The following is a 55,875-nucleotide window of genomic DNA, read 5'->3' on the forward strand; positions in this document are numbered from 1 at the left end:
AGCCGGCCGAAGCGGCGAACGACCCCGCGTGCGCCGAGGTCTCCGTCCGCCTGCAGAACGTCCCGTCGATCGGCGAGCAGGAACGCCGGTGGACCGACGCACAGGCCACCGCGGCCTGGGGCGTTCCCGGGCAGCCGTCGGCCGTGCTCCTCGTCTGCGGCCTGCCGAAGGCGCAGCCCACGAGCGAGCTGCAGTGCGTCACCGCGGAGGGCATCGACTGGCTCGTCGACGTCTCCGAGCGGCCTTGGCTGCGCCTGACCACGTACGGGCGAGAGCCCGCCGTCCAGCTCTACGTCAACACGAAGCCGGACGAGCCGAACAAGGGCCTCAGCGCCAACGACGTCGTGGGCAACAAGAGTCTCGCGGCGGCCATCGGGACCATCCCCGCGGAGAACCGCTGCACGGAGCCGGACGCGCTCCAGGACGACGCCCAGGGCTGAACCCGGGCGACGGGAGCGCCCCCCTCTCCCGCCGACGGTCCGATCAGCGACGCAGGCCCGCGTCGATCAGCTCCGAGATCAGCTCCCGGTACGACAGCCCGCTGGCGATCCAGCACTTGGGGAACATCGAGATCGGGGTGAATCCCGGCATCGTGTTCAGCTCGTTGACGACGATCCCGTTCTCCGTCGTGAGGAACATGTCGACACGGGCGAGGCCGCGCCCGTCGACCGCCTCGAACGCACGCACCCCCGCGGCCTGGATCGCGGCGACCTGGTCGCCGTCCAGCTCGGCAGGGCACACCACGTCGACCCCGTCGCCGCCGAGGTACTTCCCCTCGAAGTCGTAGAAGCCTCGGGAGGTCAGCACGATCTCCCCGGGGACCGAGGCCCGCGGGCCCTCGGCGCCTTCCAGGATCGCGACCTCGATCTCCCGCCCGACGACACCGGTCTCGATGAGGACCTTGTCGTCCTCCGCGAACGCGATCGCCAGGGCGTCGTCGAGATCGGCGGCGTTCTCGACCTTGGAGACGCCGACGCTCGAACCCGCGCGGGCGGGCTTCACGAACACGGGGAGTCCGAGCTCCGCCGCCGAGGCACGGACGTCCTCGGGCGCGGCGTCCCACTCCCGGCGGCGCACGGTGACCCACGGCGCCACGGCGATGCCCGCGGCCTGCAGCGCAACCTTCATGAAGTGCTTGTCCATGCACAGCGCCGAATCGAGCACGCCGCCGCCGGCGTACGGGACCTCGAGCGTGTCGAAGAAGCCCTGCAGGGTCCCGTCCTCGCCGTGCGGGCCGTGCAGCAGAGGCAGCACCACGTCGATCTCGCCGAGGTCGTGCGCCTCGCCGCCGGGACGGACCACCCGCAGCGTGCGGATCCCGCCGGGCTCCGGCCACTGCACGCGGGTGCCGTTGTCGACGACCTCCGGCAGGTGTGCGGCGTCCAGAGGGAACTTGTCCGGGTCGTCGTCCTCCAGGACGAACGCGCCCTCCCGAGTGATCCCGACCGGGATCACGTCGAAGCGATCACGATCGATCGCTCGAAGCACCCCTCCCGCCGTTGCGGAACTGATCGAATGCTCGCTGGAGCGCCCGCCGAAGAGCACCACCACCGCCTGCTTGTCCATTCTGGGTCCTCTCCCCCTGAGGGGTGTCGTCGTCGGTGGTCAGATGCGGGGCGATGTCGCGCGGGTCCATGGTGCCGTCCAGCACCATCTTGACCTGCTCGACGATCGGCATCTCCACGCCGGCGGCGCGGGCCAGCTGCAGCACGGGCGCGACGGAGGCGAGTCCTTCGGCCGTCTGCTGCATCTGCTTGACCACGTCCTGGTAGCCGTATCCCTGGCCGAGCAGGCGCCCGGCGGTGTTGTTGCGGCTGAGCGGCGACTGGCAGGTGGCGATGAGGTCGCCGAGCCCCGCCAGGCCCTGCAGCGTCTCGGGCTGAGCGCCGTTCGCGACGGCGAAGTCGGTCATCTCCACGAGCCCGCGGGTGATGATCGACGCCTTCGTGTTCTCGCCGTACCCCACGCCGTCCACGATCCCGATCGCGACGGCGATGAGGTTCTTGAGGACGCCGCCGAACTCCGTGCCGACGACGTCGGTGTTCACGAAGCTGCGGAAGTACCGGTTGCGCGCTGCCCGCGCGACGATGTCCGCCGTCTCCTGGCTGTTCGAGGCGATCACGGCGGCCGTGGGCTGCTCACGGGCGATCTCCAGCGCGAGGTTCGGCCCGCTCGCCACGGCGATGCGGTCGGGATCGCAGCGCAGCTCCTGCTCGATCACCTGGCTCATCCGCAGGCCGCTGCGCCGCTCGACGCCCTTCATCAGGCTCACCACCGGCGCGTCGGAGCCCGCGAGCAGCGGACGCAGCGCCTTGAGGTTCTCCCGCAGCGACTGGCTCGGCACCGACAGGTACACCTGCTCCGCGCCGTCGAGCGCCGCCGAGAGTTCGTGGGTTGCCGTCATCGATCGCGGCAGGTTGATGCCGGACAGGTACTGCGAGTTGCGCTTGGCCTCGGCGATCTCGTGCGCGAGCTCCGGCCGACGGGCCCACATGGTGACCTGCGCCCCGCCGTCGGCGAGGATCTTGCCGAAGGTGGTCCCCCAGCTCCCCGCGCCGATGACGGTCACACGCGGCCCGGCCACGGGCGCGGGCGTCTGCTTACGAGTCAAGGCGACCTGTCTCCCTCTGACCGTGCTCGGACGGGTTCCAGCGCTGCGCAGGAGCCTTCTCGCCGCGGACCTCTTCGAGGAGCGCCGTGATGGCCGTCATCAGACGGTCGGTGGCCTCGGTGAGCGTGCCGCGCTCCCCCGCGCGCTCGCGCAGGTCGGACAGGTCCACCGGATCTCCGACGACCACCTGCACGCGCTTGCGCGGCGGCCACAGGCTCAGCCCCTTGGCGTAGCGGCCCATGATCTCCTGGGTCCCCCACTGCACCATCGGGATCAGCGGGATGTCGCCCGCGAGCGCCAGGCGCACCGCACCGGACTTGCCGCGCATCGGCCAGAGGTCCGGATCGCGGGTAAGCGTGCCCTCGGGGTAGACGATCACGCCGCGCCCGTGCTCCACGAGCTCGGCGGACTGCTTCAGGGTCAGCTTGGCGGCGGACGCGGACGAGCTCCGCGCCACCGGGATCATGCCCGTCTTCCGCAGGGCCCAGCCGAGGACCGGGACGCGGAACAGGCTCTCCTTCGCCATGAACCGCGGCGCGCGACCGAGCCGCCACACCGCGACGGCGACGATCAGCGGATCGAACTCCGAGTAGTGGTTCGGAGCGAGGACGAACGCGCCGTCCTTGGGCAGCTTGTCGCGCCCGCGGAACTCCAGCTTCGCCGCGAACGACACGAAGGGGACGACGAACACCGCCAGCAGCCAGAACAGGCTGGGGCGGGTCTTCTCCCGAGAGGCTCTGCCCATGTCCTTCGAGGCCCTCCGCTCAGCCGACGACGTCGAAGTCGGCCCCCAGGGCGTCCAGCTTGCTGATGAACTTCTCGTAGCCGCGGCTGAGGATGTCCACCCCCGACACGGAGGACTCGCCCGATGCCGTCAGCGCGGCGATCACGTGGCTGTACCCGCCGCGGAGGTCCGGGACGACGATGTCGGCGCCGTGCAGCGGCGTCGGCCCGGTGATGACCGCCGCCTGCTCCAGGGCACGGCGCGCCACCCGGCGCGGCCCGTCCTGCAGCCCGTGGGGGTGCACGACGATGTCGGCGCCCATCTTGACCAGCGCGTCGGTGAAGCCCATGCGGTTCTCGTACACCGTCTCGTGCACGATGGAGCGGCCGTGCGCCTGGGTCAGCGCGACGACGAGCGGCTGCTGCCAGTCCGTCATGAACCCGGGGTGCACGTCGGTCTCCACGACGACGGGGCGCAGCTCGCCCTCGCGGCGGAAGAGGATGCCGTCCTCCTGGACGTCGAACCAGCCGCCGGCCTTGCGGAACACGTTGAGGAACGTGAGCATCTCCTGCTGACGGGCGCCGCCGACGAAGATCTCGCCGTCGGTCGCGAGGGCCGCGGACGCCCAGGACGCGGCCTCGTTGCGGTCGAAGATGGAGCGGTGGTCGTAGCCGCGGAGCGTGGGCACGCCCTCGATGAGGATGACGCGGTTGGGCTCGTAGGAGATGATCGCGCCCATCTTCTGCAGCACGGCGATCAGGTCCATGATCTCCGGCTCGATGGCGGCGTTGCGCAGCTCGGTCGTGCCCTCGGCGCGCACCGCCGTCAGCAGCACCTGCTCCGTGGCGCCGACGCTCGGGTACGGCAGGTGGATGTTCGCGCCGCGCAGACCGTGCGGCGCGGACAGGCGGATGCCGCTCGGCAGCTTCTCCACGACCGCGCCGAACTTGCGCAGCGCGTCGAGGTGGAAGTCGATCGGCCGGTCGCCGATGCGGCAGCCGCCGAGGTCGGGGATGAACGCCTGGCCGAGACGGTGCAGCAGCGGGCCGCAGAACAGGATCGGGATGCGCGACGCCCCGGCGTGGGCGTCGATCTCCTCCATATGCGCCGACTCGACCCCGCTCGGGTCGAACGTCAGCGAGCCCGGCTCGTCCCCGACCGCCACGCGGACGCCGTGCACCTCCAGCAGCGAGCGGACGACCGCCACGTCGCTGAGGTCCGGCACATCGCGCAGCGTGCTGGGGGTCTCGCCGAGGAGCGTCGCGACCATGGCCTTGGTGGCCAGGTTCTTCGCGCCCTTGACGTCCACGCGACCGCGCAGGGGTCGCCCGCCGCGGATCGCCAGCACGTCACCGGTGAGCGAGGGTACCGAACCGACGGAGGTGGTGTCGTGCAGCGGTGTCGTCATTCCCTGGGCCTCTTCTTCTTCACGCGGAGCGCGGCCGGAGCCGCCGGGGCGGAGGTGCCCCCGGCCCACGCTCCCCGCTCAGCGAACGGGCAGGGTCCGTGGCCGCCACGACTCGCGGCGGGCCTCGAACTGCGCGATCTTGTCTTCGTTGCGCAGGGTGAGCCCGATGTCATCGAGCCCTTCGAGGAGCCGCCATCTAGTGTAATCGTCGATGCCGATGGAGGCCTGGAAGTCGCCGATCACGGCGGTGCGCTCGACGAGGTCGACCGTGATCTCGCGACCGGGCTCCTCGTCGATCAGCGCCCAGATCCGCTCGATGTCGGCCTCGTCGACGGTCGCGGCCAGAAGGCCCTGCTTGCCCGAGTTGCCCCGGAAGATGTCGGCGAACCGGGGGCTCAGGACGACCTTGAAGCCGTAGTCGCGCAGCGCCCAGACCGCGTGCTCACGACTGGAGCCGGTGCCGAAGTCGGGCCCCGCGACGAGGACGGACGCCTTCGCGAACGGCTCCTGGTTGAGGACGAACTCCGGATCCTGCCGCCAGGCGTGGAACAGGGCGTCGTCGAAGCCGGTCTTGGTGACGCGCTTGAGGAACACGGCCGGGATGATCTGGTCGGTATCGACGTTGGAGCGCTTCAGCGGAGCGGCGACGCCGGTGTGCGTGGTGAACTTCTCCATGATTCAGGCCTCCTGCTCGACCAGGTCGCTCGGGCTGGACAGGGTGCCGCGCACCGCGGTGGCGGCGGCGACGAGCGGCGACACGAGGTGCGTGCGCCCGCCCTTGCCCTGCCTGCCCTCGAAGTTGCGGTTGGAGGTGGAGGCGCAGCGCTCGCCCGGGGCGAGCTGATCGGGGTTCATGCCCAGGCACATCGAGCAGCCGGCGAACCGCCATTCGCCGCCGAACTCCTCGACGATCTTGTCGATCCCTTCGGCCTCGGCCTCCAGGCGGACGCGGGCCGAGCCCGGGACGACCATCACCCGGACGCCCTCGGCCTTCTGCTTGCCCTTGATGATGGACGCGAAGGCCCGCAGGTCCTCGATCCGGCTGTTCGTGCAGGAACCCATGAAGACCGCGTCGACCTTCACGTCCTTCAGCGGCGTCCCGGGCGCCAGGTCCATGTACTCCAGGGCCCGCTCGGCGGCGGCGCGCTCGTTCGGGTCCTCGATCGCGGACGGATCCGGGACGGACGAGGACAGGGAGCTGCCCTGGCCCGGGTTGGTCCCCCAGGTCACGAACGGCTCCAGCGCGTCCGCGTCGATGAAGACCTCCGCGTCGAACTCGGCGCCCTCGTCCGTCGGGAGCGTCCGCCAATAGGCGACGGCGTCGTCCCAGTCCTGCCCCTGCGGGGCATGCGGCTTGCCCTTCACGTACGCGAAGGTCGTCTCGTCCGGAGCCACCATGCCGGCGCGGGCACCCGCCTCGATCGACATGTTGCAGATCGTCATGCGGCCTTCCATGGACAGCGCGCGGATGGCGCTGCCCCGGTACTCCAGGACGTAGCCCTGCCCGCCGCCGGTGCCGATCTTGGCGATCACGGCGAGGATGATGTCCTTCGCCGTGACCCCGGGGCGCAGCGTCCCCTCGACGTTGATCGCCATCGTCTTGAACGGCTTCAGCGGCAGGGTCTGGGTCGCCATGACGTGCTCGACCTCGCTGGTGCCGATCCCGAACGCCATGGCGCCGAACGCGCCGTGCGTCGAAGTGTGCGAGTCGCCGCAGACGACGGTGATGCCGGGCATCGTCAGGCCGAGCTGCGGCCCGACGACGTGCACGATGCCCTGCTCGGCATCGCCCAGCGAGTGCAGGCGCACGCCGAACTCCTCGGCGTTGCGGCGCAGGGTCTCGATCTGCGTGCGGCTGGTGAGGTCGGCGATGGGCTTGTCGATCGCCAAGGTCGGGGTGTTGTGATCCTCGGTCGCGATCGTGAGGTCGAGGCGCCGGAGCGGCCGCCCCTCCGTGCGCAGCCCGTCGAAGGCCTGCGGGCTCGTGACCTCGTGCACCAGGTGCAGGTCGATGTAGATGAGGTCCGGCTCGCCGTTCTCGCCCTTGACCACGAGGTGGTCGTCCCAGACCTTCTCAGCCAGGGTACGGGGGCGCGTCGGCGCGGTCGTCGCGTCGTTGGTCATGTGTCGCTGTCTCCTGTTGTCGGCGTATGGCCAGAGCGGACTCCGCGACGAGGATGGCCTAGCTGATCGAGGTCTCGTCGCGGCTGCTAAGGAGAAGCGCCGGCGCCTGCATGCCGGTCAGTTTACACCGGCACGCAGGCGCCTCGGACCGCGGGCGTCACTCCGTGACGGCGAGGTCCCGCCTGCCACCTCCACCCGCCGCCCCGCTGCCGTCAGGGAACGACATTCGATACCTCGCCGGGAAGAACCAAGAACTCCCCGACGACGGTCGTCCCGTCCTCGGCGTAGACAGGGACCGGGAAAGACCGTCCTCCCCGTTCCTGCTGCCACGCCAGCGCCTGCTCCGGCGAGGTGAAGGACAGAGCGGCCGTCGTGCCGTCCGCGACCTCCAACTCCGTCCTGCGGACGTATCCGAGCCTGCCGTTGGTCGCGTACGCCCGGATCAGATCCGGCTCCTGTTCCCGGTTCGAGGCGTCCGCCGCTGACCCGAAGGTCTCACCGTGCGCGTTCACCGCGTAGGACGGCGCCGGGCGGGTCTCCGAAATGTCGCGGGATTCCGATGTCGCTCCGTTGGCGGCGAGCACCGTTCCGCCGGCGGCGCCGGCGAGTGCGGCCACGGCACAACCAGCGCCGATCAGAATCCGCCGACTCACCGTCATCATTGTCCTCTTGCTCACCGATCTGGTGTGCAAAACGTACTCCTGAGGCGAGGAGAAGTACAGAGAGACGGCGAGGCGCCCGCGTGGGCACGGGGTGCCGGCACGCAGGCGCCTCGGACCGCGGGCGTCACTCCGTGACGGCGAGGTCCCGCTTCTCCTGCTTCTTGTCACGCGAGGACGCGATGAGGCTCGCCACGGTCGCCACGGCCATGGAGGCGAAGATCACGCCGAGGGAGACCCAGTTGTTGATGTCCGGCGCCCACTCGATCGGGTGGCCGCCGTTGATGAACGGCAGCTCGTTGTGGTTCATGGCGTGCAGGATCAGCTTGACGCCGATGAAGCCCAGGATGAACGCGACGCCGTAGTGCAGGTAGCGCAGCTTCTCCAGCAGGTCGCCGAGCAGGAAGTAGAGCTGGCGAAGGCCCATCAGCGCGAACAGGTTCGCCGTGAAGACGAGGAACGGGTTCTGCGTGACGCCGTAGATCGCGGGGATCGAGTCGACCGCGAACATCAGATCGGTCACGCCGATCGAGACGAACACGATCAGCATCGGGGTGAACATCTTCTTGCCGTCCACGACCGTGCGGAGCTTGGCCCCGTCGTAGTTGTCGCTGATGTCGATCCCGCGGCGGAGCATCCGGATGATGAAGTTCTCCGTCTGCTCGTCGTCCTCGTGCTTCTCCGGCATCGCCTGGCGGATGGCCGTGAAGATGAGGAACGCCCCGAAGAGATAGAAGATCGGGCTCAGGTGCTCGACCGCCGCGCCGACGATGAGGATGAAGATCGCCCGCAGCACCAGGGCGATGATGATCCCCACCATCAGCACCTCCTGCTGGTACCGCCGAGGCACCGAGAACTGCGTCATGATCAGCACGAAGACGAACAGGTTGTCGATGGAGAGGCTGTACTCCATCGCCCACCCGGTGAGGAAGTCGACCGAGTCCTTGGTGTCCCCCATCAGGAACAGGAGCCCGGCGAAGATCAGCGCGAGGGTGACGTAGAAGGTGACCCAGAGGGCCGATTCCTTCGTGGAGGGGATGTGGGGCCGCTTCAGGATGAGCAGCAGGTCTCCGACGAGGATCAGCGTCAGCACGATCAGCGACGTGACCTCGAACCAGACAGGGATGTCCACGGGCGCGATGCACCTTTCGAAAGGGTCGGTCAAGAGCCGAAAGTCTCTCCCCCGCACCGAAGTGCGTCGCGCGCCCGGAGCAGCGATGACGATGCTCGTGATGACGACCGCGCGGAAGCGGGATACTCCCTCTCGCCTGAACATCGTACCGGACCGAGCGTCGTGCACCGGCCGTCGCTCGTGGTGAAATGGTCGGCGTGAATCCGAACGCGCGCCCTCAGAACGTCGAGCACGGCACCGACCCCCTGGAGACGCAGGCGCGGAATCCGTGGGCCCGGTCCATCGCCTCCCTGATCTTCGTGAGCCGCTGGCTGCAGGCTCCGCTGTACATCGGGCTCATCATCGCGCAACTCGTCTACGTCATCGTGTTCATGGTCGAGCTCTGGCATCTCATCGTCGAGGACGTGTTCGGCGACATCACCCACATCAACGAGGCGACGATCATGCTCTCGGTCCTCGGCCTCATCGACGTGGTCATGATCGCGAACCTGCTCATCATGGTCATCATCGGCGGCTACGAGACCTTCGTCTCGCGGATCCACGTGGACGGCCACCCGGACCAGCCCGAGTGGCTCTCCCACGTCAACGCGAACGTGCTGAAGGTCAAGCTCGCGATGGCGATCATCGGCATCTCGTCGATCCACCTGCTGAAGACGTTCATCGCGGTCGGGAACATGGACGCCGACGGCACGCGGACCGAGATCGGCGACTACACACCGACCGGCGTCCTGTGGCAGGTCGTCATCCACATGGTGTTCATCGTCTCCGCGCTCGCGCTCGCCTGGATCGACCGGATGTCGTCCCACACCGCTGCCAAGCCCGCCGCCCCCACCGGGCACTGAGCCGGACACGATCCGGCACCGATCCGCACCGGTCCCGATCCGGATCTGAGACGATTCCCGCACACGCGACACTTCCCGGTGAGAGACACCGAACGGAGCGGGAATGACAGAGGCGACGGACGACCAGGCACTGGTCGCGCGAGCGGCCGAAGGTAGCGAGCACGCGTTCCGCGCGCTGTATCGCGCCTACGTGCGGCCGGTGTACTGGATCGCCCACGGCATCCTCGGATCCCCGGCGGATGCCGAGGACGTGGTCCAGGAGACGTTCGTCGTCGCGTGGCGCAAGCTCCCGGGACTCGTTCTCGCGGGCGACTCCGTGCTGCCCTGGCTCGCCACGATCTGCCGGTTCCAGGCGGCCAACCGTCTGCGCCGGCGGATCCGAGACGAGTCCCGGACGCAGGAGGGCCTGGACGAGACCCTGCCCGCGACCGTGGACGTGGAGCAGCAGGTCATCAGCGCCGAGCTGGCGGATCGGATCACCCGCGAGCTCGCGGGGATGAGCGAGCTCGACCGCGAGATCTTCCGCCTCTGCGCCGCCGAGGGCTATGCCTACCAGGCCGCCGCCGACGAGCTCGGGGTCGGCCACGCCGTCGTCCGCAACCGTCTCTCCCGCGTGCGCACCCGCCTGCGCGGAGCCGTGACCGGAACGGAACCCGCATGAACGCCCAGACCCCCGACATCACCCTTCCCGACCTCCCGGACGACAGCGTCGCGCGCATCGAGGAGGCGGTGTTCGAGCGGATCGCCGACGAGCGGACCGCGGACCGGAAGAAGGCCGAACGCTCCCGCTCCCGCCGTCGCCGGGGCTGGTTCACCGCCGGGGGGATCGCTGCGGCCTTCGTGGTCGGCGTGATGGTCACCCCGGCCGTCGTGAACGGTCTCGGCGGCGCGTCGGGCTCGTTCGCGACCTCGGTGGCCGAGGACTCTGGCGGCGCGCCCGCGCCGGAGAGCGCCGGCGGCGGGGTCACCTATGACACCGAAGCACAGAGCGACGCCGGCTCGGCCGTCAAGGGCGCGGATCCCGGTGCGCCCGCCGAGCGCGAGATCATCCAGACGGGATCCGCCACGGTCCGGGTGGACGACATCCGCGCGGCCGCCGAGACCCTCACGACCCTCGCCGAGAAGCACGGCGGGTTCATCGAGAGCCAGGACATCGGCGCGGGCGGCGACCCGGCCGCCGACGGCGACCGGGCGGCGACGAGCGAACCGGCCCTTCCCCGCGGCGACGACTACGGCTGGCTCACCGTGCGCGTGCCCGCCGCGGACCTCTCCGTCCTGATGGACGAGCTGGGGTCCCTCGGCGAGGTGACCGCCACGTCCGTCGGCCAGAGCGACATGACCGCCGTCGCCGTGGACCTGCGGGCCCGGATCGAGTCCTCGAAGGCGTCCGTGCAGCGGCTCACCGAGCTCATGGCGCAGGCGGGCTCCGTCGCCGACCTGCTGGCCGCCGAGACGGCTCTCACCGACCGCCAGGCGCAGCTGGAGGGATACGAGCAGCAGCTCAAGGATCTCGAGACGCAGGTCGACATGTCCACGCTGTCCGTCTCGCTCACCCGGACGGCGGACCCCGTGAAGGCGGACCCGGCCGGATTCGGGGACGGACTCGCCGCGGGCTGGACCGGACTCATCGCCACCCTCAACGGCCTCGTGGTCGCCCTCGGGTTCCTGCTGCCGTGGCTGGTGATCGCCGGAGCCGCCGCCCTCGTCGTCTGGGGAGTGATCCGCCTCCGCCGGCGCCGTCGCCCGGCCCGCGCGGAGACGGTCGACCGCGCCTGATCCGAAGCGACGCCCGCCGGTCCCCGATCGGCGGGCGTCGTCGTGCGGTCAGCTCACGGCGCGGCGGACCAGGTCCGTGACCCGCTCCTCGACCTCCGGCGTCCACGAGCGCACCGCGAACCCGACCGGCCACATGTCGCCGTCGTCGAGCGCCGCGCGATCCTCGAACCCGATCGTCGCGTAGCGGGTGTTGAACTTCTTCGCGGGCGAGAGGAATACGACGATCTTGCCCTCGCCGTTGGCGAACCCGGGCATCCCGTAATAGGTCTTCGGCACGAGATCGGGCGCCACGGCGGAGACCACCCGGTACAGACCCTCGCCGAGCACCCTGTCCTCGGGCTCCAGGGCGTCGATGGCCTCCTTCACCGCCTTCTCGCCCGCGGCACGGTTCTTCCCCGCCTTCTCCTGCTCGCGCAGCTCCTTCGCGCGCTGCTTGACCGCCTCGCGCTCCTCCTTGCTCAGCCCCGCAGAAGCCTCGTCCTTGGCCATGTCTCCTCCGTCATCATCGTGTCCGTGGCCCGGGCGCTCCCGCCCGGTACGGATCCGAGGCTACGCGGATCCGTACCGGCGTCACTTCTCGGTTCCTGATCGATCTCCCCGGATCCTGAACGCGTGCGTGAGAACGCGCCTGTTCCCTGATTTTCCGGGGTATACAAGAACTCTTGTTGAATTCGGATCCCCGCCCTACCGTGGTCGGCGTGGAACAGATCTCCGTCATCACCGCCGTGCACCACCCGCTCCGGCGACGCATCGTCGACCACCTCGTGCTCCACGACACAGCGCAGGTCACCGTGCTCGCACGGCGCCTCGACGCACAGGTCGGCAGCATCAGCCACCACCTGAGGATGCTGGAGCGCGCCGGGGTCGTGGAGCGCGCAGAGGCGCCCGACGGCGACCGGCGTGCCAGCTGGTGGCGCCTGGCCCGACGCGGCTTCACCTGGTCCGCCGACGATTTCGCCGACTCCCCCGCCGACGCGCTCCTGGCCCGAGAGGCCGAACGGCAGAACATCCGCGCGCAGATCGAGCGACTGCAGCGCGCTCGGCGACGACCGTCGGCCGAGACCCCCGGCTACGACGCCTTCAGCACGGACACCCTCGCATGGGCGACCCCGGGCGAACTGGCGGACCTCGGAGACCGCATCAACGCCGTGGTCCGCGACTGGGCACACGACATCGACCGAGGAGACGGCAGGGAGCGCATCCCGGTCTTCTTCTTCGCACACGGATTCCCCACGGAGGGCTGAGATGACAACCGCACCCCAGCCGCGCCTTCTGCGCGAGCCGCCGCCCTTCCGAAGGGACCGCATGGTCCAGTCGTGGCTGGTCGTCAAAGCGCTCTCCGACGCCGGTGACGCCGTGTGGACCATCGCGGTGGCCTGGACGGCCGTGCAGATCGCCTCACCGGCCATCGCCGGGCTCGTCGTCGCCGCCGGAACGGTGCCGCGCGCCGTGATCCTCATCCTGGGCGGGGCCGTCGCGGACCGGACGGACGCCCGGCGGATGATGCTGCTGTTCAACGGGATCCGCGTGGCCGTGCTGGTCGGAGCCGCGCTCTGGGCGTTGTCCTCCGCGCCGACGGTCGGGCTGCTCCTCCTCGCGACGGTGGCGTTCGGGATCTGCGACGCCTTCTACGAGCCCGCGGCGGGGACCATGCCGCGCCGGCTCGTCCGGACCGCCGACCTGCCCGCCTATTCGGCGCTCAGCCAGACACTGGGCCGTCTGGGAACGATGGCCGGCGCCGCCGTCGGGGGCCTCCTCGTCGCCCTGTTCGGGATCGGCGGAAGCGCAGCGATCGACGCGGTGACGTTCACCGTCGTGATCGCCTTCCTCACCCTCTGGCTGCGTGCGCGCTTCGCGCTGCCGCGGTCCTCGGACGGAGAGTCGGTGCTGCGCGGGGTCGCCCGCGGCTTCGGCCATCTCCGGCGCGAGCCCGCCACGCGCACGCTCGTCCTGTCGTTGTCCGGGCTCAACCTCGCCGTCGGCCCCGCCCTCGCCATCGGCCTCGCCCTCCAGGCGCATGCCCACGGCTGGGGCGCCGGAGCCGTGGGGCTCTTCGAGGCGCTCGTCGGCGGCGGTGCGCTGGCCGGTGCGCTCGCCGTGGTGCGATTCCGTCCCCGCCGCGAGGCGGTCGCCGCGTTCCGCGCCCTCATCGCGCAGGGGGCGGCGATCGCGGTCCTTGGGATCGGCTCCCCGGTCGCGATCGGCGCGGCGTGTCTCGTGATCGGACTCACCGCGGGGTACGCGTCCGTCCTGCTGGGCGCGACGTTCGCGGCGACCGTGGCGCCGGACTATCTCGGTCGCATGTCGTCGGTGACCCGACTCGGCGACGACGTCCTCATGCCCGTCGCGATGGCCGGCTTCGGCGCTCTCGCGTCCGCCCTCCCCCTCTGGATGCCGTTCGCCCTCTACGGTGCGTCACTCGCGCTGATCATGGTCCTCCCGCTGCGCACCCCCGCGCTGCGGGCCATCGCGCTGCGGGAGGGGAGCCGCGCCGAGGCCGCGGGGACCGCTGTTGAGCACCGACCAAGCGCTCGATAGAGTGCGCGGATGAGGATCACCGACGTCGAGGACCGGCTCTCGCTGCGCGATCTCGTCGAGAGCTACGCGCGCTGCGCGGACGACCGGGCGGGCGCGGAGCTCGCCGCCCTGTTCCTCCCGGACGGCGTCCTGCACGCTCCGGATGGGACCCACGCGGGACGGGCCGAGATCGCCACCGCCATTGCGCGCTTGGACCGCTTCGTCGAGACCTTCCACTTCCTCGGGAACCACCGCTCCGTCCTCCTCGGCGACGAGGCGACCGGGGAGACCTCCTGCACCGCGCACCATCTCCTGTCGAACGAGGACGGGCATGTCGACCTCACGCTGCTCCTCCGCTACCACGATCGCTTCCGCCGGACAGCGCAGGGATGGCGATTCGCCGAGCGCGAGATCCGCGTCGCGTGGAGCGAGCGGCACCCCGTACGCCGCTAGCGGCGCGTGCCGAGAGCGTCTTCACCCCTAGGGGTGAAGACAGGCAGCCCGCTCCCCCGTACCGTGGGGATCATGTCACCAGAGGGTCCCTCGCGCCGCTCGGACGAACCGTCGGCCGATCCGGATGCGACCGCGCTCCGCGTCGCCCTGGTGAACGACTACGAGGTGGTCGCGCACGGTCTCGCCGGGATGATGCGCGCCTATCAGGACGTGATCCAGGTCGTCGAGCTGGATCTGAACACACCCGTGGCGGACGACGTCGACATCGCCCTGTACGACACGTTCGCATCCACGCAGGGTGACCGCGAGGACGTCCACGAGCTGTCCGCGAACCCGCGAGTCGGCCGCGTGGTGGTGTACTCGTGGGTCCTCGACGAGTCCGTGATCCGCGCCGCCATCACCAACGGCGCGGGAGGCTACGTCTCCAAGGGCGTCACCGCGGCACAGCTCGTCACCGCGTTGCGGGAGATCCATGCGGGGCGATCGCAGGTCTGGGTCGACGGACGGAGCGCACCCGCTCCCACGGGCGGGGACTGGCCCGGCCGGGAGGAGGGCCTCACCGCTCGCGAGTCCGAGATCCTCGCGCTCATCACGCAGGGCTTCTCCAACACCGACATCGCCGAGCGCACCCGCCTCTCGATCAACTCCGTGAAGACCTTCATCCGGTCCGCGTACCGTCGCATCGGTGCGCGCTCGCGTACCGAGGCAGTGCTGTGGGGCGTCGAACACGGCTTCCGACCGGACCGTCGCCGCGTGCGCGAGCCCGAGCTCCCGGCTCCCGCGGATGAGTCCCGCGGACAGGTGTAGGACGGCGTGGGACGCATTCACTATGGCGGGACCTCCTCCCCGATCCACGTCGAGGACCGGACTCTCGCCCACCTCACTCTCGTGATGACGACGAAGCTGCGCCGTGGTGAGAGCTTCACCGTCTCCTGGCCGCACTGCGACGACGAGCCGACCGGACGCAGTTCGATCTGGATCCACCCCGCCATCGCACTGCGGTTCGACTTCGACGGGTCCGAACCGCCGACGCTGAATCGGCAGTACCTCATGGAGCTCGCGAGGTCGGCGAGCTCGACGGAGGGCATCCGCCTCACCGCCGAGGACATGGGGCGCCGAGGATGATCCGCCGGTTCCGTCCCGAGCTTCCCCGCCCCGCACCGGTCAGCTCGGGGCGGGGAACGACGAAGGCCCCCGGCAATGCCGGGGGCCTTCGCTCTTCGGTGACCCCAGCGGGATTCGAACCCGCGTTACCGCCGTGAGAGGGCGGCGTACTAGGCCGCTATACGATGGGGCCGTTTCCGCGAGGCTTTCCGTCTCGCGACAACCGTTCAAGTATGACATGACGCTGTGCGCTCGCAAAATCGACGGCGGGCGATCGCGGATCCCGGGAGTGTCGAACGGTCGTTTGCCTCCGGCGCCGGAGGGGAGTTGACTCGTCCCATGCGCGTCACCAAGCACGAACACGCCACCGTCCGGATCGACGACCACGGCGAGACCCTGATCCTCGACCCCGGGATGTTCACCCTCCCCCTGGCCGATCTCGATCACCTCGTCGCGGTCGTCATCACCCACGAGCACCCGGACCACGTCGATCCGGCGCAGCTCGAGCGGATCCTCCGCGACGCCCCGGGAACGCCGGTCTACGCCCCCGCCGCCGTCGCTCGGTCGATCGACCCGATTCCGGTCAACGAGGTCGAGCCCGGGGACACGGTCGCCGTCGGGTCGTTCACGCTCCGCTTCTTCGGCGGGACGCACGAGGTCATCCACTCCTCGATCCCGCTCGTCGAGAACGTCGGGGTGCTGGTGAACGACGAGTTCTACTACCCCGGCGACTCCTACGCCGTCCCGGAGGGGGTCGAGGTCGGGATCCTGGCCGCTCCGCTCGGCGCCCCCTGGCTGCGCGTGAGCGACGCGATCGACTTCGTGCTCGCCGTGAAGCCGCGGCGCGCCTTCGGCACCCACGACATGACGCTGTCCGTCATCGGCAAGAACATGCACCGTCAACGTCTGCAGTGGGCGACGGAGCAGGGCGGCGGCGAGTTCCTCGCCCTGGAGCCCGGCGACGCGCTCGATGACTGAGCCGCCGCGCTCCCCCTCCGTCGCTCCTCCCCCGTTCCTGCCCGCGCCGACCGCACGGCTCCGCTTCCGCCCGATGGGCCCCTCGGACCTCGACGACATCGCCCGGCTGCTCGGCGACCCGGAGGTCATGGCGTACTATCCCGCGCCGCGGACCCGTGCCGAGAGCGCGGCGTGGATCGCGAACCAGCAGCGCCGCTACGACGAGGACGGGCACGGGCTCTGGGTCGTGGAGACCCTCGACGGCGACTTCGTCGGCGACTGCGGCATCACCTGGCAGACCTACAACGGCATCCGGGTGCGCGAAGTGGGCTACCACGTGCGCCCGGAGCTCCAGGGCGTGGGGTACGCCACCGAGGCCGCGCAGGCGTGCGTGGACCTCGTCCGCCTGCACTTCGCGCCCACGCTGCTGACGGCCATCATCCATCCCGAGAACGCCGCGTCCCGTCGGGTCGCGGAGAAGCTCGGGATGACGCACATCGCCGACGACCACGCACACCCGTGGATCGTCCGGACCGTCATGGGGATGAGCGTCGACCGGAGCGTCGACACCCCCTCTGCCCGCCCGCACCCCCTCTGAAACACGGATTTCAGAGGGGGTCTCGGCGCGGCGAGGGGGTTTCGACGCCGGGGGCTCCGGTGGGGCTCGGGGCCGTTACTGGGCGGCGCGAACGCGGAGGTCGCGGGCCAGGTGGTCGCGCTGCTCGACCACGATCCGCCGCAGCGCCGCCGGAGCATCGGCGTTGGCCGCGAGCCAGGCGTCGACGGCCTCCGTCGACGCCGCCGCGGGAAACAGCCCGATCACCAGCCGCTGGGCGATCTCGATGCTCCGCTGCTCCCACGCGTCGCGGATCCGCGCGAAGTAGTCGGCGTCGTGCGCCTCGATCAGATCCCGGCGCGCGCCCGCCCGCACGCCGCGGATCGTGGCGTCGAGGTGGTCGTTGCTGAGACTCTGATCCGTCCACGCCGCCTTCCACGCCTCGGCACGCACGCCCGCCGTCGGGAAGGAACGGCGCGCGGCGAGCGCTGCGGTACGCCCGCTCGCTGTATCGTCGCGGCGCAGCTCGGCGGCGACCGCCGACTCGTCCGCGTGGCCGGTCGCCGCGAGCGCGACCACGAGCTCCCAGCGGAGATCCGGATCGAGGGGAAGCCCCGCCGGCGCCTTCCCGTCGAGGAGCGCGCGCACCTCTGCGTGACGGGCATCGTCGACGGCCGCGGCCGAGGCGAACGCCCGGGCCCAGGCCAGCTGCGCATCGCTGCTGGGGTCGGCGTCCCCGAGCGCCGCCCAGCACGTCTCCAGCCACTCACGCCGGGCACCCGCCCGGCCGGCCTCCGGTGTGTAATGACCGACCGCGAAGGCGACGTTGAGCAGCACGCCGTTTCGCAGCGCGCTGTCGCTCTCCCGGGGAGCATGGTCTCGCACGATACCCAGGTAACGCGCGACGGGCAGCTCGCCGTCACGGGTCGCGTTCCACAGCGCCGACCAGACCAGCGCCCGCGCCAGCGGGTCCTCCAGGGTCGACAGACCCTCCTCCACGGTGGCGAGGGAGCGCTCGTCGAGGCGGACCTTCGCGTAGGTCAGGTCCCCGTCGTTCAGGAGGGTCAGGTCGGCGGCCGGCAGATCCACCGGCGTCCGCTCCTGCGCGATGTCCGCGGGCACGCGCTCCCGCAGGGTCAGCGCGCCGTCGACCCGGTCGTAGAGACCGATCTGCAGCCGGTGCGGGCGGGGCGCCGACTGCACGACCTCCGCCGATCCCGACGACGAGCGCTCCAGCCACAGCGTCGTGACGCCGGTGGTCTCCAGCCACGCCTGCGACCACGTCCTGACATCCCGGCCGGAGGCGTCGGCGAGCTCGACGAGCAGGTCCTCCAGCGTCGTGTTGCCGAACGCGTGCCGGGCGAAGTACCGGCGGGCGCCCTCGAAGAAGGCCTCTTCGCCCACGAACGCGACGAGCTGCTTGAGCACCGCCGCGCCCTTGGCGTAGGTGATCCCGTCGAAGTTCAGCTTCGCCGCCTCCAGGTCGGGGATGTCCGCGACGACCGGATGCGTCGTCGGCAGCTGGTCCTGCGTGTAGGCCCAGGCCTTCCGACGGTTCGCGAAAGCGACCCAGGCGTCGGTGAACGCGGTCGCGGCCACCGACGCGTGGGAGCCCATGTAGTCCGCGAACGACTCCTTCAGCCAGAGATCGTCCCACCAGCGCATGGTGACGAGGTCGCCGAACCACATGTGCGCCATCTCGTGCAGGATCGTGTTCGCGCGCGCCTGATGCTGGGCGCGCGTCGCGGCGCCGCGGAACACGTACGCCTCTGTGAACGTCACGAGCCCCGGGTTCTCCATGGCCCCGAGGTTGTACTCCGGGACGAAGATCTGGTCGTACTTCCCCCACGGGTAGTCGTAGCCGAACGCCTCGGTGAAGAAGTCCAGGCCCTGGCGGGTGATCGTCACGATCTCGTCCGCGTCGAGGTGCTCCGCGAGCGAGGCACGGCACAGCACGCCCAGGGCGACGGACTGCCCGCCGTGATCCCAGGCCGCGTCGATGCGGTGGTAAGGACCGGCCGCGACCGCCGTGATGTAGCTGGAGATGGGCAGCGTCGGTGCGAACTCCACCGTCTGGACCCCGCGGGCGGCCGACGTGCCGACCGCGCTCTGGTTCGACAGCACCTGCCACCCCTCCGGGGCGCGGACCACGAAGGTGTAGGAGGCCTTCATGTCCGGCTGCTCGAAGCAGGCCATCACCCTCCGGGAGTCGGCCGGTTCGTACTGCGTGTAGAGGTAGGTGTGACCGTCGACCGGGTCCGAGAAGCGGTGGAGCCCCTCCCCGGACCTGCTGTAGGCGCCCGTCGCCTCGACGGTCACGACGTTGTGCGGCGCCAGACCCGACACCGTGATCCGCGCGCCGTCGTAGCGCACCTCCTGGTCGACGCCGTTCAGCGTCACCCGGCTCACTCCCTCGCCGATGAAGTCGATCCACGTCTCCGGCGCCGTCGCATCGAACTCGAGCGTCGTGTTCGTCGGGAATCCGGAACGGGACGGATCCGGGGCTCCGCTCAGGTCCAGCTCGACGCGGACGCGCTGGAGGCCGATGGCCGCGGATCGCGCGGCGGTCTCTTCCCGGGTGAGGTTCGCAGAGGTCATCCCTCCATCGTTCCACGAGGCGCGCGACCGTCCGGCCGCGCAGCCGCCGCCCTCACTGCGACGCCGGCACCGGGACCGCCTGCCGGCCTTCTCGTGCGCCGTCGCGTTCCGCGCCGGCCTCGCGGTCGCCGACGGGGGCACCCGCGCCGGTGCTGGCCGCCGTGGCCTGGCGCAGGGCCGAGTCCAGATCCGCGAGGAGGTCGTCGACGTCCTCGAGCCCGATCGACAGGCGCAGCACATCGGCACCCGGGCGAGCCTCGGGGGCGACCGGGCGGTGCGTGAGGGCGGCCGGATGCTGGATCAGCGAGTCCACGCCGCCCAGGGACACCGCGTGCGTGAAGAGACGGACCGCTCCGGTCACCGCAGAGGCGGCGGCGTAGCCGCCGTGGAGCCGGATCGCGATCATCGCCCCCGGCCCGCGCATCTGGGTCCCCACGAGACCACGGCGCTCGTCCCGCCCCGGGTAGCGGACCTCGGCGACCTCGGGGCGCTCGGCCAGCCAGTCGGCGACGCGCTGGGCGGAGGCCTGCTGCGTCCGCATGCGGATCGGCAGCGTGGCGAGCCCGCGATGGAGCAGATACGCGCCGAGCGGATGCAGCAGGGCGCCGGTGATCGCACGGACGCGGCGCAGGGCCTCGGCGGTCTCCTCGGAGCACGCGATCACGCCCGCGATGACGTCCCCGTGACCGCCGATGTACTTCGTGGCGCTGTGCAGCGACATCGCCGCCCCGAGCGCGACGGGGTTCTGCAGCATCGGGGTCGCGAAGGTGTTGTCCACGAGCACCGGTATCCCGTCCGCCTGGGCGACGACGCCCGCGATGTCCACGAGGTCCAGCGTCGGGTTGCCCGGGCTCTCCAGCACGATCAGCCCGGTGTCCGGACGCCGCGCGTGCGAGACCTCGTCCTCGGCGCAGAACGTGACCTCCGCGCCGAGCAGCCCGGAGTCCAGCAGGTGGTCCGTCCCTCCGTACAGCGGGCGGACGGCCACCACGTGGCTCTTGCCGCGAGCGGTGGTGTGCGCGAGGATCGCCGCGGTCATCGCGGCCATCCCCGAGCTGAACGCGACGGCGGCCTGCGCCCCCTCCAGCTCCGCCAGTGCCTCCTCGAACCGTGCGACCGTGGGATTCCACAGTCGCGCGTAGACGTTGCCGCCCTCCGGCAGCGGGTGCCCGCCGTTGGCCATCGACTCGTACGAGTCGCCGCCGTGCAGGATGTCGGGCAGCGGGTTCGTGGACGACAGGTCGATGGGGACCGCGTGCACGCCGAGGGCGGTCAGGTCGTCACGGCCGGCGTGCACGGCGCGGGTGTCGAAGTGCGAATCCGTCTTCCTCATCCCTCCACCCTGATTGCTGACGCACGTCAGGGCCAGATGCCTTGTCCACACCGCAAGAATTCGGAATGATCTTGGAGAACGACCAATACCGGTGACCGGAGGAGCTCGCGCCTTGCACGACGGACAACACCCCTCTTCCTCGGCTCGTGCCCCGCTGGACGACGTCGACCTGCGCCTGCTCGGCGCCTACGTCGAGCACCCCGACTCCACGGTGAAAGCGCTCGCCGCCGGTCTCGGCATGGCCGAGTCGACCTGCGCCTATCGGCTCCGCCTGCTCCGGGAACGCGGCGTGATCACGGGGACCGCCGTGCTCGTGGACATGACGAGACTCGGCCGCCCCGTCCAGGCGGTGATCCGGGTGCGGCTCGCCAACCACAGCAAGTCCGGGGTGGAGGACCTGTTCCGCGCGCTCCAACGCACGAGCGGCGTCCTCCAGGTGTTCCACATCGCCGGCGCGGACGACTTCCTCGTGCACGTGGCCGTCTCCGACGCCGCCGCGCTGCGGGACATCGTGCTCGAGCACATCACGGTCCACGACGTCGTGCGGGCCACCGAGACCCAGTTGGTCTTCGAGCGGCGCGAGGGCGTCGGCGTGCTGGGCTGACGCCCCGCCCGTCACCGGGTCCCGGTCTCCTCCGCTACGGTGCCGCGCGACGCGACCGCTCCGTTCGCCTCGGCGGGCAGCCGCCGTTCCAGCGCCAGCGCGAGGACGGCGATCGCCGCGCATCCGAGGATCATCACGGCCACGAAGCCGAGATCCCACCCGCGCCCGAGCAGCACGCCCGCCGCGACCGGCCCGGCGATCGCGCCGCCCTGGAACGCCGCCGAGTTGATCGCGTTGTAGCGCCCGCGGTTGCGGTCGGAGGCCAGGTCGTTGTAGACCGCGGGCACCGTGGGCTGGAGCATCGTCTCGCCGAACGCGAACACTCCCATGTACGCCAGCACGCCGATGGCGGCGACGAGCGATCCGGGAAGCAGTCCCGAGGCGCCCAGCAGCACCCAGGACACGGCCCAGGTGAGCGCCATGACCTGCATCACCCGGGTTCGCCGATGCCCGCGGATCAGCCGGAGGACCGCGAACTGCAGCAGGACGATCACCGCCGTGTTGACGGCGAACGACAGCCCGACCACCTGCGTCGACACCCCGGCGACCTGACGCGCGAACGCCGGGAACCCGGCCTCCATCTGCCCGTACCCGATGAAGACCGACAGGAACGTGAGGAGGGTCACCCAGAGCACCGCCGGACGGCGAAGGATCCGCCGGTACCCCTCCACCGGCGCCGCCCCCTCTCCCTCGGGGCCGTGCGCGGTCCGCACATGGCGGAGCGGGCCGAGCAGCAGCGCCATCGGGATGAGGCTCGTGGCGGCGTCGACGAGGAAGATCGCGGTGAAGGTCTCCGGGCGCTGCACGTCGACGAAGAACCCGCCGACGATCCCGCCGACGCCGATGCCCAGGTTCACCAGGGCGAAGTTCACGCCGAAGTACTGCTGGCGCACCTCGCCGTCGACGATCGACGCGATCAGCGCGTTGAATCCCGGCCAGGAGACCCCGAAGTTCACGCCGATGAGCACGAGCGCGAGCGCGGCGGCGACGGGATGCGTCGCGAAGGCGAGCAGCGCGCACCCGGCGATCATCGCCACGAGTCCGACGAGGAGCACGCGCCGCGCGCCGTACCGGTCGATGAGCGTGCCCCCGGGACCTGTCACGACGAGCCCGGTGACCGCGATGACGCTCATGAGCGCCCCCGACAGCCCGAGGTCGAACCCCCGCACCTCGTGCAGGTAGATGATCGTGAAGGGGAGGGTCAGGCCGCGCCCCAGGGTCTGGATCGCGACGGTGGACAGCAGCCACCGACCGGGGGTGGGCAGTGCCGCCCAGAATGCTCTCATTCCCGTCACCAGGACAGTCTGCCGGAGGCCTCGGACATCCGGCGCCGAGCATCCGGTCAGGTCGCGTCCAGGCGCGCGACGTAGCGTGGAGCGGGATGTCTCAGAGCGGTAGCAGCAGGACGACGCAGGGCAGGATCACCGGACTCGACGGCCTTCGAGGGGTCGCCGCACTGGTGGTCCTGCTGTACCACGCCTCGCTCGTCGCCCGTCCGTGGCTGGACCCCGCGGCCTGGACAGCGCTGACCGAGACCCCGCTCAAGCTGCTGCTGGCGGGGACCGAGTCCGTGCTCATCTTCTTCGTCCTGTCCGGGATCGTCGTGGCCCTTCCCGCCCTCCGCGGCGGCTTCGACTGGGCTCGCTACTACCCGGCGCGGCTGCTGCGCCTCTACGTCCCGGTCGCCGCCGCGCTCCTGTTCGCCGCGGCGCTCATCGTGCTCCTTCCCCGGGATCGCTCACAGATGCCCGAGGGCTCGTGGATGCGCGATGCGCAGGCCTCGTCCGTCTCCCCCGGCGCCCTGCTGTCCGAGGCGTCGCTGATGCGTCCCTCCTACGACATCGACAACGTGCTGTGGTCCCTGCGCTGGGAGGTCTTCTTCTCGCTGCTGCTGCCCGTGTTCGTGTGGGTGGCGCTGCGCTCGCGCCGGCATTCCGCGGCCGTGGCCGCGGGCGCTGCGCTGGTGATCGTGATCGGACGGCTGACGGGCAACGAGGTGCTCGTGTACCTGCCCGTCTTCCTCCTGGGCACGGTGATCGCCGTGCACCTGGACGATCTGCGGGCTCTCGCCGCGCGGCCCCGCGTGCGCCCCTTCCTCCCGGTCCTGTTCGCGGCGGCGTGTGCCTTGCTCATCGCGAGCTGGCTCGCGCGCCCGATCACGACGCGCGGCGGCTCCGCGGACCACATCCTGTGGGGTGTGTCCGCGGTCGGAGCCGCCCTGATCGTCGTCCTCGCCATCGTCTGGCCGCGCGCCGCACGGGTGCTCGACACGGCTCCGGCGCAGTGGCTCGGCCGGGTCTCGTTCAGCCTCTACCTGATCCACGCGCCGATCCTCGGAACGCTCGGCTACGCGCTCGGCCCCGACCGCTGGTGGCTCGCCTGCCTCCTCGGCATCCCGCTCAGCCTCCTCCTGGCTCCGGTGTTCCACCGGCTCGTCGAACGCCCGTCGCACCGCCTGTCGCGCACGGTGGGCGCCTGGTGCGGCGCCCGGGCCTCCGCGATCGGCGATCGTCTCGGCCGCGCACAGCCCGAGACCGGCTGAGCGCGGTCAGCCGGCGCGGAGAGCGCGCAGCCGGCGCCGCACGACGCCGAGGACGCGACGCGCGCGCACGAGGGCGCCCTTCTCCTTGGCGTCCGCGAGATGCTTGGCGTCCCGTGCCGCGCCCAGCTCCCGCGCCCAGGCGCGCGTGACCGCCTCGTCCGAGAACGCCAGGGCGCGGTCACGGGCCCTGCGCCGCATGGCGGCGACCTTGGCCTCCGGAAGCCGCTTCAGGCGCACGATCCTGTCCGCCATCGCATCGACGTCGCCGTCCTCGACGAGGAACCCGTTCACGCCGTCCTTGATGAGGTCTGCCGGGCCGTAGCGGATGTCGTACGCGATCGGAAGGCAGCCGGCCGCCATCGCCTCGGCGAGCACGAGCGGGAGCCCCTCCGAGGTGGAGGTCAGCAGGCTGAAGTCCGCCTCGGCGAATCGGGCCCGCGCGTCCGGGAGGAAGCCATGGAGGCGGATCCTCTCCTCGGCGCCGTCGGCGCGGACGCGGGCGCGGACCGCCTCCTCTCGCGGCCCCTCACCGTACACGTCGAGGCGGATGCCGTCCTGCTCACGACCGGCGCGCACCGCGGCCTCGACGGCCAGCTCGATGCGCTTGCGCCCCGTCAGGGAGGCGACGACGACGCCCTGACCCCGCGCGTGTCGCGTGTGCGCGGTCGCGTCCAGCGGCACGCCGTTCGGGATCACCCTGACCCGAGCGCCGCCCGCGAGCCCGTCGGCGACGAGGTCCGCCCGCTGGCGCGCGGTCAGCACGACGACGAGATCGAAGTCCGCCGCCCGACGCAGCGCGTACTCGCGGGAGGCGCGGAGGGTACCGGCGGCGTCGCCACGCCGGTGACCTCCGTGGACGATGTGCACCGTGACGACGTGGTCGCGCCGATAGGTCGCCACGAACCGCGCCGCGGTCTTCGAGTCCACGAGCAGGTAGCTGGGCATCCGCGTGATCATCCGGTCCAGCCACCAGCGGTACAGCTTCCAGGTCGATCCCCACCGCCGGAGCGGCTCGCCGTCCTCGCCGTGCACGATGACGACCCGTCGGCCGTCCACGGAGCGGTCGGTCGCGAGAAGGGTCCCGTCCCTCCGGAACCGATCGGCGGCGACGAAACGGCCGTCCGCGTCCTTGCGCTCTCGGAGCAGGACGACGTCGCCGTCGCGGACGACCCGGTCGCCGTCGACCGGCTCCAGCGGGGCCGCGGGGCTGATCGGGTCGCGCTGGGCCGACGGCGGCTTCACACGCAGCTCGTCCCACAGGTTGCGCAGACGCATCCCGTCGATGAGCTCGCCGGCGGCGCGCAGCCGTTCCTCCACCGCGGCGTAGTCCGGCCGGTCGTCGAGGGTGAGCACGTCCACCGAGACGCCGCCCAGCGCCACGAAGGCGCGGGTGCGGTGCAGCATCGCGCTGGTCATCCCGCCGTAGTTGTCGGGGATGCCCCAGGTGAGCGCGTAGTGCCTCCCTCGGGGGAATCGGGACACCGCGGATCGCATGAGCTCGAGCCTAGGCGCCGACCCGATGCACCCGCTGGGAGCCGCTCGAGCCCCGGGCGCGATCAGGAGCGCCGGCGCCGCAGCCGGGGCCCGCGCGGCCGGAGGACCCCGTCGTGCAGCTCCAGGACGCGATCCGCCCTGGCGAGCATCGCCGGGTCGTGCGTCGCGACGACCGCCGCGGTCCCGCGGTCGTGCACGAGCGCAGCGATGAGGTCCATGATCTGGGCTCCCGTCTCGCTGTCCAGCTGCGCGGTCGGCTCGTCCGCGAGCAGGATCCCTGGATCCATCACCAGGGCGCGCGCGATGCCGACTCGCTGCTGCTGCCCCCCGGAGAGCTCGCCCGGGCGTTGACGGGCGTGCTCGGCGAGGCCGACGGCGGCGAGCGCCTCCGCGACGCGACGCTCCCGTTCGGCGGCGTCGACACGGCGGATCCGCAGCGGGACCTCGACGTTCTCCGCGGCGGACAGGATCGGCAGGAGTCCCGCCGTCTGGAAGATCGACGCGATCCGGGAGCCGAGCAGTGCCGGCAGGTCGGCGGCGGCATCGGCGAGATCGACGCCGTCCACGAGAACCCGGCCCGTCGTCGGCGTGTCGAGGCCGCCGAGCATGGTCAGCAGCGTCGTCTTGCCGGATCCGGAGCGGCCGGTCACGACGACGAGCTCGCCCTCGCCGACCTCGAGATCCGCGTCGCGGACCGCGACGATGTCGCCCGCGGGCGCGGGATACACCCGGGACAGTCTCTCGGCTCGCAGCACCGCGGTCATCGCGTCTCCTCCGCCTCGGTCCGGCCGCCGGGACGCTCCCCCGGCTCCACCCGGACGTGATCGGGCTCCAGTCCCAGCCGCACCCGCTCGCGCAGGGACAGCGCCGCGACGAACTCCGCCGGCAGCTGCATGCGTCCCGCCCGGTCGAGCACGGCGTACTCCTCGGCCACGCGCACCGCCCGCCCCTCGTGATCCGTCCGCGTGCTGCGCAGCGTCTCCGTCGAGGTGCGCCCGTCGCGGATCCGGACCGTTCGGTCGACGTGCTCGGAGACGCTCGCGTCGTGTGTGACGATCAGGGTGGTCACGCCCCGCTCGCGGTTGACCGTCTCCATCGCCGCCAGCACCTCGGCGCTCGTGTGCTCGTCGAGCTCTCCCGTGGGCTCGTCGGCGAGGAGCACCCGCGGGCGGTTCGCCAGGGCCACCGCGATCGCCGCGCGCTGCCGCTGGCCTCCGGACAGCTGCGCCGGCCGCGCATCGGCGACGTCGGCCACCTCCAGCAGCTCCAGGAGCTCGTCCGCGGCGGCCGTCCGCTCGTCCCGCGGGACGACCCGCGCCACGGCGTGCGCCATGGCGATGTTCTCGCGTGCGGTGAGGTACGGCAGCAGGTTCCGTTCGGACTGCTGCCAGACGAAGCCCACGCTGCGGCGGCGGTACTCCCGCCGCTCCGGTCCCCGCATCGTCACGAGGTCGTGCCCCGCGACCCGCGCGGAACCCGCCGTCGGCGTGTCGAGTCCCGCGAGGATCCCCAGCAGCGTCGACTTCCCGGAACCGGAGGCCCCGACGAGCGCCACCATCTCGCCGGCGTTCATCCGCAGGTCCAGTCCCTGCAGCGCCTGCACCTCCACTCCCTGAGCGGTGAAGATCCGCACCAGGCCCTCGCAGAAGACGTCCGCGTCGCTCATGCCCTCATCCTTCCTCGTCCCCGGAACGGATCGCCTCGGCGGAGCCGACGCGACCGGCGATCCTCGTCGCCACGGCGATCGCGACGGCCGCGACGAGGACGAAGCCGCCGATCACCGCCGCCGGCAGCGCGCCCCCGACATCCAGCGGCGGCTGCGTCACCCCGCCGACGAAACCGCGCAGGTCGATCGCGCCGATGACGAGCCACGACATCCCGGCGCCGGCGACGAGCCCGAACGGCAGGGCCACGGCCAGCGCCGGCACCACCTCCCACGCCACCACGGCGAGATCGTCCCGGCGCCGATGGCCGAGCGTCCGCAGCAGCGCGAGCAGGCGCCCCCTCCCCGCCGCCCCCAGCACGAGCGTCACGGCGACCGTGATGCCGAGCAGCAGAGCCACCAGGACACAGGCCGCGGCGAGCGCCGCCACCACGAGGCGATAGGCCGGATCCTCCGACAGCTCCTCGACGATCTGCCCCGGGGCCGTGGTCTCGATGTCGGGCCCGAGGATGTCGCGGACGGCCGCATCGACGGCGGCGGCGTCCGTCCCCGGCGCCAGCGACGCGAACAGCCGCGAGATCGCCGGGCGCCGCACGTCGAGATCCGCAGCGTTCGCGCGGTCCACGATGATCCAGCGCGTGGCGGAGCCGAACGGCACGAGATCGGGAGCCGCCCCGACCACCCGCGTCGGCGTTCCGCCCACCTCGAGCACGTCGCCGACCTCCTGTCCGACGAGGTCCAGGAGAGCACGGGACGCCACGACCGGAACGGCGCCGTCCGCGGGCTCCGACAGCGCGGGCGGCAGCGGGAGGGCGGCGGCGCGCCCGTCCTGCACCGCCGCGAGCTCCTGCCGGTCGACGACGTAGAGCCGGATCCGCACCGTCCGCGCTCCCGCGTCGAGCTCGCCGGCGAGGTCCGCGTAGAGCGGGGCCACCCGTTCCACCCCGGGGATGCCGGCGATGCGCTCGACCTCGCCGGGCGGGACGTAGCCGGCGGAGATGCGCAGGTCCGCCCCGGTCGCCGTCTGGGCGGTGCGAGCGATGCCCGCGCTCACGGTCCCGGCGAACACGACGGAGAAGACGGCCACTCCGATCCCCACGACCACCGCCAGCACCGGCGCCGTGCGCACGGAGGGGTCCCGGCGGGCGCGCGCGGGTCCGAGCAGGGCGATCAGCCCCGGCATGCGTGCGCCCCGGCGCTCGATCACGCCCAGCAGCGGAGGCAGGACCCGGAGGGCGAGGACGCTGCCGCTCGCGCCGAGCAGCACGGGCAGGACGATCAGCAGCGGATCCACGGCCCCGGCGACGGTCCGACGGGTCAGCAGGAGCGCGACGAGCGCCGCGGTCGCGAGCAGGACGACGCCCTCGACGGCGAGGCGCGCCCACGGTCGTCCCCCGACCGGCGCCCCGAGGTCCCGCCGCGCGTGCGTCCGCGCCTCCGCGAGCGCGCTCGCCGGCAGGACGACCGCGGGAACCAGGGCGAGGATCAGCGGGACGAACAGCGAGAGGGCCCCGTCCCACCCCGGCAGGACGAGGGCCGCCCCCGCCCCGAGGACAGCGCCGACGAGACCGAGGGCCAGTCCCTCTCCCCCGAGCAGCGCGACGAGCTGTGCGGTGGAGGCGCCCCGGGCCTGCATCAGTCGCACGGTGCGCACCCGGCGCAGGGCCAGCATGCGTCCGCACAGCGCGAGCGCCACGACGGCCACGGCGACGGGGCCGATCGCCGCCACCGTCACCACCGCCGTCATGGCCTCGCCGCGGGCGACCGCGCGGTCGATGGCCTCGGGCGCGCCCGAGGAGTAGAGCAGCCCGGTGTCATGGAAATCGCCGGTCTCCGGACGCAGTCGCACGGCGTTCGAGGCGAGCAGGCGGAGCTGCTGCGCCACCGTCGGCGCGTCCTCGGCATCGAGCCGGTCCACATCGAACAGCATCCAGGCGGCAGTCGCGGCGTTCTTCGCCTGGGGGACGAACGCCGTGACCTCGTCGCGGTCCGTGAAGGCGAGGGCGTTGAGGATGACGTCCCCGTCGGGAGTGATCTCCACCCTCGGCTCGAGCGCCCCGGCCAGGAACGCCCAGTCGCCGTGGCCGTCCGCCCGCGGCGCGAACAGCCCCGTGAGCAGGAGCCGCGCCCCCGTGACCGTCCGCGCCGTGCCGACGGGCCACGCGAGCTGCCGCGCCACCTCCTCGGACACCGCGACCTCCACCGCGTCGGTGGCGCCGCTCTCCGGCGCCCGGCCCTGGGTGATCCGGGTGCGATCGGCGAACAGCGGGTCCGCCACCAGCGCGACCGTGTTCTTCGGGATCGGTCCCTCCGCGAACGACGGGAGCGGGTCCAGCTGGGACACGATGCGGGGAGTGCCGAGAAGGCCGCGCAGCGGTTGCGGCAGTGCCTCCCGCCCGGCCTCCGCGTCGCGGATGGCGCCGCCCCAGACGCCGGCGCCAGGCGTCGGTCGGGCGTCGAGATGAGGCAGCCCCGCGATGCCCGCCGAGGCCGATCGCAGCGTCGGCGGCAGGTCCCGGATCTCCCGCTGGATCGTGGCCGTGCGCGCGTCGTGCAGGGCCACGGGCGCGGCGGCGCCGAGGAACGAGAGCACGGCGACCACCACGATGATGAACGCGCTGAGCGCGGGTGTCGTCGAGACCGTCCGACGCACGACCCGCAGCGTCCCCGGGCCGCTCACGAGAGCACCCCCAGGAACGGCAGCACGACCGCGCCCACCGCCACGCCCGCGAGCACGCCCCCGAGCACCGAGAAGAGGACGACCGACGCCGTCTCCACCGCGCGCGCCGCCCGTGCCGCCGCATCGGTCATCCCCAGGGCGCGCAGGATCCGACGGTCACCGTCCCGCCGGCGTCCGGACTGGGCGATGGCCGCTCCGGCGCCGAGCACCGCGATCACCGCAGCCACCGCGGCGCCCGCCGTGAGCAGGAGGACCGTTCCGTGCACGAGCGGGGCGACGCTGGCCGTCGAGGGCGTGAGGATGCGCGCCGACGTCGCGAGCACGGATCGGAGCTCATCCGCGACCGTCTCGGGGTCACGGGTGCGGAGCCACAGCTCGTCCGGACGGAACTCCGTCCCTGCGTCGCCGGCGATCGCCGCCCGGTCGGCGGCGACGCCCGGTGCGGTGCCGATCCCGGGGATCTCCGTGGCGACGGCGACGACGCGGATCTCGAACCGCTGCGACGCACGGCGCAGCAGACCGGAGAAGGTGTCCCCCGGAACGGCGCCGAGTCGCGCCGCCAGCGCCGACGTGATGACGGCGGGCACGGCATCCCCGTCCGCGGGACCGCGGGCGGCGGGCAGAGGGAGGAAGTCCGGATCCGCCGCCACGAAGTCGGCGTCGCCCCCGCCCAGGGCCATGGTCTGGTGACGCACCTCCGTCACCGCGGTCACGCCCGGCAGCGTCGCGACCGCTCCGGCGTCCGGGCGATCCTGGTCCGCGCCCACGAATCCGGTCCCGCCGAGCACCACCCGCACGTCCGCACCGAGCGCGGCGGACAGCGTCCGTCGCTCCGCCTCGGCCGAATGGGCGGGCGCCGAGGCGGCGAGCGCCGCGGCTCCGGCGCCGAGGGACAGGCACAGCGCCGCCGCCGTGATCGAGCCGGCCCGCCGGGCGACCTGGCGCAGGGGAAGAACCGGGACGAGCCCTCGGCCGCGACGAGCGACGCGCTCGGCGAGCGCAGCGAGCGGCCCCGCGGTCAGCGGCACCAGGAGGCCGGCGGCGAGCAGGAGCAGCGCCGGTGCGGCCGATGCCAGCGGGTCGGCGCCGCCGCCCTCCGCACGGAAGGAGCCCGCGGCGAAGAGCTGCCAGAGCGCCAGCGCCGCCGCTGCGGCGGTGAGCGCCCAGGGAGTGACGAGAAGCAGCGTGCTGCTCTTTCCGGCGTCGTCGCGGCGGTCTCCGCGTCGGGCCGCCGCGAGAGCCGTGACCGCGGCCACCACGGCCGCCCCGGCGACGATCGCGAGCGCAGCGATCGTCCCGGACCATCCGGACGCCCCTGCCAGCGCGAGCACGAGCAGGCCGGCGGCCGCGCCCGCACCGGTCGCGATCGCCGTCTCCGCCGCAGCATGGCCGGCGATCCCGGAGGCCGAGGCCCCCCGCGAGCGGAGCAGGAACAGGTCCTCGGACCGGGCGTGCGCCAGCGCGACCAGGACGACGCCCGTCGCGATCATGCCGAGGACCCCGATGAGCAGCAGCGGGACGATCAGCAGACCGCGCGCGCCCGCGATCGCCGTGCTCGCGCGATCCACGGTCTCCGCCAGCCCGCCCTCGATCCGGGTGCTCCGCTGGTTCTGCGGGTCCACCTCCTGAGGAAGCGCGGCGAGGCGGGCGATTCCCCGGCGCAGGCCCTCGAGATCCTGCTCCCCCACGTCGACGGGGCGGATCGTCCACGTCACCGTCGGCGACGACTCGAGCCCGTCCATCCGCTCGCCGGTGAGCACGAGGGGTCCGGCCGCCGTGCCGGAGCGGCCCGAGCCGACGGCGGGGTTGCCGTTCCACTCGGCCGCCGCCGCATCCCGAGCGGTCCAGACGCCCACCACGGTCACCGTCCCGTCCACGGGCCCGAGCTCGACGGCGTCCCCGACGCCGATCCCGCGGTCCTGGGCTGCGCGCTCCAGGATCGCCGCCTCGTCGGACGACCGCGGCCAGTCCCCCTCGACGAGGTCGCCCAGCGTGGAGATGTCGTCGTCGGCGAGGACCTGGAGTGCGTCTGCGTTGCCCGACGAGAGCACGCTCACGGCCTGTCGGCGGACCGCGACGGGAGTGGGGAACGACTGCGCGATCGCCTCGCGGATGTCGGCGTCCTGCGCCGCGGGATCGGGTGCTCGCGCGGCGATCACCTCCATGACCGCGGCGCGCGGTTCGGCGGACGAGACCACCCGGCGGACGCCGTCGTCGATCGTGCGGGCCGCCAGGGCGTCGACTCCTCCGATGCCGAGCACGACGAGCAGTCCGATCGCCACGAGGACGACGAGCCGGCCCGCCTGCGCCCTGCCCCGCCGAATCGTGAACGTCATCATCCCTCACCCGGCGGTGCACCGCGCCGCGCCTCTTCCTCCGGGCACGCTTTCGGTGCCGGCGCCGTGCCCGACGCCCGCGTCGCGCACGCACTGCCCACCATCCTGAACCGTGCGCACCCCGGGACGCAACGGCGGAGCGGAAACCGCTGTCCCGAACTCACGCCGTTGATCGGCCTGGCGATCGGCGTCGTGTGGATCCAGCCGTCCGGATGACTCTCCGCCCCGGTCCCGCGCGGATTGCATGCGCGACCCGCCGTGGCAACCCCCTCCCGGCACGGTGGCGCCCGCGACATGCTGACACCTCGCGGACGGACCGGTTCGCCGACGACGAGAGGAACTCCCATGGTCCAGCAGACGCTCGACACCCCCACCGATCTCTTCCACTTCCAGCTGCGCACCGCCGTCACGATGGAGGACGACTCCCTCGCGGCGCTCGGCGAACTGGCCGACGCGGCGACCAGCGCCGAGGTGAAGAAGCTGTTCCGTCACCACGCCGATGAGACGAAACAGCAGCAGGAGAATCTGACGAAGGTGTTCGCCGAGCTCGAATGGAAGCCGACCACGGCGCCCTCGCCGAGCACGAAGGGGATCTCCCGCCAGGCCGAGTCCCTCCTCGAGCGCAGCGGCGGATCCCTGCGGGACCACGCCGCGGTCGCGTGCGCGCTGGGCAACGAGCACTACGAGATCTCCGCGTACGAGGGCCTCATCCTGCCCGCCGAGGCGATGGGCTGGACCACGGTGGCGAAGCTGCTGCGGGAGAACCTGGAGCAGGAGACTCACACGAGCGAGGAACTCCGCTCGATGCTGCAGAAGATCGTCGGCTGACCGGCGGTCAGGACAGCAGTTCGCGGATCGCCGTCTCCGGGCTCACCGAGAGATCGAGCAGCCGCCCCTGGGCGTATCGACGGAAGACCCGGGGATCGATGTAGCTGGATCGGGCCACGGCGGGCGTGTTGCCCAGCGCGTCCGCCGTGACCTGGACGGCGACTCGCTCCGCGCGACGCCGCGCCGGCTCGCTGCCGGCAGGCCCCGTCTCCGCCAGCGACCGCGCGGCGAGGATCGTGGCGCGCAGGGTCCGGAAGTCCTTCGCGGTGAACCGGCCGCCGGTGACGGTGCGGATGTACGCGTTGACCTCGGCCTCTGTGAGCCGCACGCGGCGCCGACCCCGCCGTCGGGCCAGGAGCGGAGTCCGCGCCGGCCCGTTCGCGAGGTCCCGCAGCACCTCGGCGAGGTCCGGATCGGTGATCTCGACCGAGGCGCGCTTTCCGCTCTTGGCGGGGAACGACAGCGAGATGTCCGCGCCGTCGACGCGGACGTCCCGGCGTCGCAGGGTCGTCAGCCCCCGACTCCCGTACCGGACCCGGTATCGCTCCGATCCGATGCGCAACGCCGCGTCGTCCAGCATCCGCACGGCCGCCGCCCGGACGCGCTCCCCCTCGTCGCCCCCGCGCAGCGCCCGGGTGATCCTGGCGCGTGCGGCGGGCAGTGCTTCGGCCAGCGCCAGCGCCCGGACGAACTTCCGGCGGTCGCGGCGTTCGCGCCATCGCGGGTGGTAGAGGTATTGGCGCCGTCCCGCGTCGTCGGTGCCGACCGCCTGGATGTGCGCGCGGGGGTCGACCGCGATCCAGACGTCGGTCCAGGCCGGGGGCACGGCAAGGGCGCGGATCCGCCGCTTCTCCCGAGGGGTCGCGTCCGTGCCGTCGTCGCGCAGGAACCGGAACCCCCGGCCGGCCCGCACTCGGCGGAATCCGGCAGCCTCCCCCGGGACGACGCGTCGCAGTCTCTCCACGGCCGCCGCTCAGTCCTCGCGCCCGGTCTTCTCGTCGATCGCGGTCAGCAGCTCCTTGAGGGCCTTGCGGATCTCCTCGTGGTCGTACTGCCCGGCGCGGCTCTCGCCCGAGATCACCGCGCACCGGTGCAGCGTGCGGAAGTCGCCGTACGGGAACAGGTGACGCCCCTTCGTCCCCTCGGTCTCGTCCGTGTCCTCGCCGAGGAACCAGAGCGCGTACTGCGCCATGCCCTCGCGGTCGATGAACTCGTTGCCGTCCTCGGCGGACGGCGCGTGCTCGCTCCAGTCGTCGCGGGTGTCGTCCGTCACCTCGCCACGGCGAAGCAGCCCCCGTGCGTGCGCCAGGGCCTTCTCGTTCAGCGTGACGGTCATCTCTGCTCCTCTCGTCCCGGCGCGGACCTCGCGCCGGCCTCGGTCGTGTCCCCTGCTCCCCCGTCCCGTCCGACCCTGCCGCCGCCCGCATCCGGGCAGAAGGGTCTGGCGGCGACGACGGCCGCGTGCTAGTCGCCGCTCGTGCCGGCGGCCGCCCGCCTCGACGGTCCTGCACGCCGCGTGGAACCCCTGCATATCGGCGGGCAGATGTCCAGTCCCTTCCGCCCCTGCCCGTCCCCCTACACACTGCTCCCAGGGTCGCGACGCGCGATGCCTCCCGGACCACCTCCGCGGAGCCCATCACCGCGCAACGGCGCCCGGGACGGAGGTGAACAGCCATGGATGACGAACTCGTCGTCACCCTCGCCCTCAGCGGCTCGCTGTCCTACTTCGTCCTGACCACCGCGCTCAACGACTACGCCGACCAGCTCGAACGCCGGGCGACGACCGAACCGGAGCACGCCGCCTTCCTCGGCGCGGAGGCCGCGGAAGCCCGATCGCTCGCCGCGCTCATCGACGAGCAGATCCTGGTGTGAGCCCCTCCCGCGGGTGTCTCGCCACGGCGCGATCGCGTCCGCGGCTGCGCCGGTGCCGCCCCCGGGTATAGCGTCGCGAGCAGTCGGATCCGCCACGGACGGGAGCAGCCCATGGGAATCGTCTACAGCGACATCGCCGTCTCCGCCGACGGCTACGCCACCGGGAGGAACCAGACCGAACAGGCCCCGTTCGGCGACGTCGACGACCGGTGGCTGCACGCCTGGATGTTCGACGCGTACGAGGAGAACAAGGCCGAGGTCGACGCCATCGTCGACTCCGGCGCCACCGTCATGGGCCGGAACATGTTCGGCCCCCTGCGCGGCGAGTGGGACCGGGACTGGCGCGGGTGGTGGGGGCCGAACCCGCCGTACCACAACCCCGTGTTCGTCCTCACACACCACCCTCACGATCCGATCGAGATGGAGGGCGGGACCACGTTCCACTTCGTCACCGACGGCATCGAGGCCGCGCTGGCCCGCGCCAGGGAGGCCGCCGGCGACCGGAACGTGTCGGTGGCGGGCGGGCCGCGCACGGTCAACCAGTTCCTCGCCGCCGGCCTCCTCGACGAGCTGCGGCTGCACGTCACGGCATGCGTCATCGGGGCGGGCGAACGCGTGTTCGACGGGGTGCCCGCGCAGCGGCTGGAATGCGTCGGCGTGCGGGCGACCTCGCTGGTGACGCACATGACGTACCGCCCGCTGCGCGCTGCGCAGACGGGCGATCCGTCCTGACGATCAGTTCGCGAGCCCGCCCGAGGCGTAGCCCTCGATGAACTTCCGCTGCAGCAGGAGGAAGACGATCACGACCGGGATCGCCATGATGAGCCCGGCGGCGCTCACCAGGGACCAGTCGGTGGTGAACCCCTGCTGGAAGGCGTACACGGACAGCGACGCCGGCATCGCCTCGCGGTCCTGGAGGAACGTCACCGCGAGCATGAACTCGTTGTACGCCTGAAGGCCCGCCACGAGCGCGGCGGTGAGGATGCCGGGCCAGATCATCGGGACGATGACGCGGAAGAAGACCCGCAGCTCCCCCGCGCCGTCGAGGCGTGCCGCCTCCTCGAACTCGGCGGGCAGCCCCACCAGGAACGAGCGGATGAGGAGGGTCGCGAACGGGCTGAACACCGCCCAGTAGATGATGATGAGGCCGATCCGCTCGTTGTACAGGCCCAAGAACGACCACCACGCGACCAGCGGCACGAGGAAGAGCTGCAGAGGCAGCGACGACGACACCAGCAGCCACAGGATCCACCCGCCCTTCGCGGGGAGGTCCAGGCGAGTCATCGCATAGGCCGCCATCGAGGCGATGAGGGCGACGCCGACCGCGGTCGACACCGCGATGATCGCGCTGTTCAGGAGCGCGCCGCCCATGCGCGCCTGCTCCCACGCCACGGCGAAGTTCTCCCAGTTCCACTCTCGCGGAAGGCCGATCGGGTTGGCCGCGATCTCCCGAGACGACTTCAGGGCGTTGCTCGCGAACACCAGCAGCGGCCCCACGGCGTAGACGGCGAGAAGACCGACGATGATCCACGTCACCGGACGGAAGCGGCGGCGGGGGCGGCGGACGGCGGGAGAGGCGACGGCGGTCATCAGACGTCCCATTTCAGTCGGCGGCGGAGCACGAGGTACCCGATGACGGTCACGGCGCTGATCACGGAGAGCAGCATCGCGATCGCCGAGGCGTAGCCCTGGCGACGGTTCTCGAAGGCCTCGCGGTAGAGCACCGTGCTCAGCACGTCGGTGGAGCCGGCGGGACCCCCCTGGGTCAGCACGTAGATGTAGTCGAAGACGAGGAAGGACCAGATGATCGTCATCAGGGCGAGGAACACGAAGGTGGGCCGGATCGACGGCAGCGTGATGCTCCAGAACTCGCGGACCGGGCCCGCGCCGTCCAGCTTCGCCGCCTCGTACAGCGACGGCTCCACGGCCTGCATGGCGGCCAGGAAGATGACGAGCAGGAACCCCCACCACTGCCAGGTGTTGACGAACGCCACCGAGCCCAGCGCGAGCGACGGGTTCCCGAGGAAGTTGACGTCGGCCAGGAACGGGATCCCGATCCCCGCCAGCGCGTCGCCGATCCCGCCGTCCGGGTCCATGATCTGGCGCCAGATCGCCGCGGAGATCACGGTCGCGAGGACGTACGGGATGAAGTAGAGGACGCGGAACACGATCTGCCCCCGGCGCAGGCGCGAGAGCACGAAGGCCCCGAGCAGCCCCATCGCCATGGGGACGACGAGGAAGAACAGCGTCCAGATCACGTTGTGCCACAGTGCGTTGAGGACCGCATCGGCCCGGAACAGCTCGGCGTAGTTCGCCAGGCCCACGAAGCTCGGGGAGTTCAGGCCGTCCCAGTCGGTGAACGACATCAGGATCGACGCCGTGCCCGGGCCCGTGATGACGAGCAGGTTGACGACGAGCAGCGGCGCCACGAACGCCCAGGCGATCAGGCGCCGCCGGCGGCGCAGGGCGGCGCCCCGGCGCGGAGCGGACGCGGCGGCGTCCTTCCGTGCCGGGGCGCCGAGGGCGGAGGAGGTCACTCGCGCCCCGCGGGGGTGAACGGCGTGAGGGTGCTGCCGGCGTCGAACTCCGCCTGGAAGGTCTTCTGGAGCCCGTCCAGGTACTCGGCCGACGAGACGTCCCCCGTCACGACCTTGTCGAACTCGGCGATCAGGTACGCGTCGGTCTTCGGCGGGAAGAACGTCCACGTCGCGTAGCCGACGTTGGTCGTCTCCGGGATCGCCGTGTACAGGTCCACGGTGCGGGAGTCGACCTCGGCCGGGAACTGATCGGCCGTGATGGCCAGCGGGGGCGGGTTCTCCCCGGTCCGGGCGGTGTACTCCAGCGCGCGGTCCGCGTCGCCGACGAGGTAGTCGATGAAGGAGGCCGCGGCGTCCGGGTTCTTCGACTCCGCGTTCACCGAGAGCGCGGTGCCGATCGCGAGGGGGTACACGCCCGGCGGGACGGCGTCGCTGAACGAGGGCAGCGGAGCCCACGCCCAGTCGTCGGGGTCCTCGAAGACCTGGGAGAGCGAGTTGAACGCCCATGTCCCGCTCATGTACATCGCGGTGGTGCCGTTGGCGAGGCCCGTGACGTTCGCGGTGTCGTCGGTAGTGAAGTACGACTCCGCGCCGCCGGCGAGCCAGCCCTTGTCGATCCAGCCCTTGAGCAGGTCGATCGCGGCGACGAAATCGGTGTCGGTGAACGAGGCCTCGCCGGTGAGGACGTCGTGGATCCTGTCGGGCCCGACCGCCGCGTTCAGCACGGCCGTCAGCAGCCACTCCGTCATGCCCTGGTATCCGGCGTTGCCGCCGCCGAGGGGGACGAGGCCCTTGTCCGCCGCCGCGGCCGCGACCTTCTCGAACTCGGCGAGCGTCGTCGGCGCCGTCCAGCCGTTCTCGGCGAAGACCGCCTTGTTGTAGTACAGGACCATCGATCCGTAGCCGGTCGGCACGGACGTGAGCTTGCCGTCGACCTTGCTCAGCTCGTAGGCCCAGGGCAGCAGCTTCTGCTCCCACCCGTACTCGGTCGCGTAATCGTCCAGCGCGATCGTGCGCCCGGCGCCCGCGAAGTCGGAGGCCGGCGACGGACCGCCCGCGTACACGACGTCCGGCGCCTGTCCGGCCGCGACCGCCGTGTCGGTGAGCTTGGCGATCGTCGTCAGCTCCTTCACCTCCATCTTCACGGAGGCGTCGCCGGCGTCGTTGAAGCCGTCGACGAAGATCTCCTGGAACGCCTTCTCCGTGTCGGGCGAGTAGAAGGCGCCCCAGTAGGAGACGTCGGCGGAGGAGCGTCCGCCGCCGGTGCAGGCGGTGAGCGCGAGCGCGGCGGCGGCGACGGCGCCGAGGGCTGCGAGGATGCGCGGGGAACGGTTCATGGTCTCTCTCAGGGTCGGGTGCTCGGGATTTCGGGGGTTCTCACGGGGGTGCGGGACGGATCAGCTCGACTCACGGACGAGGAGGCGGTGGGACAGGGCGACGGTCCGGGTGACCTCGTCCACCTCTCCGTCCAGGCGTTCGAGGAGCAGGCGGGCGCACGCGCGGCCGATCTCGCGCGCGGGGTTCTCGACGGTGGTGAGGGCGGGGTTGACCAGGGAGGCGGCCTCGATGTCGTCGTAGCCGGTGACGGCCAGGTCCTGAGGGACGCGCAGTCCTCGGTCGCGAGCGGCGTCCAGGGCGCCGATCGCGATGAGATCGTTCGCGGCGACGATCGCGTCCGGGCGCTCGGCGCGGTCCAGCAGCGCGGACGCCGCGCGGCGCCCGCCGTCACGGGTGAAGTCGGCGTACACGGCGTCGTCCGCCTCCGCAGCCCGCCCTGCGGCCAGCAGGGCCTCGCGATATCCCTCGAGCCGCTGCCGGGTCGGCAGCGCGTCCTCGTCACCGCCGAGGAAGACGATCCGTCGCCGGCCGCGGTCGATCAGGTGCTGCGTGATCTCACGCGCCCCGGCCACGTCATCGGTGTGCACGACGTCGCCGCTGACGCCGCTGGCCGTGCCGAGGGTGACGAACGGGATCCCTGCGTTCTGGAGTGCGGCGAGATCCTCGTCGGTGAGCCCGAACGGGGCCGCCACCATCGCGTCCACCCGGCGCGACACCAGCTGGTGGATCGTCGCATCGGGGCGCCGGTCGCTGCCGACGTCGGTGATCGTCAGCAGGATGTCGCGGTTGAGCAGCACGTCCTGCATGCCGGCCGCGACCATCGGATAGAAGGGGTTGGTCAGGGTGGGCACGATGAGCGCGATCGTCCCGGTACGTCCTCCGCGCAGCTGGGAGGCGCCGGGGTGCGGCCGATAGCCGAGCCGGGCGATCGCCTCCTCGACGCGCGCTCGGGTGGCCGGGGACACCGGGCGCTTCCGGGTGAGCACCTGCGACACCGTCGACACGCTCACCCCGGCCGCCTCCGCGACCTCGCGGATCCCTGCCATCGGTTCTTCTCCTTCGAGAGCACCCGTGCCGGGCCGATCCCGGCGATTCCTGCGCAAAAGGTTTTGCACTACGATGCATGATAGCCGCTGGATCCGGATCCGCAACACCGCGATTCCATGACCACTTCGGCGATCAGCTGGCACAAAACGTGATGAGCGGAGATGCGATGGACCACGACCGCGCCCGAGGCGCACTCCTCGGGCTCGCGATCGGCGACGCGATGGGCGCGCCGACCGAGGGGATGACGCTGGCCGCGATCCGGGAGCGATGGGGTCGCGTGCGCGACTTCGTCCAGGAGGACGCCGCGGGCACCGACGACACCGAGTACGCCGTGCTCTGCGCCCGAGGCGTGCTTGCCGCCGGATCCGCCCTCTCCCCCGAGGTCGTGGCCGCGACCTGGCTCGACGCGCTGCGGCATCAGAGCGGTGGCTTCCACGGCGCCGGGTTCAGCGAGATGATCGCGATCGCCAATCTGCACGCCGGCCTGACGCCGCCGCGCAGCGGCCAGCGCAACGCCGAGATGTGGAGCGACGGCGCGGCGATGCGCGTCGCGCCGATCGGCGTCTACGCCGCCGGAGATCCCGCCCTGGCCCGGCGCATGGCCGTCGCCGACGCGAGCGTCAGCCACTCGCGGGACGGCGTCTACGGCGCCGAGGCCGTCGCCGCCGGGGTCGCCGTCGCGATGACCGCGGACTCCGTCGACCCGGTGATCGACGCGATGGTGGACGCCCTCCCCGACGACTCGTGGTCGGCCCGCCTCGTGCGGCGGGCGTTGACGATCGCCGAGACGGGCACGGACATCCTCGAGATCGAGGAGGCGCTCTTCGCCGCGATCCCGCTGCGCCACTACATGTGGGCGGACGTCGCGCCGGAGGCCGTGGCCCTGTGCGTGGGTCTGCTGCGCGCCACCGACGGGGCTCTCGCGGTGATCGAGTCCGGCGTCAACATCGGTCGGGACTCCGACACGATCGCCGCCATGGGCGGCGCGATCGCCGGAGCACTGCACGGCATGTCGGCGCTGCCTCCGACGCACGTCGCGCAGGTCCGCTCGGTCGCCGGGCGCTGTATCGAGGCCACCCGCGGGACGGACCTCGTCGACCTCGCCGACGCGCTCGTGGAGCGAGCCGCCGCCGACCGCACGCGCAAGGAGACGGACCGATGATCCCCGAACCCACGATCGACCGCGCCGTGGGCGCGGCGCACGGCCTCGCCCTGGGCGACGCGCTCGGGTCCCCCGCGAGCGAGCACCGCACGATCAGGGACCCCTGGGTCCGCTCGATGCTGCGTCAGGGCGCCGCCGAACTGGACCGCTCCCGCGTGCATCGTCCCGTGGTGCCCTTCGTGCTGAAGGCGACCGGTGTCCACTCCCTCGCCCCGACCGACGACGCGGAGTCGTTCGCCGTGTCCGCCCAGGTGCTTCTCGCCGCGGGTGCGGACGCCTCCGCCGATGCGCTCTTCGACGCCTGGGTCGCGACCATGGACCACGACGACGTCTGGGCCAGCGGCGCCCAGCGCTCGGCCCTGCTCAATGCGGCGAGCGGCCTGCGCCCGCCGCAGACCGGTCGGGACAACCCCGCCTTCTACGACGACAGCGCGTTGCCCGGCGCCGTCGCCGCCGGCATCGCCTCGGCCGACCCCGAGGCCGCCGCCGCCCTCTCCGGACGCCTCGCCTCGATCACGCACGACGCCGTCGGCGTCGCGGCAGCCGCGGCGGTCGCCGCGCTCGTGTCGCACCTCGTGTCCGGCGCCGCCGTGGACGACGCGCTGACCGCCGCCGGCGCGGTGGCGGCGACCGACGACTGGCTGGCGGACGGGATCCGTGACGCCGAGCGGATCCTCCGGGACGCCCCGTCCCCGTTCGCCGCCCTCCCGGCGCTCATCGCCCGCTTCGCGCCGCGCACCTACAGCCACCCCGGGACCGTGGCCGAGACCCTGCCGCTCGCGCTCGGATTCGTGCGCGCCACGGGCGGCCGACACGATCAGGCGATCCCCCTGGCGATGACCGTCGCCCGCCATCAGGACAGCCTGCCCGCGATCGTCGGGGCGATCTGCGGCGCCGCCGGGAGCCCGGTGGACGGCGGCGACGTGGATGCCCTGCACGGAGTGACCGTGCCGTCGCTCGCCGGTCGCTCCCTGTCCGCCCTGGCGAGAGAGCTCAGCGGGCTGCGCGAGGCGCGGTGCGCTCCCTGAGCGTTCGCCGCGAATCCGTGACACACGGCCTCCCGATTTGGGCCGGACGCGGATCCCGCACTATGGTTACAAATCGATAACAGACGACTCCGTCTGCCCGAGGAGCTCACCATCAACTCGCGATCCCCCGAAGCCGCGTCAACTGAAGAACACGTCACCGAGGCACCCTCCTCGGTTCCCGGTACCCCGCCGGGACTGCTGCGACGAGACCTGCGGCGCGCACAGACGACGACGTCCGCCCCTGCATCCGAGGCCTCACCCGCCGCCGCACGCCCCCACGGCCCCGACGGTCAGGCCGGCCCCGACACTCCGCCCGGCGACGGCGCCCGTCGCGTCCGTCGGCACGCAGACGCCCCTCGCGGCACCGGGGCGCGGACGACTCCCCCCTCTGCCCCCCGCTCCGCGCCGGCGAGCACCGGTCGCACGGCGGCGTCGGCCGGGTCGCGTCCGGCGGCCCGAACCACCCCCTCCGGAGCCTCGTTCGCGCCCCGCCGCCCCGGGGTCCGGCGCATCAGCCGCACCGCCGGCGTCGCGCTCGCGGTGACCGCGCTCGTGTGCGGGACGACCATCCCGGCGATCGGGCTCGTGCAGTCCGGTGCCGCCGTCTCCTCGTCGGCGGCCGCCGCGGACATCCGCGCCCAGTCGTTCACCGCCAACGCCGAGGTCCTTCCGGACGTGAGCATCCGCGGGTCCTACACGGCGACCACTCCCGACGAGCTCGAGGAGATCCAGGCCGTCGCCGCTGCCACCGCACGCAGCGGCATCGCTCCGATCGCGAAGCCGGGCCAGGTGATCATCCCGATGTCCGCCGGCTCCTACACGATGACGGACGGCTTCGGCGAGAGCCGTCCCGGCCGCAGTCACATGGGCCAGGACTACGCCGCCTCCGTCGGCACGCCGATCTACGCGGCGGCCGACGGCGTGGTCTCGATGTCCCAGGAGAGCTACGGCGGCTACGGCGTGACCGTGCAGATCGAGCACGATCTCGGAGGCGGAGCCTCGGCGATCTCGACCCTGTACGGGCACATGGACTACGGCACCAGGGCCGTCGAGGTGGGCGAACGCGTCACCGCCGGACAGTACCTGGGCAACGTCGGCTCAACGGGCTACATCTTCGGCTCATGCCTGCACTTCGAGGTGCACGTGAACGGTGCCCCGATCGACCCGCTCCCCTGGCTCGAGGCCAACGTCCGCTGACCCCGCGAGGATCAGCCGCGCCGCTCGGTGAGGTGCACGGTCACCGTGTCCCCCGTAGCCTTGCCGATGCGTCGGCGGACGGCGGCGGAGACCGGCAGCTTGTGCGTGCCGTCGCCGAGCGCCATGAAGGAGCTCTCGAACGGCTCGCCGTCGACGGTGCCGCTCACCTTGACGAGCCCGCGGGTCCCGAAGTACTCCGCAGACCCCTCCATCTGCACGTAGGTCCATCCGCCCTTGGCGTCGCTCGTGACGAGGGGCGCGGTGAACGTGACGTCCAGCGGTCCGGTCTTCGTGCTCATGTTCGTGTTCGTGTCGTCCATGATCGTCTTTTCCTTCCGGTTCGTTCGTGTCAGTGCAGGAGGCCGATCGCCACGGCGATCAGCAGGAGCTTCAGGAGCCAGTCGCCGGCGTGCAGCACGGCGGTGGGGACGGGCGCACGATCCCACCCCACCGAGCCCGTGAGGAGCACGACCGGGAAGACGATCCACAGCACGACGGCGAGCAGCAGCACGCCCGGCAGATCCGTCATCCCGGCCTGCGTCGCGAGCCACGCGAACCCGGAAGCGAGCACGGCCGTGCGCAGGAGCTCGGCCAGGACCCGCACCGGGCCCGGCTTCCCGCGCTCCACGGCACGGCCCCCGGTCGCCCTCCGCTCCCACGGCGTCAGCACCATGTAATACACGGAGCTGAGGATGAACGCCGCCACCGTGGCGACGGCGATGCCGATCCCGATCATGTCACCCTCCAATTTGAGTACTTACCCGTACGCTATACCTCCCCATGCGTACTGTCTAGTACTATTTAGGGATGGACGTCATCGATCGCCCCACGCCGCCCCGACGCCGAGGGCGTCCGGGCGGACTGACCGGCCCGGAGCTGCTCGCGGTGGCTCGCGACATCTTTCTCCGGGAGGGGTACGCGGCCACCACCATGGACGCGGTGGCCGCGGGCGCGCGGATCTCCAAGCAGACGCTGTACCGTCAGCACGGCACGAAGGAGGACCTCTTCTCCGCCGTCGTAGCGGACTGGGTCGACCGGGGCCGAGACGCCATGAAGCCGCACCGGGAGAGACTCCTCGCGGGCGGCGATCCCCGCGCGGCCCTGCTCGACCTCGCGGCGGCACTGCAGAACGGCGTCCTGAGCTACCCCGTGGTGCGCATGCGGAGCCTGGTGATCTCCGAGGCCGAGCGGCTGCCCGCGGTGGCCGGTGACTATGTGCGCCGCAGCTGGGACCGCAACGAGTCCCTGCTCGCCGACGCGCTCGCCGACCTGGACGCACGGGGCGTGCTCGACGTCCCCGACCCGCGTACGGCGGCGCGTCAGTTCACCTGGCTGGTCGTCGGCACGCCGCTGGACCGGGCGACGCTCACGGCCGGCGCGGCGCGTCTGTCCCCGGAGGACCTGTCGGTCCTCGCGCGCGAAGGCGTCGAGACCTTCCTCGCCCGTTACGGACGCTGACCGCCGACGGCGTCCGCCCTCTTCCCTTGACCTTGACACGGTGACAAGGTCGATGCTGGAGGGCGGAGGTGGTCGAGATGACCCGGACAGACCGGACGGACCCGGTGACGACGATGCGGCACGCCCTGGAGGCGACGTCGTCGTCGACCCGACTGCAGGCCGCGCTCGCGGCGGGCACGCGCCCCGCGGAGGCGTTCGTGCCGCCGCTCGTGGAGCGCTGCGCGGTCGAGCCGGACTTCTTCGTGCGTGACATGCTCACCTGGGCGCTCACCCGCCACGACCCGCGGATCGTGGTCCCGCTCCTGCTCGCGGAGCTGGCGTCCCCGATCCCGCAGGCCCGGAGCCAGGCCTTGCACACGCTGTCGAAGATCGGCGACCCGGCCACGTGGTCCGCGATCACCGACGAGCTGCTGCGCGACGAGGACGACGAGGTCGCGCGCGCGGCCTGGCGCGCCGCGTCCGGCCTCGTCCCCGCGGACGGGGTCACCGCGCTGGCGGAGACGCTCGCGACGCAGTTCGGCCGGGGCGATCTCGCGCTGCAGCGGAGTCTCAGCCGCGCGTTCGCCGTCCTCGACGCACCCGCCGCCCCCGCCGTCGCGTCGGCGCGCCGCCACGCCGCGGAGCACGTGCGCCTGCACGCCCTCGCCACGGAGCGGATCATGGCGGACCCGGACGAGGGGTTCGAGACCGCGCTCGCCGAGGCGCGACGACTGGTCGCCCTCCGCGCTGCGCCCCGGACGGGGACGGGGACGGCCGGATGCTGATCGGCGAGGTGGCGGAGCGCTCGGGGGTGAGCGCCCGGATGCTCCGCCACTACGACCGGATCGGCCTGGTCTCGCCCGCGCAGCGCACCGCCGGCGGCTATCGCAGGTACGCGGAGGAGGACCTCGCGCGCCTCTTCCATGTGGAGGGACTTCGTTCGCTGGGCCTCGGACTTGCGGAGGTCGCCGCTCTCCTCGATGACCCGTCGTACCGGCCCGCCGAGCTGGTTGACCGGCTCATCGCCCGCACGCGCGAACGACTGGCGAGGGAGACGAGCCTGCTGCACGATCTGACCCGGGTGCGGGCGAGCGCCCCGGACGGGTGGGCGGACGTGTTGCGGACAGTCGCTCTGCTTCGCGGCCTGGACGCGGAGAGCCCGTCCGCACGGCAGCGGCTCGCGCTGGGCCTGGAGGGCGACGAGCGCGAGGCCGCTGCCGTCGTGGACGCCGCGCTGGCGGAGGCCGATCCGAACGCCGCCGGCGCCCTCGACTGGGCGCTCGCTCAGATCGGGGACGGCGTCGTCCCCGATCTCGTCGATGCTCTCGGCTCCGGGGAACCCGATCGCCGCCGTCGCGCCGTGGAGGCGCTGCAGAAGCTCGGCACATCCCGCGCGCAGGAAGCGCTGGCCGCCGCCGATCCGCATCCCGACCCGTTCGTCCGGGCTCGCGCCCTCCTCGCCCGAGGGCGCCGCGGCGACGTCGACGCGATCACCGGCCTGGTCGCGCTCGTCGTCGAGGGGCGCGACGACGTGGAGGCGGCCGACGCCCTGACCGCCCTCGCGCTCCGCGAGGAGCCGATCCCGGTCGTCGCCGCTCTCCGGGACGCATTGGACGGCGCCGACGAGGCGGCGCGCGCCCGCCTCGTCGCCGCTCTGGCGGAGATCCCCGGCCCCGAGGCGGACGCGCTGCTGAGGGAGCGGACGGAGGATCCGGACCGCCGAGTCGCCCTCACCGCCGCCGCGCTGCTGCGCCGTCGGAGCGAGGCCCCGACCGGACGGGAGGGAGCCGCCGGGATCAGCCGCGGAGGTAGACCGTCGCCGTCTCGGTGAAGAAGTCCCGGGCGGCCGCGCCCTGTTCCTTGGGACCGAGCGCGCTCGCCGCGGTGCCGCCGAACGGCACATGGAGGTCGGCGCCGGCGGAGGCGGAGTTCACATGGACCACCCCCACGCGTATGTCCTCGATCGCCGCGAGCGCGTCGGCCAGGCTCGTCGTGAACACCGCGGTGGACAGCCCGTACTGGCTGTCGTTGACCAGGCGGATCCCCTCCGCGGTGGACGAGACGCGGCGCACGCCGACCACGGGTCCGAAGAGCTCTTCGGTCCAGAGCTCCCCCGGCTCGTCGTCGTCCAGCTCGAACACCGACGGCGGGACGAAGTACCCCTCCGCGAGCGGCCCTGACGTGTACGGCTCGGGAGCGAGCACGGGCGTCGCGGTGGCCCGTGCTCGCGTGAGCGCCGCGACGACCCGGTCGCGGGCGACCGCGTCCACCACCGGCCCCACCTCCGCGCCCTCGTCCAGCGCGTCGCCCACGGTCATCGCCGCGGTGCGGGCCGCGAGCCGGCGGAGGAAATCGTCGGCGACGTCCTCGTGCACGATGACGCGCGAGGTCGCCGTGCACTTCTGGCCGGCGGCGCGGAACGCCCCGAGGGCCACCTGCTCGACCGCGACGTCGAGATCCGCGTCGGCCAGGACAAGCGAGGCGTTCTTCCCGCCGAGCTCGCCCTGGAAGGGGACGCCGCGTCCGGCGAGCTGTGCGGCGATCATCCGGCCGACCCGCGTGGAGCCGGTGAAGGTGACCGCGTCGACGTCCGCATGCCCCACGATGGCCTCGCCGACCTCGGGGGCGCCGTTGACGAGGTTCAGCACGCCTCGGGGAAGACCGGCGCCCTCCAGCGCCTGCGCAAAGCGCATCGCCAGGAGCGGGACGGAGGTCGCCGGCTTCCACACCACGGTGTTCCCCCAGACGAGTGCCGGGGCGAGCTTCCAGGCCGGGATCGAGATCGGGAAGTTGAACGGCGTGATCGCGCCGACGACCCCGACCGGGCGACGGATCACCAGGATGCGCTCCCCCGGGGTCGGCGATTCGAAGACCTCGCCGCTCTGGCGCTCGACCTCCTGAGCGTGGAACCGGAGGATGTTCGCGGCGTGACCGGTCTCCGCGACCGCCTCGACCAGCGTCTTCCCCTCCTCGCGGGCGAGCTCGCGCCCCCAGTCCTCGCGATGCGCCTCGATGGCGTCCGCCGCCCGGAGGAGGATCGCCGCGCGAGCACGTGCGGGCGTTCTCCGCCACCCCTCGAACGCGGCCCGGGCGGCGCGGAAGGCCGTGTCGACGTCGGCCGCCGAGGCCCCGCGCCCCTCAGCCACGACGTCCGACGGACGACTCGGGTTCAGGTCGACGAGAGGCTCCCCGCCCCCGGCGATCCACCGCCCGTCGACGAAGTGACGGATCTCGGACGCGCTCATGACAGCTCCTCGGAGGCGACGGGACGGAAGGCCGGGAATCCGGTGATGTGGGCGCCGAGCACCAGGGTGTGGATCTCGTCGGTCCCCTCGTAGGTGCGGACGGACTCCAGGTTCGACGCATGCCGCAGCGGCGAGTAGTCGCCGGAGACGCCGTTGCCGCCGAGGATGGTCCGCGCCTCGCGCGCGATCGCGATGGCGGCACGCGTGTTGCCGAGCTTCGCGACGGAGATCTGGTGCGGAGCGAGCCGGCCGGCGTCCTTCAGCCGGCCCAGGCGCAGAGCGACCAGCTGCGCCTTCTCGATCTCCAGCGCCATGTCGACGAGCTTCTGCTGGGTGAGCTGGAAGGCGCCGATGGGCTGGTTGAACTGCATCCGCGACCGCGAGTATGCGAGGGCCGTCGCGTAGCTGTCCCGCGCCGCCCCGACGACGCCCCACCCGATCCCGTAGCGGGCCTCGTTCAGGCAGGCGAACGGGGCGCGCAGCCCTCGCGCCTCGGGCAGCTGGGCATCGGCCGGCAGGCGCACGTCGGTCAGGGCGATGTCGCACTGGATCGAGGCGCGCATCGACAGCTTCGGGGCGATGGGCGTGGCGACGAAGCCCTCCGTGTCGGTGGGGACGAGGAAGCCCCGCACACCGTCGTCGGTCTGCGCCCAGATCACGGCGACGTGCGCGATCGAGGCGAGCCCGATCCAGCGCTTGGCCCCGTTCAGGACCCAGCCGTCGCCCTCGCGGCGCGCGAACGTCGTCATGCTGGACGGATCCGACCCGGAGTTCGGCTCGGTGAGCCCGAAGCACCCGATGACCTCGCCGCGGGCCATCCGCGGCAGCCACCGCTGCTTCTGCTCCTCACTGCCGTGCTTGTGGATCGCGCTCATGGCGAGCGACCCCTGCACGGACACGAAGGTGCGAAGGCCCGAATCCCCCGCCTCCAGTTCCATGGCGGCGAGCCCGTACTCGACGGCGCTGCGCCCCGCGCATCCGTAGCCGGTGAGGTGCATCCCCAGCACGCCCAGATCCGCGAGCTCGGGAACGAGGTCGGTCGGGAACACCGCGCGGTCGTACCAGTCGGCGATGTGGGGACGGATCCGGGCGTCGACGAAGGCGCGCACGCGGTCGCGCACCGCCCGTTCGTCGTCGGTGAGCAGTTCGTCGAAGTCGAGCAGATCGGGAACGGCGGTCATGCGGCGGCCTCCTCGGCGGCGATGGATCGGATGGCGGTGGTGAGGATCGTGAGCCCCGTCTCCAGGATGGACTCGTCGATGACGAGCGGCGGCAGAAGGCGGATGACGTTCCCCTGCGTGCCGCAGGTGAGCGTCACGACCCCCGCGGCATGGCACGCGGCGGAGATCCGCTGCGCGAGGTCGGGCCGCGGGGCGAGCGTGCCCGGGTCGGCGAGCTCCACCGCCATCATGGCTCCGCGCCCGCGGACCTCGGCGACGAACGCCGCCTCCGCGACGAGGGGCTCCAGATGGTCCCGGATGATCCGCTCGATGCGGGCGACCCGCGGAAGCAGCCCGGGGTCCTCCAGCACCTCGAAGACCGCGAGGGCGGCCGCGCAGGCCAGAGGGTTCCCCGCATAGGTGCCGCCGAGCCCGCCGGCGTGCGCGGCGTCCATGATCTCGGCGCGTCCCGTCACGGCACTCAGCGGGAGGCCGCCACCGAGCGCCTTGGCGGTGAGCGTGAGGTCACCGGCGACCCCCTCGTGCGCGCTCGCGAAGAGCGCGCCCGTGCGGCCCAGTCCGGTCTGGATCTCGTCCACGACGAGCACGATGCCGTGCGCGTCCGCGATGCGGCGCAGCCCCGGGAGGAAGCCGGGGGCCGGGACGACGAAGCCGCCCTCGCCCTGGATGGGCTCGACCACGAGCGCCGCGAAATGCTCGGGGCCGTGCCCGGCGATGATCCGCTCGATCTCGGTCAGGGCGGTCTCGGCGTCGCCGCCTCGCAACGGGTTGGCGTTCGGCCCCCGGACGACCTCGCCGGGGAACGGCCCGAAGGAGGTCTTGTACGGGTGCTCCTTCGCGGTCATCGCCATGGTGAGCAGCGAACGGCCGTGGTAGGCCTCGTCGACCACGAGCACACCGGGTCGTCCGGTGTACGCGCGGGCGATCTTCACCGCGTTCTCGACCGCCTCCGCGCCGGTGCTGAACAGACCGGTGCGCTTCGCGAAGTCGCCGGGGACGTTCTCGTTGAGCCATTCGGCCACGCGCACGAATCCCTCGTACTCGGTCACCATGAAACAGGTGTGGGTGAAGAGGTCGAGCTGCGCCGCGACGCTCTCGCGGACCCGCGGGTTCGCGGCGCCCACGCTGGTGACGGCGATCCCCGAGGCGAGGTCGATGAGGGTGTTGCCGTCCACGTCCTCGAGCGTCGACGTGCCGGCACGCGCGACGAAGACCGGCAGCGTGATCCCGAAGCCCGGGGGCACGGACGCCTCACGCCGGGCGTGGAGCTCACGGGAACGAGGGCCGGGGATCTCGGTGCGCAGGAGGGGAACGGTCGTCATGGGATCGACGCTAGGGCTCCGCTCGTCGCGGGTTCTATGCGGTCCGCCCAGATCTTGCGGTGTCGGTGTGCATCCCGCACACTGACAGGATGGTCTCCCTCGGCGCGCTCGTGCGCACGGCCGGTTCCGCCCTGCGCCCGCTGGCGCCGTTCGACGCCGCGCGTCCGCTCACCGGCGTGCACGTCTCCGAGCTCGACGATCCCGGACGCTACCTGGACGGCGGCGAGTTCCTCCTGACGACCGGCATCCCGCTGCTGACCCGGTCGATCGACGAGTACGTCGACCGGCTCCGCGCGTCCGGCATCGGCGCGATCGGGATCGGCCTCGGCGAGGGGTGGGACGATGCGCCGTCCGCGCTGATCGACGCCTGCCGCGACCACGGCATCCCGCTGTTCGCGGTGCCGGACGGCGTCCCCTTCCTCGACGTCTCGCGCGCGTACTGGTCGCTCGCCGGCCAGGGCGGCAGGGACGAGGCGGCGCGCGCGGCGCACGCGCACACGCGTCTCGCCCAGGCCGCAGCGGGGCGGGATCCGATCGCATCGGTCGTGCGTCAGCTCGCGCAGGCCATCGGAGGCTGGGTCGCGTGGCTGCCGTTCCGCCAGAGCCGGACGGCGGAGCGCCTGCATCCCGCGTCCCTGGAGGGCATGCTCCCCGCGGTCCGCGACGACGTCGAGCGGTCGATCCTGCGATCCGGGGCGCGGGCGGCCTCGTTCGTCTCGCACGGATCCGCAGTCGTCGCCCACGCCGTGACCGACGGCGCCGACACGATCGGGGCGATCGCGCTCGGCACGGGACGCCCGCTCTCCCGGGCCGACCAGCAGCTCGCGCTCACCGCGTCCGCGCTGATCGGTCTCGCCCTCGTCCCGGGATCGACCGGTCCGGAGCGGTGGATCACGGAACTGGCGCTGGACGGGGAGGCGGGCGCCGCGCGCGCCCTGGCCCGGACCGCCGGCGTGGCGCTGCCGGCGTCCGTACGCGTCCTGGTGTCGGCGGCGTCCTCCGGGCACGCGCTCTCGGGCTCTCGCGACGGGCTTCACGTCGCGCTTGTGCCCGCCGATGTCGTGCCGGACGGGACCCTCGGGGTGCTGAGCGCACCGGTGGGGATGGAGGACGTGCCGTCCGCGGCCGCCCGGATGCGCGCCCTGCACCGCACGACGGCACCGGATGATCTCGTGATCGAACCGGAGTCGCGCGCCGCCCGCTGGGCCGAGGCGCTCGCGAACGCGGATCCGGCGCTCGAGACGACCGTCGTGGCGTACCTCCGCCAGCGCCACCAGACGGAGCGCGCGGCGCGGGAGCTCGGCGTGCACCGGAACACGGTGCGACCCCGCCTCGTCGCGGCGGAACGGCTCCTCGAGGCCTCCCTGGACGACCCGGACGTCGCGGCCGAGCTGTGGATCGCGCTCCGCGACCGCGGCGCCTAGCGGGCCGCGTCCAGCCAGGCGCGGATGGCCGGATCGTGCTCGCCGAGGCGTGGCGGTGCCGCCGGCCGGACGGGGATCTCCGGCGTCCACCGGAGCGGCGAACGGATCTGGCGCGAGCGCCGCCCGTCCGCGCCTCGCGCCTCCTGCACGGGCTCCAGGCCCAGCCGTTCCGCCAGCGCGATCCCCTCTCCGATCGTGTTCACGACACCCGCGGCCACGCCCACTCGGTTCAGACGCTCGGCCCAGACCCCCGCCGGGCCCTCCGCCAGCGCGGACTCCAGCTCCTGGACCAGGGCCGCGCGGTGCCGGACCCGGTCCGGGTTCCTCGCGAAGCGCGGGTCGGCCGCGAGCTCGGGCCGACCGAGCTCCTGCGTCATCCGGGCGAACTGCGCATCGTTGCCGCAGGCCACGGCGATCGGCGCGTCCGCGCACTGCAACGACTCGTACGGCGCGATCGACGGGTGGCGGTTGCCGAGTCGCCCGGGCTCGACCCCCGCGCCGAGGTGCGCGGACACCTGGTTCACCAGGGCGGCCTGGAGGCTCGACAGGAGGTTGACCTCGATCTTCGAGCCGCGCCCGGTCCGCTCTCGACGCCGGAGCGCGGCGAGGATGCCGATGACGGCGTCCTTGCCCGTGAGCACGTCCACCAGGGCGACGCCGGCTTTCATGGCGTCGCCCCCGGCCTCGCCGGTGATGTGCATGAGCCCGCCCACCGCCTGCGCGACGAAGTCGTAGCCCGGAAGGGCCGCCCCTTCGCCGAGTCCGAAGCCGCTGACGGACGCGTAGACGAGACCGGGGTGGTCCTCGGACAGGCGTTCCCAGTCGAAGCCGAGCGCCGCGAACAGCCCGGGGCGGAAGTTCTCGATCACGACGTCGCTGCGGGCGATGAGCTCGTGCGCTCGATCCCGGTCCCCGGGGTCCGTGAGGTCGAGGGCGACCGACTCCTTGCCGCGGTTGGCCGACTCGAAATAGGTCGTCATGCCGGAGTCGGCATACGGCGGACCCCACGCCCGGGTGTCATCGCCCGTGCCGGGACGCTCGACCTTGATGACGCGGGCGCCGAGGTCCGCCAGCGTCATGGTCGCCAGGGGCCCGGCGAGGACCCGGGAGAAGTCCGCGACGACGATGCCCTCCAGCGGCGCGCTCACGCCCGCACCCGCAACGGGTGGGCCGTGGAGTCCCGAGCGACGACCGAGATGGGGAACTCGACGTCCGTCCCCGGCTCGGCCCTGCCCTCCAGCAGGTCGATGAGCAGCTCCGAGCAGGCGACGCCGGACTCTCGGGGGCGCAGGTCGATGGACGTGATCGACGGCGAGAGGAACGGCAGCGACGGGTGATCGACGCAGGAGACCACGGTGATGTCCTCGCCGATGGTCCGCCCCTGACGTCCCAGCACCGCCACCACCTCGATGGCGCTGGAGTCGGGGCCGCAGATGATCACGTCGGTGTCCGGGTGCTCCCGCAGCAGCCGCTCCGTCGACTCCCGGACGGCGAGCCACGGCGCCTCGAAGGACACCGGGGCCAGCACCGGGTCGAGCCCCCGGTCCGCGCAGGCCGCACGGAAGCCGGCCACCAGCTGCCGCGACCAGTCCGTCGCGTCCGGCGCCACCAGCAGCGCCGGGTGCCGCGCGCCCGTCACGTCGATCTCCGCGAAGAGCCTGCGCATCCCGGCCTCGTGCGACGACCAGACGACGCCCGCCGGCGTCCCCGGCACGTCCTCGGGAAGGTGCTCCTGGGTCACGATCGGCATCCCGGACTCCATGAGGGCGGGCAGGCCCGGGTCTCCGGACAGGGGGTCGCCGATGATGAGCCCGTCCGCACGGATGGGCCGCGACCGCCCCGAGGACACCGAGGGGCTGACGATGGTCACGTCGATATCGTGCGCCGCAGCGCTGGTCACGATGCCGAACGTGAAGGCCATGTAGTACGACGAGCGCGACACGACCTCCGGCAGGACGATCCCGATGGTCCCGATCGATCCGCCGCGCAGATGACGGGCCGCGGTGTTGACCGAGTAGCCGAGCTCGGCGGCCGCTGCGAGGACCGCCTCGCGCGTGGCCGTGGAGACCCGCCCGACACCGCTCAGCGCATCGGAGGCCGTGGTCTTCCCGACCCCGGCGCGCCGAGCGACGTCGATCAAACGGGCGCGCCGTGGCTCTTGCATGCTGCCGATTCTAACCACACCCAGCACACCGTCATCTGCCGGAAACAGATCGGGTCTTGCGCTGTAACACGCTTATCGCATACTTTTGCCGGAACGTTCCGGCACACCGACGTTCCGAGATCGAATTCGACGGAGATTCCATGAACTGCAGCTGCCACACGTCCGGCCACGTCCAGCGCTCCCGCGAGCTCGGCGACGGCTCCGGCGCCCCCTACGCCACGCTCTCGGCCGACGAGCTGCGCCGCGTGAGCGAGGTGCTGCGCGCGAACGGGGCGCTGGAGGACACGCACCGGATCGCATACGTCGGACTCGACGAGCCGGATCGTCGGGTCGTCGCCGCAGGATCCCCCGTGCCGCGGCGCGCTCGCGTCCAACTGCTCGACCTGGACGACGGGCGGGCACGCGCCCTGATCGTCGACCTCGACGACGGCACGATCGCGCGGGACACGGACATCGATCCGGACCGCGACGGCCAGGTGCCGCTGCTGCAGGAGGAGCACGCGATGATCCGCGAGCTGATCGGCGCCGACGAGCGCTGGATCGCGGCGCTGACCGCCCGTGGGATCGACGACCCGGCGACGGTCGCCCTCGCAGGGCTCTCCGCCGGGCGCTTCCCGATCGAGGGCGAGCAGGGGCGACGGCTGGCCCGCGTCCTCGGCCACCACCAGCCGACCCCGCAGACCATGCCCTGGGCGCATCCCATCGACGGCCTCGTCGCCTACGTGGATCTCGGCGCCCGCGTGGTCCTCGACGTCATCGACACCGGCGCCGTGCCGATCCCCCAGGAGACCGCCGACTATCACCTGCCGGGCACGTTCGGTCCGGAGCGCACGACGCAGAAGCCGATCGTCATCCAGCAGCCGGAGGGGCCGAGCTTCTCGTTCGACGGGGACGTGATCACGTGGGAGAAGTGGACCGTGCGCGTCGGTTACGACATGCGCGAGGGCCTGATCCTGCACGGCGTCGGCTTCGAGGACGACGGCCGGGTCCGCCCGATCCTGCACCGCGCCTCCATCGCGGAGATGCTCGTGCCCTACGGGGACCCGGGCCCGGTCCGGTTCTGGCAGAACTACTTCGACACCGGCGAGTACCTGCTGGGCCGCCTCGTGAATTCTCTGGAGCTCGGCTGCGACTGCGTCGGCGACATCACTTATCTGGACGTGCCGATCGCGGACGCCCGAGGGAACGTGAAGATCCTGCCCCGGGCGGTCTGCATCCACGAGGAGGACGCCGGGGTCCTGTGGAAGCACACGGAACAGTTCACCGGAACGACCGATGTCCGCCGCCAGCGACGGCTGGTCATCTCGTTCTTCGTCACGGTCGGCAACTACGACTACGGCTTCTACTGGTACCTCTACCTCGACGGCAGGATCGCGTTCGAGGCGAAGGCCACCGGGCTCGTCTTCACCGCCGCATATGACGAGCGCACCAGCCGCTACGCGAGCGAGCTCGCCCCCGGGCTCGCCGCGCCGTACCACCAGCACCTGTTCTGCGCCCGCCTGGACATGGCCGTGGACGACGGCCCCGCGGTCGTCCACGAGGTCGACGTGCAGACGCTTCCCCGTGACGAGGACAACCCCCATGGCACGGCGATCGGCTTCACACGGACGCCGCTGCGCAGCGAGAAGGAGGGACGGCGCCGCGCCGACGCGGCCGTCGACCGGACGTGGCGGGTCAGCAGCGCGACGGCGCGGAACCGCCTGGGCCGCCCGACCTCCTACGTCCTGAGGCCGGAGGGCAGGCCCGTGCTGCTCGCCCATCCCGACTCGGTCATCGCGTCGCGCGCGCGGTTCGCCACCTCGGACCTGTGGGTCACCGCCTACGACCCCGAGGAACGCTACCCCGCCGGCGACGTGGTGAACCAGAGCGCGCCCGAGCAGGGGCTTCCCGCCTTCGCCGCCGACGACGCTTCCCTCGACGGCGCGGATCTGGTTCTGTGGCACACGTTCGGCCTCACGCACTTCCCCCGCACCGAGGACT

The 55,875-nt window shown here is 72.1% G+C and carries 54 protein-coding genes and 1 tRNA gene (2 of these 55 running past the window's edge); 24 read left to right on the forward strand and 31 right to left on the reverse strand.

All coding sequences use genetic code 11. The features are described from left to right. Positions 1 to 440 carry the 3' portion of a hypothetical protein gene (locus K8F61_RS06055; RefSeq protein ID WP_067244449.1) on the forward strand. 85 nt of this gene lie to the left of the window's left edge, so the window shows 440 of its 525 coding nt (coding positions 86-525); the start codon falls outside the window, past its left edge; it ends in the stop codon at positions 438 to 440. Positions 441 to 483: 43 nt separating this feature from the next. Here the strand turns inward: K8F61_RS06055 and K8F61_RS06060 are convergent, their stop codons facing one another. From K8F61_RS06060 to K8F61_RS06095, 8 genes are all read right to left on the reverse strand, one after another. After that, positions 484 to 1,566: a D-alanine--D-alanine ligase family protein gene (locus K8F61_RS06060; protein ID WP_231821029.1), complete on the reverse strand. Its 1,083-nt coding sequence runs from the start codon at positions 1,564 to 1,566 to the stop codon at positions 484 to 486. Continuing rightward, the gene (locus K8F61_RS06065; RefSeq protein ID WP_067244444.1) at positions 1,466 to 2,611 is read right to left on the reverse strand and encodes an NAD(P)H-dependent glycerol-3-phosphate dehydrogenase; all 1,146 of its coding nucleotides are present in this window, start codon (positions 2,609 to 2,611) and stop codon (positions 1,466 to 1,468) included. The genes K8F61_RS06060 and K8F61_RS06065 overlap by 101 nt, the downstream gene beginning before the upstream one ends. Further along, the gene (locus K8F61_RS06070; RefSeq protein WP_231821030.1) at positions 2,601 to 3,356 is read right to left on the reverse strand and encodes a lysophospholipid acyltransferase family protein; all 756 of its coding nucleotides are present in this window, start codon (positions 3,354 to 3,356) and stop codon (positions 2,601 to 2,603) included. Before K8F61_RS06070 ends, K8F61_RS06065 begins: the two co-directional genes overlap by 11 nt. A 19-nt stretch (positions 3,357 to 3,375) precedes the next feature. Then, on the reverse strand, positions 3,376 to 4,743 hold the full coding sequence (gene murA / locus K8F61_RS06075) for a UDP-N-acetylglucosamine 1-carboxyvinyltransferase (RefSeq protein ID WP_231821031.1): 1,368 nt from the start codon (positions 4,741 to 4,743) through the stop codon (positions 3,376 to 3,378). Positions 4,744 to 4,821: 78 nt separating this feature from the next. Further along, positions 4,822 to 5,418 (reverse strand): 3-isopropylmalate dehydratase small subunit, encoded by a 597-nt coding sequence (leuD, locus tag K8F61_RS06080; protein ID WP_067244437.1) that lies wholly within the window; start codon positions 5,416 to 5,418, stop codon positions 4,822 to 4,824. A gap of 3 nt (positions 5,419 to 5,421) precedes the next feature. Continuing rightward, entirely contained in the window at positions 5,422 to 6,867 is a 1,446-nt protein-coding gene (gene leuC / locus K8F61_RS06085; RefSeq protein WP_067244435.1) for a 3-isopropylmalate dehydratase large subunit, read from the reverse strand. Positions 6,868 to 7,079: 212 nt separating this feature from the next. After that, a complete protein-coding gene (locus K8F61_RS06090) occupies positions 7,080 to 7,484 on the reverse strand; it encodes a hypothetical protein (protein WP_231821032.1) in 405 nt (134 codons plus the stop codon). 169 nt (positions 7,485 to 7,653) lie between these two features. Then, on the reverse strand, positions 7,654 to 8,658 hold the full coding sequence (locus K8F61_RS06095; RefSeq protein WP_231821033.1) for a TerC family protein: 1,005 nt from the start codon (positions 8,656 to 8,658) through the stop codon (positions 7,654 to 7,656). A 197-nt stretch (positions 8,659 to 8,855) separates the two neighbouring features. Here K8F61_RS06095 and K8F61_RS06100 point away from each other — a divergent pair, with 197 nt between their 5' ends. The 3 genes from K8F61_RS06100 (at position 8,856) to K8F61_RS06110 (ending at position 11,276) form a co-directional block, all read left to right on the forward strand. Further along, entirely contained in the window at positions 8,856 to 9,500 is a 645-nt protein-coding gene (locus tag K8F61_RS06100; RefSeq protein ID WP_231821034.1) for a TIGR00645 family protein, read from the forward strand. Between the two features lie 103 nt (positions 9,501 to 9,603). Continuing rightward, positions 9,604 to 10,161, forward strand: a complete 558-nt coding sequence (locus tag K8F61_RS06105) for an RNA polymerase sigma factor (RefSeq protein WP_231821035.1) — start codon at positions 9,604 to 9,606, stop codon at positions 10,159 to 10,161. Next, positions 10,158 to 11,276 (forward strand): DUF4349 domain-containing protein, encoded by a 1,119-nt coding sequence (locus K8F61_RS06110; protein WP_231821036.1) that lies wholly within the window; start codon positions 10,158 to 10,160, stop codon positions 11,274 to 11,276. The genes K8F61_RS06105 and K8F61_RS06110 overlap by 4 nt, the downstream gene beginning before the upstream one ends. 48 nt (positions 11,277 to 11,324) lie before the next feature. Here the strand turns inward: K8F61_RS06110 and K8F61_RS06115 are convergent, their stop codons facing one another. Continuing rightward, positions 11,325 to 11,765, reverse strand: a complete 441-nt coding sequence (locus K8F61_RS06115; protein WP_231821037.1) for a hypothetical protein — start codon at positions 11,763 to 11,765, stop codon at positions 11,325 to 11,327. Between the two features lie 209 nt (positions 11,766 to 11,974). Between K8F61_RS06115 and K8F61_RS06120 the strand changes: the two genes are divergently transcribed. The 5 genes from K8F61_RS06120 (at position 11,975) to K8F61_RS06140 (ending at position 15,371) form a co-directional block, all read left to right on the forward strand. Then, positions 11,975 to 12,520: a helix-turn-helix domain-containing protein gene (locus K8F61_RS06120; protein ID WP_219084741.1), complete on the forward strand. Its 546-nt coding sequence runs from the start codon at positions 11,975 to 11,977 to the stop codon at positions 12,518 to 12,520. Position 12,521: 1 nt separating this feature from the next. Further along, entirely contained in the window at positions 12,522 to 13,814 is a 1,293-nt protein-coding gene (locus tag K8F61_RS06125) for an MFS transporter (protein ID WP_231821038.1), read from the forward strand. Positions 13,815 to 13,823: 9 nt separating this feature from the next. Next, complete coding sequence (locus K8F61_RS06130; protein WP_231821039.1) at positions 13,824 to 14,246, forward strand: nuclear transport factor 2 family protein; 423 nt, start codon at positions 13,824 to 13,826, stop codon at positions 14,244 to 14,246. Positions 14,247 to 14,318: 72 nt separating this feature from the next. Next, on the forward strand, positions 14,319 to 15,053 hold the full coding sequence (locus K8F61_RS06135) for a response regulator transcription factor (protein WP_231821040.1): 735 nt from the start codon (positions 14,319 to 14,321) through the stop codon (positions 15,051 to 15,053). 6 nt (positions 15,054 to 15,059) lie between these two features. Next, positions 15,060 to 15,371, forward strand: a complete 312-nt coding sequence (locus K8F61_RS06140; RefSeq protein ID WP_067244417.1) for a DUF7882 family protein — start codon at positions 15,060 to 15,062, stop codon at positions 15,369 to 15,371. Positions 15,372 to 15,470: 99 nt separating this feature from the next. Here the strand turns inward: K8F61_RS06140 and K8F61_RS06145 are convergent. Next, positions 15,471 to 15,543, reverse strand: a tRNA-Glu gene (locus K8F61_RS06145). A 146-nt stretch (positions 15,544 to 15,689) separates the two neighbouring features. Between K8F61_RS06145 and K8F61_RS06150 the strand changes: the two genes are divergently transcribed. Next, on the forward strand, positions 15,690 to 16,328 hold the full coding sequence (locus tag K8F61_RS06150; protein WP_219087000.1) for an MBL fold metallo-hydrolase: 639 nt from the start codon (positions 15,690 to 15,692) through the stop codon (positions 16,326 to 16,328). Then, on the forward strand, positions 16,321 to 16,905 hold the full coding sequence (locus tag K8F61_RS06155; RefSeq protein WP_231821041.1) for a GNAT family N-acetyltransferase: 585 nt from the start codon (positions 16,321 to 16,323) through the stop codon (positions 16,903 to 16,905). The genes K8F61_RS06150 and K8F61_RS06155 overlap by 8 nt, the downstream gene beginning before the upstream one ends. A 75-nt stretch (positions 16,906 to 16,980) precedes the next feature. Here K8F61_RS06155 and pepN read toward each other — a convergent pair whose 3' ends face one another. Then, complete coding sequence (gene pepN / locus K8F61_RS06160; protein WP_231821042.1) at positions 16,981 to 19,461, reverse strand: aminopeptidase N; 2,481 nt, start codon at positions 19,459 to 19,461, stop codon at positions 16,981 to 16,983. A 52-nt stretch (positions 19,462 to 19,513) separates the two neighbouring features. After that, positions 19,514 to 20,794, reverse strand: a complete 1,281-nt coding sequence (locus tag K8F61_RS06165) for a trans-sulfuration enzyme family protein (protein WP_231821043.1) — start codon at positions 20,792 to 20,794, stop codon at positions 19,514 to 19,516. A 112-nt stretch (positions 20,795 to 20,906) separates the two neighbouring features. Here K8F61_RS06165 and K8F61_RS06170 point away from each other — a divergent pair, with 112 nt between their 5' ends. Further along, positions 20,907 to 21,398 (forward strand): Lrp/AsnC family transcriptional regulator, encoded by a 492-nt coding sequence (locus K8F61_RS06170; RefSeq protein WP_219087004.1) that lies wholly within the window; start codon positions 20,907 to 20,909, stop codon positions 21,396 to 21,398. 11 nt (positions 21,399 to 21,409) lie between these two features. Here the strand turns inward: K8F61_RS06170 and K8F61_RS06175 are convergent, their stop codons facing one another. Beyond that, on the reverse strand, positions 21,410 to 22,684 hold the full coding sequence (locus K8F61_RS06175) for an MFS transporter (protein ID WP_231821519.1): 1,275 nt from the start codon (positions 22,682 to 22,684) through the stop codon (positions 21,410 to 21,412). A 95-nt stretch (positions 22,685 to 22,779) separates the two neighbouring features. Between K8F61_RS06175 and K8F61_RS06180 the strand changes: the two genes are divergently transcribed. Further along, positions 22,780 to 23,940 (forward strand): acyltransferase family protein, encoded by a 1,161-nt coding sequence (locus K8F61_RS06180; RefSeq protein WP_231821044.1) that lies wholly within the window; start codon positions 22,780 to 22,782, stop codon positions 23,938 to 23,940. A gap of 6 nt (positions 23,941 to 23,946) precedes the next feature. Here K8F61_RS06180 and K8F61_RS06185 read toward each other — a convergent pair whose 3' ends face one another. The 5 genes from K8F61_RS06185 to K8F61_RS06205 all read right to left on the reverse strand — a co-directional run bounded on the left by K8F61_RS06185 (position 23,947) and on the right by K8F61_RS06205 (position 32,116). Further along, a complete protein-coding gene (locus K8F61_RS06185) occupies positions 23,947 to 25,434 on the reverse strand; it encodes a glycosyltransferase (protein WP_231821045.1) in 1,488 nt (495 codons plus the stop codon). Positions 25,435 to 25,496: 62 nt separating this feature from the next. Next, a complete protein-coding gene (locus K8F61_RS06190; protein ID WP_231821046.1) occupies positions 25,497 to 26,198 on the reverse strand; it encodes an ABC transporter ATP-binding protein in 702 nt (233 codons plus the stop codon). Beyond that, complete coding sequence (locus tag K8F61_RS06195; RefSeq protein ID WP_067244400.1) at positions 26,195 to 27,100, reverse strand: ABC transporter ATP-binding protein; 906 nt, start codon at positions 27,098 to 27,100, stop codon at positions 26,195 to 26,197. The genes K8F61_RS06190 and K8F61_RS06195 overlap by 4 nt, the downstream gene beginning before the upstream one ends. Positions 27,101 to 27,104: 4 nt before the next feature. Then, the gene (locus K8F61_RS06200) at positions 27,105 to 29,777 is read right to left on the reverse strand and encodes an FtsX-like permease family protein (RefSeq protein WP_231821047.1); all 2,673 of its coding nucleotides are present in this window, start codon (positions 29,775 to 29,777) and stop codon (positions 27,105 to 27,107) included. Continuing rightward, positions 29,774 to 32,116 carry a hypothetical protein gene (locus K8F61_RS06205; RefSeq protein ID WP_231821048.1) on the reverse strand — a complete coding sequence of 781 codons (2,343 nt, stop codon included), beginning with the start codon at positions 32,114 to 32,116 and terminating at the stop codon, positions 29,774 to 29,776. Before K8F61_RS06205 ends, K8F61_RS06200 begins: the two co-directional genes overlap by 4 nt. 342 nt (positions 32,117 to 32,458) lie before the next feature. On the opposite strand from K8F61_RS06205, the gene K8F61_RS06210 reads away from it, so the two are divergent. Beyond that, positions 32,459 to 32,941, forward strand: a complete 483-nt coding sequence (locus K8F61_RS06210; RefSeq protein WP_231821049.1) for a YciE/YciF ferroxidase family protein — start codon at positions 32,459 to 32,461, stop codon at positions 32,939 to 32,941. 7 nt (positions 32,942 to 32,948) lie between these two features. Here K8F61_RS06210 and K8F61_RS06215 read toward each other — a convergent pair whose 3' ends face one another. After that, positions 32,949 to 33,905, reverse strand: coding sequence for a DNA topoisomerase IB (locus tag K8F61_RS06215; RefSeq protein WP_231821050.1), 957 nt, complete (start codon positions 33,903 to 33,905; stop codon positions 32,949 to 32,951). Positions 33,906 to 33,914: 9 nt separating this feature from the next. Further along, the gene (locus tag K8F61_RS06220; RefSeq protein ID WP_219087098.1) at positions 33,915 to 34,277 is read right to left on the reverse strand and encodes a hypothetical protein; all 363 of its coding nucleotides are present in this window, start codon (positions 34,275 to 34,277) and stop codon (positions 33,915 to 33,917) included. Between the two features lie 338 nt (positions 34,278 to 34,615). Here K8F61_RS06220 and K8F61_RS06225 point away from each other — a divergent pair, with 338 nt between their 5' ends. Next, positions 34,616 to 34,813 (forward strand): hypothetical protein, encoded by a 198-nt coding sequence (locus K8F61_RS06225; protein WP_219087097.1) that lies wholly within the window; start codon positions 34,616 to 34,618, stop codon positions 34,811 to 34,813. Positions 34,814 to 34,924: 111 nt separating this feature from the next. Further along, a complete protein-coding gene (locus tag K8F61_RS06230; protein ID WP_231821051.1) occupies positions 34,925 to 35,545 on the forward strand; it encodes a dihydrofolate reductase family protein in 621 nt (206 codons plus the stop codon). A 3-nt stretch (positions 35,546 to 35,548) separates the two neighbouring features. Here K8F61_RS06230 and K8F61_RS06235 read toward each other — a convergent pair whose 3' ends face one another. Genes K8F61_RS06235 through K8F61_RS06250 form a run of 4 tightly spaced genes read right to left on the reverse strand, consistent with a single transcriptional unit; the run spans position 35,549 to position 39,734 of the window. Beyond that, on the reverse strand, positions 35,549 to 36,403 hold the full coding sequence (locus tag K8F61_RS06235; protein WP_231821052.1) for a carbohydrate ABC transporter permease: 855 nt from the start codon (positions 36,401 to 36,403) through the stop codon (positions 35,549 to 35,551). Then, the gene (locus K8F61_RS06240) at positions 36,403 to 37,350 is read right to left on the reverse strand and encodes a carbohydrate ABC transporter permease (RefSeq protein WP_231821053.1); all 948 of its coding nucleotides are present in this window, start codon (positions 37,348 to 37,350) and stop codon (positions 36,403 to 36,405) included. Before K8F61_RS06240 ends, K8F61_RS06235 begins: the two co-directional genes overlap by 1 nt. Continuing rightward, entirely contained in the window at positions 37,347 to 38,687 is a 1,341-nt protein-coding gene (locus tag K8F61_RS06245) for an ABC transporter substrate-binding protein (RefSeq protein WP_231821054.1), read from the reverse strand. The genes K8F61_RS06240 and K8F61_RS06245 overlap by 4 nt, the downstream gene beginning before the upstream one ends. A 60-nt stretch (positions 38,688 to 38,747) precedes the next feature. Beyond that, the gene (locus K8F61_RS06250; protein WP_231821055.1) at positions 38,748 to 39,734 is read right to left on the reverse strand and encodes a LacI family DNA-binding transcriptional regulator; all 987 of its coding nucleotides are present in this window, start codon (positions 39,732 to 39,734) and stop codon (positions 38,748 to 38,750) included. 167 nt (positions 39,735 to 39,901) lie between these two features. On the opposite strand from K8F61_RS06250, the gene K8F61_RS06255 reads away from it, so the two are divergent. The 3 genes from K8F61_RS06255 (at position 39,902) to K8F61_RS06265 (ending at position 43,122) form a co-directional block, all read left to right on the forward strand. After that, on the forward strand, positions 39,902 to 40,897 hold the full coding sequence (locus K8F61_RS06255) for an ADP-ribosylglycohydrolase family protein (RefSeq protein WP_231821056.1): 996 nt from the start codon (positions 39,902 to 39,904) through the stop codon (positions 40,895 to 40,897). Continuing rightward, positions 40,894 to 41,925 carry an ADP-ribosylglycohydrolase family protein gene (locus tag K8F61_RS06260; protein WP_231821057.1) on the forward strand — a complete coding sequence of 344 codons (1,032 nt, stop codon included), beginning with the start codon at positions 40,894 to 40,896 and terminating at the stop codon, positions 41,923 to 41,925. The genes K8F61_RS06255 and K8F61_RS06260 overlap by 4 nt, the downstream gene beginning before the upstream one ends. A gap of 540 nt (positions 41,926 to 42,465) precedes the next feature. Beyond that, entirely contained in the window at positions 42,466 to 43,122 is a 657-nt protein-coding gene (locus K8F61_RS06265; protein WP_231821058.1) for a M23 family metallopeptidase, read from the forward strand. Between the two features lie 11 nt (positions 43,123 to 43,133). Here K8F61_RS06265 and K8F61_RS06270 read toward each other — a convergent pair whose 3' ends face one another. Together K8F61_RS06270 and K8F61_RS06275 are read right to left on the reverse strand one after the other, a co-directional pair. Next, positions 43,134 to 43,442 carry a DUF1905 domain-containing protein gene (locus K8F61_RS06270; protein ID WP_231821059.1) on the reverse strand — a complete coding sequence of 103 codons (309 nt, stop codon included), beginning with the start codon at positions 43,440 to 43,442 and terminating at the stop codon, positions 43,134 to 43,136. Positions 43,443 to 43,471: 29 nt separating this feature from the next. Then, the gene (locus K8F61_RS06275; protein ID WP_219087055.1) at positions 43,472 to 43,858 is read right to left on the reverse strand and encodes a DUF1761 domain-containing protein; all 387 of its coding nucleotides are present in this window, start codon (positions 43,856 to 43,858) and stop codon (positions 43,472 to 43,474) included. A gap of 71 nt (positions 43,859 to 43,929) precedes the next feature. Between K8F61_RS06275 and K8F61_RS06280 the strand changes: the two genes are divergently transcribed. The 3 genes from K8F61_RS06280 (at position 43,930) to K8F61_RS06290 (ending at position 46,390) form a co-directional block, all read left to right on the forward strand. After that, positions 43,930 to 44,580: a TetR/AcrR family transcriptional regulator gene (locus K8F61_RS06280; protein WP_231821060.1), complete on the forward strand. Its 651-nt coding sequence runs from the start codon at positions 43,930 to 43,932 to the stop codon at positions 44,578 to 44,580. A 77-nt stretch (positions 44,581 to 44,657) separates the two neighbouring features. Next, positions 44,658 to 45,344, forward strand: a complete 687-nt coding sequence (locus K8F61_RS06285) for a HEAT repeat domain-containing protein (RefSeq protein ID WP_231821061.1) — start codon at positions 44,658 to 44,660, stop codon at positions 45,342 to 45,344. Then, complete coding sequence (locus K8F61_RS06290) at positions 45,338 to 46,390, forward strand: MerR family DNA-binding transcriptional regulator (RefSeq protein ID WP_067244700.1); 1,053 nt, start codon at positions 45,338 to 45,340, stop codon at positions 46,388 to 46,390. Before K8F61_RS06285 ends, K8F61_RS06290 begins: the two co-directional genes overlap by 7 nt. Here K8F61_RS06290 and K8F61_RS06295 read toward each other — a convergent pair. From K8F61_RS06295 to gabT, 3 genes are read right to left on the reverse strand one after another with little or no spacing between them, the layout of a single operon-like run. Then, positions 46,356 to 47,804 (reverse strand): aldehyde dehydrogenase family protein, encoded by a 1,449-nt coding sequence (locus K8F61_RS06295; protein WP_231821062.1) that lies wholly within the window; start codon positions 47,802 to 47,804, stop codon positions 46,356 to 46,358. The two genes, K8F61_RS06290 and K8F61_RS06295, sit on opposite strands and share 35 nt — an antisense overlap. Beyond that, entirely contained in the window at positions 47,801 to 48,985 is a 1,185-nt protein-coding gene (locus K8F61_RS06300; protein WP_231821063.1) for an acyl-CoA dehydrogenase family protein, read from the reverse strand. The genes K8F61_RS06295 and K8F61_RS06300 overlap by 4 nt, the downstream gene beginning before the upstream one ends. After that, entirely contained in the window at positions 48,982 to 50,307 is a 1,326-nt protein-coding gene (gene gabT / locus K8F61_RS06305) for a 4-aminobutyrate--2-oxoglutarate transaminase (RefSeq protein ID WP_231821064.1), read from the reverse strand. The genes K8F61_RS06300 and gabT overlap by 4 nt, the downstream gene beginning before the upstream one ends. 89 nt (positions 50,308 to 50,396) lie before the next feature. Between gabT and K8F61_RS06310 the strand changes: the two genes are divergently transcribed. After that, complete coding sequence (locus K8F61_RS06310; protein WP_231821065.1) at positions 50,397 to 51,731, forward strand: PucR family transcriptional regulator; 1,335 nt, start codon at positions 50,397 to 50,399, stop codon at positions 51,729 to 51,731. Here the strand turns inward: K8F61_RS06310 and K8F61_RS06315 are convergent. Then, positions 51,728 to 52,879: a CaiB/BaiF CoA transferase family protein gene (locus K8F61_RS06315; RefSeq protein ID WP_231821066.1), complete on the reverse strand. Its 1,152-nt coding sequence runs from the start codon at positions 52,877 to 52,879 to the stop codon at positions 51,728 to 51,730. The two genes, K8F61_RS06310 and K8F61_RS06315, sit on opposite strands and share 4 nt — an antisense overlap. Continuing rightward, complete coding sequence (locus tag K8F61_RS06320) at positions 52,876 to 53,895, reverse strand: LacI family DNA-binding transcriptional regulator (RefSeq protein ID WP_084344437.1); 1,020 nt, start codon at positions 53,893 to 53,895, stop codon at positions 52,876 to 52,878. The genes K8F61_RS06315 and K8F61_RS06320 overlap by 4 nt, the downstream gene beginning before the upstream one ends. Before the next feature lie 140 nt (positions 53,896 to 54,035). Between K8F61_RS06320 and K8F61_RS06325 the strand changes: the two genes are divergently transcribed. Further along, positions 54,036 to 55,875: the 5' portion of a primary-amine oxidase gene (locus K8F61_RS06325; RefSeq protein ID WP_231821067.1), read on the forward strand. It continues 188 nt past the right edge of the window; 1,840 of the gene's 2,028 nt are visible here — the first part of the coding sequence; its start codon is at positions 54,036 to 54,038; its stop codon lies off the right edge, out of view.

Origin of the sequence: Microbacterium resistens (assembly GCF_021172025.1) — a bacterium.
GTDB lineage: Bacteria > Actinomycetota > Actinomycetes > Actinomycetales > Microbacteriaceae > Microbacterium > Microbacterium resistens.

Coding starts and splice junctions, on each gene's coding strand:
- K8F61_RS06060 (WP_231821029.1), bottom strand. CDS start 1,566: ATGGACAAGCAGGCGGTGGTGGTGCTCTTCGGCGGGCGCTCCAGCGAG.
- K8F61_RS06070 (WP_231821030.1), bottom strand. CDS start 3,356: ATGGGCAGAGCCTCTCGGGAGAAGACCCGCCCCAGCCTGTTCTGGCTG.
- murA (WP_231821031.1), bottom strand. CDS start 4,743: ATGACGACACCGCTGCACGACACCACCTCCGTCGGTTCGGTACCCTCG.
- leuD (WP_067244437.1), bottom strand. CDS start 5,418: ATGGAGAAGTTCACCACGCACACCGGCGTCGCCGCTCCGCTGAAGCGC.
- leuC (WP_067244435.1), bottom strand. CDS start 6,867: ATGACCAACGACGCGACGACCGCGCCGACGCGCCCCCGTACCCTGGCT.
- K8F61_RS06105 (WP_231821035.1), top strand. CDS start 9,604: ATGACAGAGGCGACGGACGACCAGGCACTGGTCGCGCGAGCGGCCGAA.
- K8F61_RS06110 (WP_231821036.1), top strand. CDS start 10,158: ATGAACGCCCAGACCCCCGACATCACCCTTCCCGACCTCCCGGACGAC.
- K8F61_RS06115 (WP_231821037.1), bottom strand. CDS start 11,765: ATGGCCAAGGACGAGGCTTCTGCGGGGCTGAGCAAGGAGGAGCGCGAG.
- K8F61_RS06125 (WP_231821038.1), top strand. CDS start 12,522: ATGACAACCGCACCCCAGCCGCGCCTTCTGCGCGAGCCGCCGCCCTTC.
- K8F61_RS06130 (WP_231821039.1), top strand. CDS start 13,824: ATGAGGATCACCGACGTCGAGGACCGGCTCTCGCTGCGCGATCTCGTC.
- K8F61_RS06135 (WP_231821040.1), top strand. CDS start 14,319: ATGTCACCAGAGGGTCCCTCGCGCCGCTCGGACGAACCGTCGGCCGAT.
- K8F61_RS06150 (WP_219087000.1), top strand. CDS start 15,690: ATGCGCGTCACCAAGCACGAACACGCCACCGTCCGGATCGACGACCAC.
- K8F61_RS06155 (WP_231821041.1), top strand. CDS start 16,321: ATGACTGAGCCGCCGCGCTCCCCCTCCGTCGCTCCTCCCCCGTTCCTG.
- pepN (WP_231821042.1), bottom strand. CDS start 19,461: ATGACCTCTGCGAACCTCACCCGGGAAGAGACCGCCGCGCGATCCGCG.
- K8F61_RS06165 (WP_231821043.1), bottom strand. CDS start 20,794: ATGAGGAAGACGGATTCGCACTTCGACACCCGCGCCGTGCACGCCGGC.
- K8F61_RS06175 (WP_231821519.1), bottom strand. CDS start 22,684: ATGAGAGCATTCTGGGCGGCACTGCCCACCCCCGGTCGGTGGCTGCTG.
- K8F61_RS06180 (WP_231821044.1), top strand. CDS start 22,780: ATGTCTCAGAGCGGTAGCAGCAGGACGACGCAGGGCAGGATCACCGGA.
- K8F61_RS06185 (WP_231821045.1), bottom strand. CDS start 25,434: ATGCGATCCGCGGTGTCCCGATTCCCCCGAGGGAGGCACTACGCGCTC.
- K8F61_RS06190 (WP_231821046.1), bottom strand. CDS start 26,198: ATGACCGCGGTGCTGCGAGCCGAGAGACTGTCCCGGGTGTATCCCGCG.
- K8F61_RS06195 (WP_067244400.1), bottom strand. CDS start 27,100: ATGAGCGACGCGGACGTCTTCTGCGAGGGCCTGGTGCGGATCTTCACC.
- K8F61_RS06205 (WP_231821048.1), bottom strand. CDS start 32,116: ATGATGACGTTCACGATTCGGCGGGGCAGGGCGCAGGCGGGCCGGCTC.
- K8F61_RS06210 (WP_231821049.1), top strand. CDS start 32,459: ATGGTCCAGCAGACGCTCGACACCCCCACCGATCTCTTCCACTTCCAG.
- K8F61_RS06220 (WP_219087098.1), bottom strand. CDS start 34,277: ATGACCGTCACGCTGAACGAGAAGGCCCTGGCGCACGCACGGGGGCTG.
- K8F61_RS06225 (WP_219087097.1), top strand. CDS start 34,616: ATGGATGACGAACTCGTCGTCACCCTCGCCCTCAGCGGCTCGCTGTCC.
- K8F61_RS06230 (WP_231821051.1), top strand. CDS start 34,925: ATGGGAATCGTCTACAGCGACATCGCCGTCTCCGCCGACGGCTACGCC.
- K8F61_RS06235 (WP_231821052.1), bottom strand. CDS start 36,403: ATGACCGCCGTCGCCTCTCCCGCCGTCCGCCGCCCCCGCCGCCGCTTC.
- K8F61_RS06245 (WP_231821054.1), bottom strand. CDS start 38,687: ATGAACCGTTCCCCGCGCATCCTCGCAGCCCTCGGCGCCGTCGCCGCC.
- K8F61_RS06250 (WP_231821055.1), bottom strand. CDS start 39,734: ATGGCAGGGATCCGCGAGGTCGCGGAGGCGGCCGGGGTGAGCGTGTCG.
- K8F61_RS06255 (WP_231821056.1), top strand. CDS start 39,902: ATGGACCACGACCGCGCCCGAGGCGCACTCCTCGGGCTCGCGATCGGC.
- K8F61_RS06260 (WP_231821057.1), top strand. CDS start 40,894: ATGATCCCCGAACCCACGATCGACCGCGCCGTGGGCGCGGCGCACGGC.
- K8F61_RS06270 (WP_231821059.1), bottom strand. CDS start 43,442: ATGGACGACACGAACACGAACATGAGCACGAAGACCGGACCGCTGGAC.
- K8F61_RS06275 (WP_219087055.1), bottom strand. CDS start 43,858: ATGATCGGGATCGGCATCGCCGTCGCCACGGTGGCGGCGTTCATCCTC.
- K8F61_RS06280 (WP_231821060.1), top strand. CDS start 43,930: ATGGACGTCATCGATCGCCCCACGCCGCCCCGACGCCGAGGGCGTCCG.
- K8F61_RS06285 (WP_231821061.1), top strand. CDS start 44,658: ATGACCCGGACAGACCGGACGGACCCGGTGACGACGATGCGGCACGCC.
- K8F61_RS06290 (WP_067244700.1), top strand. CDS start 45,338: ATGCTGATCGGCGAGGTGGCGGAGCGCTCGGGGGTGAGCGCCCGGATG.
- K8F61_RS06295 (WP_231821062.1), bottom strand. CDS start 47,804: ATGAGCGCGTCCGAGATCCGTCACTTCGTCGACGGGCGGTGGATCGCC.
- K8F61_RS06300 (WP_231821063.1), bottom strand. CDS start 48,985: ATGACCGCCGTTCCCGATCTGCTCGACTTCGACGAACTGCTCACCGAC.
- gabT (WP_231821064.1), bottom strand. CDS start 50,307: ATGACGACCGTTCCCCTCCTGCGCACCGAGATCCCCGGCCCTCGTTCC.
- K8F61_RS06310 (WP_231821065.1), top strand. CDS start 50,397: ATGGTCTCCCTCGGCGCGCTCGTGCGCACGGCCGGTTCCGCCCTGCGC.
- K8F61_RS06320 (WP_084344437.1), bottom strand. CDS start 53,895: ATGCAAGAGCCACGGCGCGCCCGTTTGATCGACGTCGCTCGGCGCGCC.